This is a genomic window from Comamonas guangdongensis, assembly GCF_041079535.1.
GTDB lineage: Bacteria > Pseudomonadota > Gammaproteobacteria > Burkholderiales > Burkholderiaceae_C > Comamonas > Comamonas guangdongensis.
Map to the genome: position 1 here is coordinate 279,246 of NZ_JBFYGN010000002.1, position 47,945 is coordinate 327,190.

Consider the following 47,945-nt stretch of genomic DNA (forward strand, 5'->3'; position numbering starts at 1 on the left):
TGCGCGAGCATCTGCAAGGCCGGAAGCGGGATCTGTCCCAGGCGGTGGAGCAGGTCCGCGAGCTGGCCACGCGCGACGAGCTGACCGGCCTGCCCAATCGCCGCCATATGCAGGAAATGATGCGTGTCGAGGGTCTGCGCGCCGCACGCAGCGGCCAGCCTCTGCTCATGGCGCAGCTGGATCTGGATGCCTTCAAGGTCATCAACGACACCCACGGCCATGCGGCCGGGGATCTGGTGCTGCAGAGCTTTGCGCGTCTCGTCTCGGGCTGCGTGCGCAGCGCCGACATCCTGGCGCGCTGGGGCGGGGAGGAATTCGTGCTGCTGATGTGCAATACCTCGGCGCAGGACGGCAGCTATCTGCTCGAGCGCGTGCGCTCGGTGGTTGCCGCCACGCCGGTGCAGCTGCCGACCGGAGCGACGATAGAGCTCACGGTTTCGGTGGGCGCGGCCCAGTTCCTGGAAGGCGAAGAGCTAGCATCGCTGCTGGAGCGTGCCGATGAAGCGCTCTACGCGGCCAAGCGGCTGGGGCGCAACCGCGTTGTCTGGGCAACGCGATAGAGCTCACCCCCTGGGCTGTTTGCGGCCAGGGGGAGGCGATGGATCAAGGCCTGCTCAGCCGCGCTCCACGGGGCGGTCGGGCTTGCTGCACCATTCGCTCCAGCTGCCCGCGAACAGCGCGGTGGGGGCAAAGCCCGCGATGCGCATGGCCAGCAGATTGGGCAGGGCACTGACGCCGCTGCCGCATTGATGCACCACGCTGCCGGGATCGCGCCCGGCCAGCAGCTCCTCGAACTCGGCCTTGAGCAGGGCCGCGGGCTTGAAGCGTCCGTCGGCGCCCAGATTGCTGCCGAACGGGCGGTTGAGGGCGCCGGGAATATGGCCGGCAACCGGGTCCAGAGGCTCGACCTCGCCGCGGTAGCGGGCCGGGGCACGGGCGTCTATCAGCGTCTGGCCGCTCTGGCCGAGTTCGGCCTCCACCTGGGCTGCCGTTTTCAGGCTCTCCAGCGGCCGGCCCAGCTCGAAATTGGACTGGAAACGCGCGGGTTCTTCGCCATGGCCCAGCGGCTGCTGTGCGGCCTGCCAGGCCTGGAGTCCGCCGTCGAGCACGGCCACGGCGTCATGCCCGGCCCAGCGCAACATCCACCACAGCCGTCCGCAGTAATTGGCCCCGTTGCGGTCGTAGACCACGGCCTGCATGTCATTGGTAAAGCCGATGGCCGACAGCCAGACCGAGAAGCGCTCGCGCGTGGGCAGGGGGTGGCGGCCGCCCGAGGCCGCCTGGCCGCTGGTGGCCACTTCGCCGTGGGCACCGGGAGCGCCGTGCGGGGCGCTGAGGTTTTTGTCCAGATCGGCAAAGACGGCGTCGGGGATATGGGCCTGCAGATACTGCTCATGGCCGGCGGGCGGGCGGCTCAGGTCGAAGCTGCAGTCGAACACCATCAAAGGCCTGCCGCCGGCCTTGAGCCGGGTCAGCTGTTCGACGGAGATCAGGGTGTTGTAGTGCTCGGGCGTGGATGAAGAGGGTGTGGTGGTCATGGATGTGCGCTCCGAAAATCAGCGTGCATGCAATCCATTATGCGGGCGACTGAGATCGTAAACCCGCTCTGGGAGCCATGGGATGCAATGGGCGCGGCGCAGGGCCAGGGACGCCGAGCAAGAGCCGCCTCGCAGCGAAGGCGTCGTCCCCCTCTGGGGGAAGGCGCCGCAGGCGACTCAGGGGGTCAAGTTCTAGCCCGCAATGCGGTGGCGGCAGCGCCGCTGACGACGATGAGGGCGATGCCCGCCCAGCCGATCAGGGGGATGCTCTCGCCGAACAGCGCCAGGCTGAATAGGGCCGCGAACACGATGCCCGAGTACTGGAGATTGGCCACGACCAGGGTGTTGCGCTTGCTGCCGGCCGAGGCATAGGCCTTGGTCATGCAGACCTGGGCCACGGCGGCCAGCACGCCCACGGGCAGCAGCCACAGGGAACTCCAGCCCGGGAACGCCGAAACGCCGGTGAACAGCATGGCGATGCCGCCCGCGACGGCCGAGCCCAGGGAGAAGTAGAACACCACGCGCGACTCGGGCTCGCCCAGGTGGGACAGGGTGGTCACCTGCATATAGGCCATGGCCGCAAACATGCCGCCGAACAGGCCGCCCATGGCCGCTATCCATTCGCTGGCCGGGGCGCTGCTGGGGCGCAGCACCAGCAGCACGCCGACGAAACCCAGGAATACCGTGCTCACCAGGGCCCAGGGAAAGGGCGGGATGGCGCGGCGTATCTCGGGCTGGGCCGCATAGGATTTGCGCAGCGTATGGCGCATCCACAGGCCCTGGGCGATCAGGAACACGGCCATCCAGATGCTGCTCATGGAGTTGAGCGTGGTGGCCGTGGCCAGCGGCAGATGGCCGATGGCATAGAACCAGGCGCCCATGGAGATGACGCCGACAAAGCTGCGCCACCCATGTTCCCGGGGGTACTTGGTGGCCAGGGTCACGCCGCTGCGTCTGGCCAGCCAGGCCAGCAGGGCCATGCTGACCAGGCCCCGGTAGAAGATGATCTCTGCCGCATTGAAGTCCTGGGAGGCAAACTTCACACACACACTCATGACCGCAAAAATCAGCGCGGCCAATACCATCCACAAAGCTTGCATACCTTCAATCGATTCAGCATAAAAAATAGCTGCTGCGCTTGTCCTGTTTGCGCCAGCAGCTATCAGTCTTGAGGTTTTTCCTCTGGTTAACGTTGGGGGACGGCGTCGCCCAGTACGCTGCGGTACCACTCGTGGAAGTGCTGCATGCCGTCTTCCATGGGGCTCTGGTAGGGGCCGACCTCGTTGTCGCCGCGCTCGAACAGGGCTTTGCGGCCCGCGTCCATGCGTTCGGCGATCTCATCGTCTTCGATGCAGGTCTCCATATAGGCGGCCTTTTGCGCCTGCACGAACTCGGGCTCGAAGGCCGCGATTTCCTCGGGGTAGTAGAACTCCACCACGTTCAGCGTCTTGTCCACGGCCAGCGGGTGCAGGGTCGAGACGGTGAGCACATGCGGATACCACTCCACCATGATGTGGGGGTAGTAGGTCAGCCAGATCGCGCCGCGCTCGGGCAGCTTGCCCTCGCGGTAGTTCAGCAGCACCTCGTGCCACTTCTTGTAGATGTCGGAGCCGGGACGGCCGAAGCTGGGCGCCACGCCCACGGTCTGCACCGAGTATTCCTTGGCGAATTCCCACTGCAGATCGTCGCAGGTCACGAAATTGCCCAGGCCCGGGTGGAAGGGGCCGACGTGGTAGTCCTCGAGGTAGACCTCGATGAAGGTCTTCCAGTTGTAGTTGCACTCGTGCATCTCGACATGGTCGAGCACAAAGCCGTCGAAGCTCAGCTGCTCGCGCAGCTGCATGCCGGCCAGGTCCGCTGCTATGTCGCGGCCGTTGTCCTCGAAGAGCAGGCCGTTCCACTCGCGCAGCTGGTAGTTGTTGAGGTTCAGGCAGGGATCGTGGCTGAAATGGGGTGCGCCCAGCAGCTCGCCGCTGGTGCTGTAGGTCCAGCGGTGCAGAGGGCAGACGATGTTGCCGCCCGCATGACCCTTGCCTTCGGTCAGCAGATTGCCGCGGCCCTTGAGCATCACGGCCTGGCGATGGCGGCAGACGTTGGAGATCAGCTCGATCTGGCCCTTGGCATTGCGCACCAGCGCGCGGCCTTCTTTTTCCTGGGGCAGGGCGTAGTAGTCGCCTATCTCGGGAACGGCCAGCTGGTGGCCCACATAGCGCGGACCTGCTTTGAAAATGGTCTCCAACTCGCGCTGGAACAGCGCTGGGTCGAAGTAGCTTGAAACTGGTAGTTGGCTTGCGGCCTGCTGCAGTTGAAGACTTAAATCAGACATGGGTGACCTGACCTAAAGACTCCCCACAGGGAGGGTGCGCGTGCGCACGCGGTAAAAAACGAAACCGGCCTTGACTGGACATGGGTGGCAGGCAATGGGCGGTGGCTGTATGGCTTGCCGACCCGGTTGCCCGACCAGAATGACCAGGCACGGGGCCGGCTTGACGGGAATGGGATTATAGCCTGTGGGGTTATTTCCGTTTTTCTGGTACGTGTATTGACGCTGTCGCTCGCCGGCTGTCGGCGGGTCGATCGCAAGGCCCGCGGGCAAGGCGCTGTGCCGGCTGGGTGGAGCTGGACAGTCATGCGGAAGACAGTCGATCGGGCCAGGCTTTGCGGACATTGAGCGCCGATGATGCGGGGGAGCCTAAAATCGTCGTTTCCGTCCAACACTGCTCATCACCATCCATGCCCAAGGCCGCTGCCGCCAAGAAATCCGAACAGCCCACCAGTTATGAAGCTGCATTGCAGGAACTGGAGCAGTTGATTGCGCAGATCGAGTCCGGCCAGCTGCCGCTGGAGCAGATGCTCAGCGGCTATCAGCGTGCGGCCGAGCTGCTCGGCTATTGCCGCGGCCAGCTCGACGCGGTGCAGGAGCAGGTCAAGGTGCTGGATGACGGCAAGCTGTCCGCCTGGGTGCAGGACTGACCCGTGCCCGCAGCCCCAGCCCCGGATGAGCAGCCCATGAATGAATCAATGATTGCCGAACAGCAGCCTCAATCGAACCCGGGCGTGCAAGCCCTGGATTTCTCCGCCTGGATGCAGCAGCGGCTGGCCCGCACCGAGGACGCGTTGTCGCGCTGGGTCGGCGTCAATGCGCCGGCCGGTCTGGGCGAAGCCATGCGCTATGCCGTGCTCGACGGCGGCAAGCGGCTGCGCCCGCTGCTGGTCTGGGCGGCTTCCGAAGCCGTGGGCGGGCAGGAGGCGGCCACGCTGCGCGCCGGCTGCGCGGTGGAACTGATCCACGCCTATTCGCTGGTGCACGACGACATGCCCTGCATGGACAACGATGTGCTGCGCCGCGGCAAGCCCACGGTCCATGTGCAGTTCGGCGAGGCCTCGGCCCTGCTGGCCGGCGATGCGCTGCAGGCCCTGGCCTTCGAGCTGCTGTTGCCAGAGAACGAGGGCGTTCCCTGCTCCATGCAGGCCAGGCTGTGCCGGCTGCTGGGCGCGGCGGCCGGCAGCCAGGGCATGGCCGGCGGCCAGGCCATAGATCTGGCCAGCGTGGGCAAGCAGCTCAGCGAGAGCCAGCTGCGTGAAATGCATAGACTGAAAACCGGCGCCCTGCTGCAGGGCAGCGTGCTCATGGGCGCGGCCTGCAACGCGCAGACCGATGCCCGGGCCCTGCAGGCGCTGACCGAATACGGCCAGGCGCTGGGCGTGGCCTTCCAGGTGGTGGACGATATTCTGGATGTGGTGGCCGACTCCGCGACGCTGGGCAAGACGGCCGGCAAGGATGCGGCCAACGACAAGCCCACCTATGTCTCGCTGCTGGGTCTGGAGCGCGCGCGCGGCCATGCCGAGGAGCTGCGCCAGCAGGCCCATGCGGCGCTGGCGGGCAGCGGGCTGCCGGACACCCAGGCCTTGGCAGCGCTGGCCGACATGGTGGTGCAGCGCACGCACTGAGAAGGTCAGAAACGCCCAGCAACCCAATATCGGCCAGCGCGAGCAGCTATTAAAAATATAGATCATGTCCACGAACACTTATTCTCTGCTGCAGACCATCGATGACCCCGAGGCCATGCGCCGCCTGTCGCGTGCCCAGCTCAAGACCCTGGCGGCCGAGCTGCGCGCCTATGTGATCGACAGCGTCTCCAAGACCGGCGGTCACCTGAGCTCCAACCTGGGCACGGTGGAGCTGACCGTGGCGCTGCATTCCGTGTTCAACACGCCTTATGACCGCATCGTCTGGGACGTGGGCCACCAGACCTATCCGCACAAGATCCTCACGGGCCGGCGCGAGCGCATGGCCACGCTGCGCCAGCTCGGCGGCCTGTCGGGCTTCCCGCAGCGTGCCGAAAGCGAGTACGACACCTTCGGCACCGCGCACTCGTCCACCAGCATCTCGGCGGCCCTGGGCATGGCCCTGGCGGCCAAGCAAAAAGGCGAGGACCGCCGCGCGATCGCCGTGATCGGCGACGGCGCGATGACGGCCGGCATGGCTTTCGAGGCGCTGAACAACGGCGGCGTGCATGACGCCAATCTGCTGGTCATCCTCAACGACAACGATATGAGCATCAGCCCGCCCGTGGGCGCGCTCAATCGCTATCTGGCCCAGCTCATGAGCGGCCACTTCTACGCCAAGGCGCGCGACATGGGCAAGAGTGTGCTCAGGCAGGTGCCGCCGCTGCTGGAACTGGCCAAGCGCCTGGAGCAGCAGGCCAAGGGCATGGTGGTGCCGGCCACCATGTTCGAGCAGTTCGGCTTCAACTACATAGGCCCCATAGACGGCCACGACCTGGACTCGCTGATCCCGACGCTGGAGAACATCAAAAGCCTCAAGGGCCCGCAGTTCCTGCATGTGGTCACCAAGAAGGGTCAGGGCTACAAGCTGGCCGAGGCCGACCCCGTGGCCTATCACGGCCCCGGCAAGTTCGATCCCGCCGTGGGTCTGGTCAAGGCCGCCACGCCGCCCAAGCAGACCTTCACCCAGGTGTTTGGGCATTGGCTCTGCGATATGGCGGCCAAGGACCAGCGCCTGGTCGGCATCACGCCCGCCATGCGCGAAGGCTCGGGCATGGTGGAATTCCACAAGCGCTTCCCGGGCCGCTATTACGACGTGGGCATTGCCGAGCAGCACGCGGTGACCTTTGCGGGCGGCATGGCCTGCGAGGGCGTCAAGCCCGTGGTGGCCATCTACTCGACCTTTCTGCAGCGTGCCTACGATCAGCTGATCCATGACGTGGCGCTGCAGAACCTGCCCGTGGTGTTCGCTCTGGACCGCGCGGGCCTGGTCGGCGCCGACGGCGCCACGCATGCGGGCGCTTACGACATCGCCTTCGTGCGCTGCATCCCGAACATGAGCATGGCCTGCCCGGCCGACGAGCGTGAAACCCGCCAGCTGCTGACCACGGCCTACGAGCAGGAGCATCCGGTCTGCGTGCGCTATCCGCGTGGCGCGGGCGTCGGCGTGGCGCCGTTGGAGAGCCTCGAAGGACTGCCTTTCGGTAAGGGCGAGCTGCGCCGCGAATCCGCGAGCAAGAAGGTCGCGATTCTGGCCTTCGGCACGCTGCTGTACCCGGCACTGCAAGCCGCCGAGGCCTTGGACGCGAGCGTGGCCAATATGCGCTGGGCCAAGCCTCTCGACGAAGCCTTGCTGCTCAAGCTGGCGGCCGAGCATGAGCTGATCGTTACCCTGGAAGAGGGCTGCATCATGGGCGGCGCCGGCAGCGCTGTGATGGAGGCCCTGGCCGCCCACGGCGTGGTCAAGCCCGTGCTGCAGCTGGGCCTGCCCGACGAGTTCATCGAGCATGGCGACCCGGCCCGGCTGCTGGCGCTGCAGGGGCTGGATGCCGCGGGCATCGAAGCCTCGATCCGCGTGCGCCTGAGCGCCGCGGTGCAGGCCTGAGCCGCTTGCGACACCCATGCCAGGCCCTTCCCGTGAAGGGCTTTTTTCTTGCGCAAGCGCCCAGAAGACTGACGGCTGGCCGGAATTCCGACACAGAAGCGGCAGGCGTTTCTAGAATGCCCGGGGCATGCTGCGGACAGCGCGCACTGCCGAGGCATGTACAAAATTACTAGCGGAGAAATATTCATGGACCGACGTTCACTCGTCAGACATGTGGGCCTGGCCGGGGTGCTGGCCGCGGGTGTGGCACCTGCCATCCGCGCGCAGGAGGTCACGCGCTGGCGCCTGGTGACGAGTTTTCCCAAATTGCTGGACGCGATTTCCGGCGGCGCAGAGAAATTCGCCCAGTCTCTCAAGACCATGTCGGGCGGCCAGATCGAGGTCAGCATTCATTCGGCCGGCGAGCTGATGCCCGCTTTCGGCGTCATGGAGGGAGTGCAGAACGGGACCGTGGAAATGGCGCTGACTGCGCCTTATTACTTCACGGACAAGGACTACTGCTTCGCCCTGGGCTGCGCCGTGCCGTTCGGCCTGACGGCGCGCCAGATGGATGCCTGGATGGAGTATGGCGGCGGGCGCAAGCTCATGGACGATTTCTACGCCCAGTACAACATCAAGAGCCTGAGCGCCGGCAACACGGGCACGCAGATGGGGGGCTGGTACCGCAAGGAAATCAGGACCGTGGCCGACCTCAAGGGGCTGCGCATGCGCGCTGGCGGTGGTCTGCTGGGCGATGCGCTGCAAAAGCTCGGGGTGCAGGCCGTGAATCTGCCGGTCGGCGATGCCTACCAGGCGCTGGAGAAGGGTCGGCTCGACGCCGTGGAGTTCGTCGGCCCCTACGACGACCAGAAACTGGGCTTCGGCAAGATCGCTCCCTATTACTACTACCCGGGCTGGTGGGAGGGCGGTGCCGAGCTTGCCTACTTCATCAATGCCAAGGCCTATGCGGCGCTGTCGCCCGAGCTCAGGGCCATGGTCGAGGCCGCCGCCGCCCTGGCGGCCAAGGACCTGACGGCCAAGTATCTGGCGTTCAACCCCGCTGCCTTGAAGAAGCTGCTCAGCGAGCGGGTGCAGCTCAGGGCTTTTCCGCGCGAGCTCATGGATGCGGGCTTCAAGGCCGTGATGAGCACCATGGCTGAGCACGAGGCCAGGTCGGCCATGTTCAAGAAGATCCACCGCAGCCTGCGCGGCTTCCAGCACGATCAGCTGCTATGGGACCGCTTCTCGGAATTCCGCTACGTCAGCTATATGAGTGCGGTGCGCCTGTAGCGACAAGCGTTGCCGGCCGAGGGGCTTGACGCAAATCACTAGGTAGAACTTCTTAAATGAATGGCCGTTTTTTCGGCCATGGCCACCCCGGGGCTCGGGTACATTTTGATACTACGTTCACCGCTTGTGTCAGACCGGCATAGATCGGCTGCTTGCGGCTGCCCACATCATTCATCAAGGAGACCGAAGTGGATCGTCGTTCCATTCTCAAAAATGCTGGCATTGCTGGCGTACTGGCTGCCGGTGTAGCCCCTGCAGTGCACGCCCAGGCCGCCGTGCGCTGGCGCCTGGCTTCCAGCTTCCCAAAGTCCCTGGACACCATTTTCGGCAGTGCCGAAAAGCTGTCGCAAGTGGTCAAGGCCATGTCTGGCGGCAAGTTTGAGATCTCGGTCCACCCCGCGGGCGAGCTGATGCCGGCTTTCGGCGTCGTGGACGCGCTGCAGGCCGACACCATCGACATGGCGCAGACCGCCGCCTACTACTTCACTGGCAAGGACCCCATCTTCGCCTTCAGCTGCGCCGTGCCCTTTGGCCTGACCACGCTGCAGATGAACGGCTGGAAGGACCATGGCAACGGCCGCAAGCTGCTGGATGAGTTCTTCTCCAAGTACAACTTCCGCACCGCCAGCGCCGGCAACACCACCACCCAGATGGGCGGCTGGTACCGCAAGGAAATCAAGACCGTGGAAGACCTCAAGGGTCTGAAGATGCGTCTGGGCGGCGGCGTGTTCGGCGAGGCCATGGCCAAGCTGGGCGTGGTGGCGCAGAACATGCCTGCCGGCGATGTCTACCAGGCTCTGGAAAAGGGCACGCTGGATGCCGTGGAATTCGTCGGCCCGTACGACGACGAAAAGCTGGGCTTCAACAAGGTCGCGCCTTACTACTACTACCCCGGCTGGTGGGAAGGCTCGGCCGATCTGGAATTCTTCATCAACCTGAAGAAGTACAACGCCCTGTCGCCCGAGAACAAGGCGATTCTGGATGCAGCCACCCGTGTGGCGGCCATGGACATGACCAGCAAGTACCAGGTGCTGAACCCCCAGGCGATCAAGCGCCTGGTGGCCAACAAGACCCAGCTCAAGATGTTCCCCAAGGCGCTGATGGATGCGGGCTTCAAGGCTTCCATGGAAGTGTTTGCCGAGCACGAAGCCAAGTCGCCAGAATTCAAGAAGATCCACCAGGATATGCGCGCCTTCCAGCGCGACCAGATCCTGTGGAACCGCTTCTCCGAGTTCCCGTTCAACCAGTACATGGCTACCGCCAAGATCTGATGGATATGGAGCAGGGCATGGCCCTGTTCGAAAAAAAAACCGCAGCTTGCTGCGGTTTTTTTGTTTTTGAGCTCGCAGAAATTTAAGCAGCGGACGACGTGGCTGGGGCTACTCTGGGGTAGTTTCGCATCCCTCTCAGATCTGTTTACTGCTCCCATAGGGGGGATGTGCTGACTGCCCATAGGTGCTCTAGTTGAATGTTAGTCAACGACAGCACGCGACCCTGAGCAGACCGTGAGCTAGCCCCTGAATTAAGCCTCGCCGTGAGATGGTGTCAAATTGAATGAATCGTCAGGCGTGGCCAATTTGGAGGCGCGCCTGAGAAATTAGAGAATCTAGACGCGGCAACAGATACAAAGTCCACTCTGCCAAATCCTCTTCCGAGAAGTATCGCAACCAAGTGTCGTGGTTTGGTTGCCACCAGATTTTGCAGGGCTTGAATGCTCGTTCAAACGAGTCTCGGTGCATCTGCCCTTCATGGCCTGGAAGTACCATGAATTCATAGATGTAGTGGCCACTAGGAGGCGGTGGAATTCGAGAAACAATACGCGCTTCTAGGGCCAATCCCTCTACGCGACTGGAATCGTCAAGGTGCCAAAGAATTCTGTCTCCTGACACAAGCTCAGCCGAAGGGCTTCTCGCCAAGTTTAGGCTCAGTGAGCTGCCTGACCAACTGTCCCCTCACTGACTGGGTTGAACCCAAAAGACGAGGTCGTCTCGGGTGAACGCACAACTGTAGCCAGCGCGTTTGAACCAGCCCTGTTGCATAAACCAGGGACTGAGGAGCTTCCTCATGTGGCGGTGCACATCCTTTGCCTTTACGTACGAGCGCATCGCTTCTCCCTTGTAAAACGAGTCGACAACCCAATCGCATTAGTCACTTGGATCAATATGAATCGGGGTATGGCAGTGTTAGGGTATGAGTGTGACTGTTTCTGGCCGAAATATGGCTGCCGCTGGGCGACTGGCGCGGGCCACTGATGCCTGTTGAAAGATCGGCGGGCCTAGGCTAGATCATCGGGCTGATCTGGCGCGTAGATGAGCTCATGCTCTGAACGGGGTGATGGCTGTCGGCAGGTTGGAACAATTCGACCCGATTGCGTCCTGAGGCTTTGCCGCGGTAAAGAGCGGTGTCGGCCTGTTGCATGGCGTCTTCCAGCGCAGATTTGTTCGCGAAGCTCTGTGAAACCCCAATCGTGACTGTGCAATGCAGCGATTGATCGGAGTCGCTGATCCGGAGAGCTTGCTTTTCTACGGCCAGACGCAAGCGTTCCGCCAAATGCAGAACTCCCTGCGTGTCAGTGTCCAGGCAGATGACAACGAACTCTTCCCCGCCAAGACGGCTGACCAGATCGCCGCGGCGAGCGGTGGCCCGGAGAACCTCGGCCACGTGGCATAGAACCGCATCTCCGATCTGATGCCCGTAGGTGTCGTTGATGCGTTTGAAATGGTCAACGTCCAGCATCAGCAGGTACGCAGCCTCTGTCTTGCGCGCGTTGAAACACAGTTGCAGGGTCTCTTTGAGTCCTCGGCGGTTGAGTAGCTGCGTCATGGGGGCGCGCGCAGCAATGCCGCGAAGCTCATCGGTCAAGCGGCGCAATATCAGCCAGACAATCGATGGCGGCAACACCGTGGCCAGGAACGACATATAGATGTAGAACACCAGTTGAAAATTGCGGTCCATCTGCAGCGCATCCAGGCCCCCCTCCAGCAGCTTCATGAACTTCAGTGCGTTGAGTACGCAGATGCCGCTGATCAGAACTGCAAAGAACACCATTTCGCCATGCAGGTCCTTGGCAAAGGTGCGCACGCCATAGATCACGGTGATGGCCATGATCAAGAACAGCAGTGCCGACATGCCTGAAAGCATGGCGTAGCGGGCGACCGGGCCCAGGCTCCACTGCACCAATACCTGGGCGACGCTGTAGGCCACGGCAAGTGCCAGCAGCGGGCGCAACAGAGGAACGGGTTGCCCAAAGAAGCGCATGGCCCCGAGCCAGTAAGCCACCGGTGAGGCCAGTGTCAGGGTATGGTTGACCACGCTCATCAGGCTCCAGGCGGGACCTCCCTCCAGCAGTTGCAGCACATAGGCCAGACCCAGCAGGAGGTTGCCCATGGCAAAAAAATCCATCCCCATTTTTTTGCCTTGCAGGCGCTTGCTGATGAGCAAAAACATGACCGAAAAGCACAGCAGATGTGCGCACAGCATGCCGACGAGAACGGTAGCAACCATGTTGAGATTCAAAGGGGATGGGTAAGCAGTCTGCGCTGGAGCCTGTGGCACATCGCTTTGCAAAGACGGCTAAGGATTTGATTGCCGGCATTTGCAACAATGTGTAATCAAAAAACGAGATGGAGTTTAAGCGCCTGCGTGCAGATTCCAAATCCCAGGGCTGAGGCAGGGGGCAGATGCTTGTTGCGAGCATCAGGCTTGCCGGACGTCGCTGGCTGCGTGGGGGCGTTGACAAGTCTTTGATCGGCCGAGCACGGCCGCGCAGAGCAGGTGGTGCTACCCGCATCTTTGCACACTGTATCGAGGCTTGGCAGTTCGCGGCATCCGCAGCGAAACAGACAGAAAAAAGCCCCGGCTCTTTCGAGACAGGGCTTGATGAAGCAAGGCTTCGCGGACTTTACTTGGTGGCCGGGGCTGCCTTGAGCGAGTCCTGCAAGGCCTTGGCCGGGTCGTCCGAGCCGTAGGCTCCGGCATCGCTGGCCGGGGCTTCGGGTGTGGCCTGGCTGCCATCTTTGGGCGCTTCGGGGGCTGCGGAGCCTTCCTCGCCGCCTTCGGGGGCGCCGAAGGGATTTTCCGTGCCATAGCCGCCGCCGGCATCGTTGAGCTGCTCCAGCATCTGGTCGCCGACCTTGTTCATGTCCACGGCCACGGGCTTGTCCAGCGCACCGGTCACGATGCCGGGGAAGGCGATCAGCACGCCCACCATCACCAGCTGGATCAGCACAAAGGGAATGGCTCCCTTATAGATCTGCATGGTGGTCACGGGCTCGATGACCTTGTGCGTGACCCGGTCCACATACTGCTTTTCGGGCGCCACGGAGCGCAGGAAGAACAGTGCGAAGCCGAACGGCGGGTGCATGAACGAGGTCTGCATGTTCACGGCCAGCAGCACGCCGAACCAGATCAGGTCGATGCCCATCTTGTCGGCGACCGGGCCCAGCAGCGGCACCACGATGAACGAGAGCTCGAAGTAGTCCAGGAAGAAGGCCAGGAAGAAGATCATGATGTTGACCACGATCAGGAAGCCCACCTGGCCGCCGGGCAGGCTGGTCAGCAGATGCTCGACCCACTTGGGGCCGTCGGCGGCCTGGAAGACCAGGCTGAAGGTGGTGGCACCGATCATGATGAACATCACGAAGCTGGCCAGCTTGGTGGTCGAGCCCAGGGCCTGCTTGAGCAGATCCATGCTCAGGCGGCGGCGTGCAAAGCCCATCACCAGGGCGGCCATGGCGCCCATGGCGCCGCCTTCGGTAGGCGTGGCAATGCCCAGGAAGATGGTGCCGAGAACCAGGAAGATCAGCAGCAGCGGCGGGATCAGCACAAAGGTCACGCGTTCGGCCAGCTTGGACAGCAGGCCCAGCTTGAAGACGCGGTTCAGCGAGGCGATGACGAAGGCGATGAAGGTGCCGCCGCACATGGCGGTGACGATTTTTTCATCGGTCGCGACCTCGGTCACCTGCTGGCCCTGCCACCAGCTGTGGATGTCGGCCATGTGCTGGGCCATGAAGATGGCGACTGCGGCCGAGATGGCGGCCACGACGAGCAGCGAGAGATAGCCCGAGTTGCCGTTGTCCTCGCGGTAGATGCGGGCCTCGGGCGGCAGTGCGGGCACGGCATGGGGCTTGAAGATGGCCAGCAGCGCGACCCAGACCACGTACAGGCCCATCAGCATGAAGCCGGGGATGAACGCGCCCTTGTACATATCGCCGACGCTCTTGCCCAGCTGGTCGGCCATCAGGATCAGCACCAGGGACGGCGGGATGATCTGCGCCAGGGTGCCCGAGGCGGCGATCACGCCCGATGCCAGGCGGCGGTCGTAGCCGTAGCGCAGCATGATGGGCAGGGAGATCAGGCCCATGGAGATCACCGAGGCCGCCACCACGCCCGTGGTTGCGGCCAGCAGCGCGCCCACAAAGATCACGGCCAGCGCCAGGCCGCCGCGGATCGGGCCGAACACCTGGCCCACGGTATCGAGCAGGTCTTCGGCCATGCCCGAGCGCTCCAGAATCAGACCCATCAGGGTAAAAAAGGGCACGGCCAGCAAGGTGTCGTTGGCCATGATGCCGATCAGGCGCTGGGGCAGCCAGGCCATCACCGAGGAGGGAAAGACCCCCAGTTCGATGCCCAGAAAGCCGAAGGTCAGGCCCGCGGCCCCCAGGCTGAAGGCGACGGGGAAACCCAGCAGCAAAAAGACGATCAGCCCCGCAAACATGATGGGGGCGTAGTTGGCAGCAATAAATTCCATTTAGTTTGTCTCCCGCTGCCTTCAGGCCTTGTGTGCGCTGGCCTGGGCTTCCAGGGCCTCAAGCTGCTTGCGCTCGGCTTCGGCGCGCAGGGCCTCGGCCAGATCTTCTTCTGCGCTCTTGTCGCTGAGCTTGCCCATGGGGTCCGGACCATCGCCGGTCAGGAAGGCAATGCGCTTGATCAGCTCGGAGATGCCTTGCAGCAGCAGCAGCGTCACGCCGACGGGAATCGCCATCCATACGGGCCAGCGGATCAGGCCGCCGGGATTGCCCGACATTTCACCGGACTGGATCATCTGCATCACCACGGGCGTCGTCAGCCAGAGGATGGTCACGCACAGCGGGGTCAGGAAAAAGGCGAAGCCCAGGATGTCGATCCAGACCTGGGCCTTCTTGGAGAGACGGCTGTTGATCACGTCGATGCGCACATGCTCGCGGTGCAGCAGCGTATAGCCGGCGGCAATCAGGAACGACCAGGCAAACAGGTACCACTGCACTTCCAGAAAGGCGTTGGAGCTGGTGTCGAAGGCCTTGCGTACGATGGCGTTGGCGGCGCTGATGAAGGTGGCGGCAAATATCAGCCATATGGAATATTTGCCGACGAAGGCGTTCAGCCTGTCGATGGCCCTGGAAAGGGCAAGTAAAGCCTGCATGGTGTCTCCAAAAAGTAGGCTGTATGTCGCGCAATTGAGGCTGGTAAACCCAAGGCGATCGGAATTTTTGAACTAAGGGTGAGATTCTACGGATGCCTGTATCGGGTTTCTTACAAATCGTGGCGCAAATGTGGCAGCCTCGCGTCAGTCATTGGTTGCTATCAATACGCTAGCTTTTGGCGCTTTTTGGGAGTGATTTGCGGGTCGTTTTATGTGTTTTTCGGGAGCGGGATGTTCGCGGCCTGGAGTCTGCCGCCGGGTTGGCTGGGCGGCTTGGAGTGGGCAGTAACTAGGGCAAATCCGGAGGCGTTGGCGAGGCGGGCGGCCTGCGCTTGCCGGCCAGGCGCCGGTACAGGGTGGCCCGGCTCAGGCCCAGGCTTTTGGCGGCCAGGCTCACATTGCCCAGGGCTTCATGCAGGGCCTGCTGAATCAGCAACTGCTCGCTGGCCCGCAGCGGCAAGGGACTGGCGATCAGCGGAGCCTGCAGCAGCGGGCCGGCCTGGGCAAAGGCCTGCAGACGCAGGCCGGACCACAGCGGCAGCGTCATCAGGGTCTGGGGACGTTGGCGTGCATGCTCGGCCAGATCGGCCCAGGGCAGGGCCAGCAGTTCCTGGCTGTGCATGGGCCGGCGGTCTCCGGGCGGCTGCGGCGGGCGCGGCACCAGTTGGCGCGCCACGCTGTTGCCGCCCAGCATGCAGCCTTCGGCATCGAAAGCCATCAGCCCTTCGCCCTCCTGGCCCAGCGGGCAGCCGGGCCAGTTCAGATGCAGCAGCACCGCATGGGGCAGGGCGCGCAGCAGCCGGTCTTCGATCGCGCGCGCGCAGCGCAGCGCCAGGTGCTGGAGCTCGGGCCGCTCAGGCACATCGATGCCCGTGATGTCGAGCATGCCCAGGCATCGGCCTTGCGCGTCGAAGATGGGGGCGCCGGCGCCGCTGTAGTCGCGCAGCGCGTCGAAGAAATGCTCCTGCCGGTGCAGCCAGACGGGGCCGAGTTCGGTCAGCGCCGCCCCTATGGCCGAGGTGCCCGCGCTGCGCTCCGACAGATCCACGCCCGCGCGGCCCACGGCAAGGGTGCGCCTATCGTGGCGGTCCACCGGGCCTTCAACCTCGAGCACCAGGCCTGAGGCATCGGTCAGCAGGCTGAAGCAGCGCATGGCGCCTACCGCTGCGGCCAGCTGGGCCATCACCGGTCGGGCGGCCTGCAGCAGGGCGTCGTGCCGTTCCTGCAGCTCGCGCAGCGCATGGGGGGCGAGGGCCGCGAACTCCAGCTTCTCGGCCGGGCTGCGGCCTTGCTCCAGGCAGCGCCGCCAGGAGCGCCACAGCCAGGGGGCGATGCCCTCGGGGGCGCCGACCTGCAGGGTAGCGGGGGCGAGCAGCTGCCGTCTGGCCCGGGTCACCAGTGACTGGTGCTCTCCGGGGCTGGCGGGCATGGAGGGGGCTGAGCTGGCAGTGGGCATGCGTGGCTACCAAGATGTCTCATTTTGAGAATATCTGGCCGCCGTCCTCCCGCCCTGGGGGTCAACCCTAGCGATGCCCGGCATCGCTCAGGGCGAGCATATGTGTTGCGCCGAACCACTACCCACATTCCCCAACGCACATCACGCCGGCGATCGGCAGGAGGCAGCACGATGAATGTCCAGTTCACGGTCAATGGCCGCGCAGCCAGCCTTGACATCCCTCCCAATACCCTGCTGGTGCAGGCTCTGCGCGAGCACCTGCACCTGACCGGCACCCATGTGGGCTGCGACACCAGCCAGTGCGGCGCCTGCACCGTGATCGTCGATGGCCGGGCCATCAAATCCTGCACCATGCTGGCCGTGCAGGCCCAGGGCTGCGAGGTTCAGACCATAGAGGGCCTGGCCGCGGCCGACGGCAGCCTGCACCCCATGCAGGCCGCGTTCAAGCAGTGCCACGGGCTGCAATGCGGCTTCTGCACGCCGGGCATGGTCATGAGCGCCGTCGATCTGTGCCGGCAGCAGCCCCAGGCCTCGGATGCGGAGATCCGCGAGCTGCTCGAAGGCAATTTCTGCCGCTGCACGGGCTATCAGAACATCGTCGCTGCCGTCAAAAAAGGCCGCGAAGGCATGAGCGCCGTATAAGCGCGCAACGATCAAAAGAGGAGACACGTCATGGGTGCATCCGATTTTTCCAAGCTCCCGCACATCGGCGAAGCCGTGCTGCGCAAGGAGGACGAGCGCTTTCTGACCGGGGCCGGCCAATACACCGACGATATCGCGCTGGGGGCCCAGGCCTATGCGGTCTTTGTGCGCTCGCCGCATGCGCATGCGGGGCTGCGCGGCGTCAACACCGCCGCGGCCAGGGCGGCGCCGGGCGTGATCGGCGTGCTCACGGGCGCCGATGTAGCGGCCGACAAGATCAACGGCCTGCCCTGCGGCTGGCTGATCACCTCCGCCAACGGCGAGCCCATGAAGGAGCCGCCGCACCCGATTCTGGCGCTGGACACCGTGCGCTATGTGGGCGACCAGGTGGCCATGGTGGTGGCCGAGACGCTGCAGCAGGCGCGCGATGCGGCCGAGCTGGTGGAGGTCGATTACCAGGTGCGGCCCGCAGTGGTGAACGTGGCCGACGCGGCGGGAGGCAAAAAGCCGGGTGCCGTGGTGCACGAGATCGCCCCCGACAACCGCTGCTACAGCTGGGCGATAGGCGACAAGTCGGCCGTCGACGCCGTGTTTGCCGACGCGGCCCATGTCACCCGCCTGGACCTGGTCAACAACCGCCTGATCCCCAACGCCATGGAGCCGCGCGTGGCGATCGGCAGCTACAACCGCGCCATGGACGAGTACACCTTGTACGTGGCCAACCAGAACCCGCATGTGGAGCGGCTGCTGATGACGGCCTTCGTCATGGGTCTGCCCGAGAGCAAGGTGCGCGTGATCGCGCCCGATGTGGGCGGCGGCTTCGGCTCCAAGATCTTCCTCTATGCCGAGGATGTCTGCCTGACCTGGGCGGCCAAGAAGCTCAACCGCAACATCAAGTGGACGGCCGATCGCAGCGAATCCTTTCTGACCGATGCCCATGGCCGCGACCATGTGAGCCATGCCGAGATGGCCATGGACGCCAACGGCAAGTTCCTCGCGCTGCGCGTGCACACCGATGCCAATCTGGGCGCCTATCTGTCCACGTTCGCGAGCGCCGTGCCCACCATTCTGTATGCGACCCTGCTCGCGGGCCAGTACACCACGCCGCAGATCTACATTGAGGTCGATGCCTGGTTCACCCACACCTCGCCCGTCGACGCCTACCGCGGCGCGGGCCGGCCCGAGGCCACCTACCTGCTCGAACGCCTGGTCAGCCGCTGCGCCTGGGACATGAATCTGTCGCAGGCCGAAATCCGGCGGCGCAACTTCGTCACCAGCTTTCCCTATCAGACGCCGGTGGCCCTGCAGTACGACGTGGGGGACTACCGGGCCTGCATGGACCAGGCCGAGCAGCTGGCCGATGTGGCGGGCTTTGCCGCGCGCCGCGCGGCCAGCGAAGCCAGGGGGCTCAGGCGCGGCCTGGGCTACAGCAGCTATATCGAGGCCTGCGGCCTGGCGCCCAGCAATATCGCGGGGGCGCTGGGCGCGCGCGCCGGCCTGTTCGAATGCGGCGAGGTGCGCGTGCACCCCACGGGCAGCGTGACGGTGTTCACGGGCTCGCACAGCCACGGCCAGGGCCATGAGACGACTTTTGCGCAGGTGGTCGCGGCGCGCCTGGGGATTCCCATAGAGAACGTGGAGATCGTGCACGGCGACACGGGCCGCGTGCCCTTCGGCATGGGCACTTACGGCTCGCGCTCCATCAGCGTGGGCGGCGCGGCCATCATGAAGGCGCTGGACAAGATCGAGGCCAAGGCCAAGAAGATCGCGGCCCACCTGCTGGAGGCCAGCGACAGCGATATCGACTTTACGGAGGGAGAGTTCAGGGTCAGGGGCACGGACAAGGCGCTGCCGTTTGCGCAGATCGCGCTCACGGCCTATGTGCCGCACAACTATCCGCTGGACAAGCTCGAACCCGGGCTCGACGAAACCGCGTTCTACGATCCGACCAATTTCACCTTCCCTGCGGGCACTTATATCTGCGAGGTGGAGCTGGATCCGGCCACGGGGGCCGTGCGCGTGGACCGCTTCAGCGCCGTCGACGACTTCGGCACCATCATCAACCCCATGATCGTCGAAGGCCAGGTCCATGGCGGCCTGGCCCAGGGCATAGGCCAGGCGCTGCTGGAGAACTGCGTCTACGACCGCGATTCGGGTCAGCTGCTGACCGGCAGCTTCATGGACTATGCGCTGCCGCGCGCCGACGACCTGCCCGACTTCAAGCTGGGCACGGTGTGCACGCCCTGCACCCACAACCCGCTGGGCACCAAGGGCTGCGGCGAGGCCGGGGCGATAGGCTCGCCGCCCGCGGTGATCAACGCCGTGCTCGATGCCCTGCATCCGCTGGGCGTCAAGGACCTGGACATGCCGGCCAGCCCGCATCGCGTGTGGCAGGCCATAGACGCTGCGCGCGGCTGAACAAGGGAGACAGAAGATGTACGCCTTTAGCTATTCCAAGCCCGGTACCCGCAGCGAAGCCACGGCCGCCCACGGTCAGTTTCTGGCCGGCGGCCAGAGCCTGATTCCCTCCATGAGGCTGAGGCTGGCTCAGCCCGGCGCCATCGTGGACCTCAACGGCATCGCCGACCTCGCGGGCATCCGCGTCGGCGGCAATCAGGTTGAAATCGGCACCATGACCCGCCATGCCGATGTGGCCGCCAGCCCGGAGGTACAGGCCGCGATTCCGGCGCTGGCGCAGCTGGCCGCCGGCATAGGCGACCGCCAGGTGCGGGCGCGCGGCACGCTGGGCGGCTCGCTCGCCAACAACGATCCAGCGGCCTGCTATCCCAGCGCCGTGCTGGGCCTGGGCGCCACGGTGGTGACCGATAGGCGGGAAATCGCCGGCGACGATTTCTTTCAAGGCATGTACACCACGGCGCTGCAAGAGGGCGAACTCATCACGGCCGTGCGCTTTCCCGTGCCCAAGGCCGCGGCCTATCTCAAGTTCAAGCAGCCCGCATCGCGCTTTGCACTGGTGGGCGTGTTTGTGGCCCAGACCGCGCAGGGCGTGCGCGTGGCGGTGACGGGGGCCGGGCTGTCGGTGTTTCGCCATGCGCAGCTGGAGGCTGCGCTCAACCAGAGTTTCACGCCCGGGGCGGCCGCTGCCGTGAAGATAGACGACAGCGAGCTCAACAGCGATCTGCATGCCAGCGCACGGTACCGGGCCCAGCTCATCAGCGTTCAGGCCCAGCGCGCGGTGGCGCAAATGCATGGCACTCCCTGAGCGGCCGCGTCGCTTCCTATTGCGCCTCGCCCTCTCTCTTTTTAAGGAGGGGCGACGGCGCTCCCGGCTGGTGCACCCCAGCGTTGGGCGGCTGTTGCTCGGCGTTTCTGGTTAGGCGTGTTTCGTGTACCGCAGGTCTTGTTCTGAGCCGATTTTTAAGGGAAAGCGCCTAAAACCTATGCAGGATAAGCGCAAGCAGCTATGAAAAATAGAGAAAGCCCCGTGGCATCCATCGATGCGCTGATAGCCGCCCTGCGCGAGCAGGGCTATTTTGCGGATCGGCGCCTGGCCACGGCGGTTTTTCTCGCGCTGCGTCTGCAGCGGCCGCTGCTGCTGGAGGGCGAGCCCGGCGTGGGCAAGACGGCGCTGGCCCAGGCGCTGTCGGCCGTGCTAGCGCGCGAGCTGATACGGTTGCAATGCTACGACGGCATGGAGCAGCGCGAGGCGCTGTACGAGTGGAACTACGCGGCCCAGCTGCTGCATCTGCGCGCGTCGGAAATGAGGGCCTCCACGCTCGGCACTGACCTGTCCTCGCTGCCCCCCGAGGGGGCGCTCGCTACCTTGGGGCGGCCCGGCGGCAGCTCGACGCGCGCCGGCACCGAGGTCGAGGCCCTGGAGCAGGAGCTTTATCAAGCCCGCTATCTGGTGCGCCGCCCGCTGCTGCAGGCCCTGCAGGCGCCCGCGCCCGGCGCCGTGCTGCTGATCGACGAGGTGGACAGAGCCGATGAGCCCTTCGAGGCCTTTCTGCTCGAGTACCTGGGCGAGTACCAGGTCAGCATTCCCGAACTCGGCGTGATCCGCGCCCAGCTGCCGCCGGTCACCCTGCTGACCAGCAACCGCACGCGCGATCTGCACGATGCCGTGAGGCGCCGCTGCCTGTACCACTGGTTGGACTACCCCGAGCGCGAGCGCGAGCTAGCCATAGTCCAGGCCAAGGTGCCCGAGGCCGGCAAGGCCTTGACCGAGCAGATCGCCAACTTTGTCGCGCGTCTGCGCAGCCGCCCCTTTGCCGATGCCTTCGAGCGCACGCCCGGGATTGCCGAAAGCGTGGAATGGGCCAAGGCCCTGGTGGCGCTCGATGCCCTGGTCATAGACCCGGAACTGGTGCACGAGACCGCCGGCATTCTGTTCAAGCAGCGCGAAGACGTGGCGGCGCTGACGCCCGAGCGTCTGCAGCAACTGCTGGCGCCCCAGGAATGAAAATCCCGCCTAGCCGCCGTACAGCCGCCCCGCGCAGAAAGGGCCGGGGTTTTGCCGCGAGGTGGCCGGGCCTTGGCCCGCGTGCAGGGAGGGCACTGCATGTCCGCGGCGACTGAGGCGCAGCGCGCAAACTGGTGGGGCGATGCGCGCAGCGGCAAGCTGCCCGCCAATCTGCTGGGCTTCGGCCGGGCGCTGCGGCGCGCAGGCATTCCCGTCGATGCCGAGCGCCTGGCACTGGCACAGCAAAGCCTGGTGCTCACGGGCATGGCCAAGCAGGATGTGGCCGCGGCGCTGGAGGCGGTGCTGGTGTCGCGCGAGCAGGATCTGGTGGTCTTTCGAGAGCTGTTTGCGGCCTATTTCCGCAATCCCGAGGTAGCGCAGCAGCTGCTGGGCCAGTTGCTGCCCAGGTCGCCGGAGGCAGCCAGGCCGCGCCATAGGCCGCGTGTGCAGGAGGCCTTGGCGGCCATCCGCGCCGCAGGACGGCCGGGCGAGTCCAGGGATGAGCCCAGGCTGGATGCCGCCATGTCGGCCAGCGAGCGGCGCCGGTTGCAGCATGCGGACTTCGAGCAGCTCAGCGCCAGCGAGTACCGGCTGGTGCAGCAACTGGTGCGCGACATAAGGCTGCCGCTGCCCAGCTACCGCAGCCGCCGCAGCGAGCTGCATGTTTCCGGCAGCCGCGTGCATTGGCCCGCCAGCCTGAAGGCCGCGGCGCGCAGCGGCGGCGAACTCGCGCAGCTGCGCTGGCTCAGGCACAAGCACCGGCCCATGCCCTGGCTGGCGCTGGTCGATGTGTCGGGCTCCATGGAGCGCTATGTGCGCCTGCTGCTGGCTTTTCTGCATCAGGCCAGCAGTCCTCGGCGCCATCCCGGGCTGAGCCGCCATGTCTACAGCATGGGCACGAGCCTGCGCGATCTGAACAGCGCTTTCGCGCTTGCCGACCCCGATGCCATGCTGGCCAGGGTCAATGCCGAAATCGACGACTTCGGCGGCGGCACGCGCCTGGGCGAGTGCCTGGCGCAGCTGCACAGGCAGGCGGCGCGCCATCTGGTCGGGCGGCGCACGCTGGTGCTGCTGGTCAGCGACGGCCTGGACACCGGCGAGCCGCAGCTGCTGGAGCGGGAGCTGCAATGGCTGGGCCGGCATAGCGCGCGCATAGTCTGGCTCAACCCCTTGTTGCGTTTTGACGGGTATGCCCCCTTGGCCCGGGGTGCGGCCGTCCTGCATCGTCACACCCATGCCATGCTGGCCGTGCACAACCTGGAGTCGCTGCAGCAGCTGGCCCGGCATCTGGCGCGGCTGCTGCAGGCCGGCGACCATCACCGTTGAGAAAAGGAGAACCCTATGGAAATGCAAGCCAGCCGTTCTTTGGCCGTGAGCCAGCAGCAGGCCTGGGAGGCGCTCAACGATCCGCAGACGCTCCAGCAATGCCTGGCGGGCTGCGAGAAGTTCGAGCCCGGCGAGGATGGCGCCTATGCGGTCGTCATGGCCGTCAAGGTCGGCCCTGTTGCGGCCAGGTTCACCGGCAAGGTCACCTTGTCCGAGGTGCGGCCGCCCGAGAGCTACACGATGGCCTTCGACGGCCAGGGCGGCGTGGCCGGTTTTGGCCAGGGGCAGGCCAAGGTCGCGCTGGAGCCCATCGATGCCGGCCACTGCGAACTGCGCTACGAGGTCCAGGCCCAGGTGGGCGGCAAGATCGCCCAGCTCGGGCAGCGCCTGATCGACGGCGCGGCTAAGAGCATGGCGGACGATTTCTTTGCGCGCTTCGGAGCGTTGATGCAGGAGCGCCATCCGGCCGAGGCCGAGCCGGCCGCGGAGCTGGACATGCGCTCCTGGGAGCATGATGCGGCCTCCGTAACCCAGGTCCCGCTCGATGCCACGCCCGTGGCCGCGCCCCCGGAACGACAGGGCCTGCCGACCTGGGCCTGGATTCTGGCCGCGCTGGTGGTGCTGGGCCTGCTGTGGCTGCTGAGCCGCTAGCCGGCCCGCGACAGCCCGGGGCGCGATGGCCCGAGACGCTTATTGCGGCTGGGCGTGGAAGGCCTTGTTGGCGATCTTCCAGCCCTGCTCGGTCTTGAGCAGCACAAAGTAGTCGGTGAAGGTCACGGCGCCGTGGTGCAGCGTGACCTTGGCCATGGCGGCCGTACCCACGATGTCCAGATAGTCGATGGTGCGGCGGCGCGTGGCCTCGTCGGCCGCGGGCGTGTTCTTGAAACGCTGGCAGTAGAAGTCCAGATCCCAGGAGGTCAGCGGGCCTTCGCGCACGGATTCCAGGCGCGCCGTGGGCATGAAGGCAGCGCGCATGTGCTCGGCGTTGTCTTCTGCATGGCCGCGCATATACAGCTCCAGGGGCGCGCGCACGGCGGCTTCTTCGGGGTGGTTGGTCAGGCGTTCGGTGGTCATATGGGTTCTCCGTGGGGCCGGCGCTGCGGCCGCAGCACGGCCAGGGTCGACAGGCGACAAGCATGAGGCCGGTCAAACACCGCATTGCCACTGTGCAGGTCAGCACTGTTTCAGCCTCGGCGCGCGGAACGGGGACAGGTAAACCGGCGGTAAAGCGAGGGTAAATGCAGGCAAAGCCGGCGCCGCTTGGGCGCGGGTGCAAATACAAATAGCTACCATTGGGCTCAAATTCGGGTCCGTACATCCTGCCTCAACACAATGCCAAGCACACCACCACCGACCAAAGCGTTCTTCCATCCTCAGCAGGGCAAGGCCAGGCCCGCGGTTCTGATCGGCGTGATCCTGGCACTGGCGGCCGCCGGCGGCGGCGTCTGGTGGTATCAGCAGGAACACGGCGCCGGCCAGGATGCATCGGCGGTATCTGCTTCCAGCAAGGGAGCGGGCAACGCGCGCGGGGGGCGTGGCAGCCGCATGGGGCCGGGCGGCCCCGGCGGCATGGGCCAGGCCCAGCCCGTGTCCGTGGGCGTGGTCGAGCAGCGCGATATGCGCGTGTTGGTCAGCGCCATAGGCACCATGAATGCGCGCGCCACGGCCGTGGTGCGGGCCAAGGTCTCGGGAGAGCTGCAAAAGCTCTATTTCAAGGAAGGCGACGAGGTCAAGGCCGGACAGCTGTTGGCCGAAATCGATCCGCGCAGCTTTCAGGCCGCGCTGAGTCAGGCCCAGGGGGCGCTGGTCCGCGACCAGGCTCAGCTCAAGAATGCCCAGCTCGACCTGCAGCGCTACAAGGAACTGCTGGCGCAGGACTCCATCGCCAGCCAGCAGGTGGACACCCAGCTGGCGCTGGTGCGCCAGCTGCAGGGCACGGTGGCCGCGGACCAGGGGCAGGTGGATGCGGCCAAGCTGCAGCTGAGCTACACGCGCATCACGGCGCCGATCTCGGGGCGCCTGGGCCTGCGCCAAGCCGACCTGGGGAATGTGGTCAACCCCTCGGATACGAACGGGCTGGTGACTATCACCCAGGTGCGGCCCATCGACGCCCTGTTCTCCGTGCCCGAGGCCCATATCAGCGCGCTGGCCGAGCAGCTGCGTGCGGGCAAGAGCATGGCCGTGGAGCTCTGGGACCGGGAGCAGAAACAGCTGCTGGCCAAAGGTCAGCTCAACGCGCTGGACAACACCATCGACATCACCACCGGCACCGTCAAGGCCAAGGCCGCGTTCGACAATGCCGACGGCAGGCTGTTCGCCAATCAGTTCGTCAACGTCAAGCTGCAACTGCGCCAGCTCGATCAGGTGCTGGCCGTGCCGGCAACCGCGGTGCAGAACAACTATGTGTATCTGGTCCAGCCCGACAAGACGGTGACGCAGCGCAAGATCACCGTGGGCGTCACCGACGGCGACTATGTGAGCGTGCGCGGCGATCTCAAGCCCGGCGACCAGGTGGTGACCGACGGCATCGACCGCCTGCGTGAAGGCGCACAGGTCACGGTGATTGATACCGAAAAGGTCAAAAAGGTGGACCAGGCCGTGCAGGACGCGGCCAGCCAGCCGCGCGGCGGCATGCGCAACCTCACGCCCGAGCAGCGTGAAAAGCTGGCCAAGATGACGCCCGAGGAGCGCAAGGCCTTCTTCCAGAAGCTGCGTGCCGAGCGCGCCGCCAACGGCGGCCAGGCGACCCTGGCCGCGCCGGAAGGCAAGGGCGCGCAGCCCGCGGCCGGCGGCGAGGCGCGAGCCTCCGAGGCCTCGAGCAAGCCCGGGGTGCCGGCTGCGGGTGGCGCGGATGCCAGGCCCGCAGAAGCGGGAGCCGGTGGGGGCGAGCATCGCCGCCAGCTGACGCCCGAGCAGCGCGAGAAGCTGGAGGCGATGATGCCCGAGGAACGCAAGGCCTTTTTCCAGAAGCTGCGCGCCGAGCGCGCCGCCAACGGCCAGGGGGGCGAGGCCGCACCCGCCGCGGGCCGCTGAGCATAGTCCGGACCTGCGGCCACCATGAATATCTCCCGTCTTTTCATTCTCCGGCCCATCGCCACCTCGCTGCTGATGGTGGCGGTGCTGATCGCCGGCATTCTTGCCTACCGGCTGCTGCCGATCTCGGCCCTGCCCGAGGTGGACTACCCCACGATCGAGGTCACCACCCTGTATCCGGGCGCCAGCCCCGACGTGATGACCTCCAATGTCACGGCGCCGCTGGAGCGCCAGTTCGGCCAGATGCCGGGGCTGGACCAGATGTCGTCCACGAGCTCGGGCGGCGCCTCGGTCATCACGCTGCGCTTTTCGCTGAACATGTCCATGGACGTGGCCGAGCAGCAGGTGCAGGCCGCCATCAATGCCGGCAGCAATCTGCTGCCCAGCGACCTGCCCATGCCCCCGCTGTACAGCAAGGTCAATCCGGCCGATGCGCCGGTGCTGACGCTGGCCATCACTTCGCCTTCGCTGCCCGTCATCAGGATCAACGACCTGGTGGAAAACCGGCTCGCGCCCAAGCTGTCCCAGGTCAAAGGCGTGGGTCTGGTCGCGATCGCCGGCGCGCGCCGCCCCGCGGTGCGCATCCAGGCCAACCCGGCGGCGCTGGCCGGTCTGGGCATGACGCTGGACGATGTGCGCACGGCCATCGCGGCCGCCAACGTCAAGACCGCCAAGGGGGGCTTTGACGGGCCGGACCGCGCCTCGACCATAGATGCCAACGACCAACTGCAGTCGGCCGCCGATTACCGCAACCTCATCATCGCCTTCAAGAACGGCAACCCCGTGCGTCTGGCCGATGTGGCCCAGACCGTGGACGATGCCGAGAACACGCGGCTGGCCGCCTGGTCCGGCACGCCCGACAAGGGCTCCAAGGCCGCGGTGATCCTCAATATCCGTCGCCAGCCCGGCGCCAACGTCATCCAGACCGTGGATGCCATCAAGGCCTTGCTGCCCCAGCTCAAGGAGACCCTGCCCGCGTCCGTGGACGTGCAGGTGCTGACCGACCGCACGATCACCATCCGCGAGTCCGTGAAGGACATGCAGTTCGAGCTGGCCCTGTCCATCGCCCTGGTGGTGATGGTGATCTTCCTGTTCCTGCGCAGCGCCTCGGCCACGCTGATCCCCAGCGTGGCCGTGCCGCTGTCGCTGATCGGCACCTTCGGCGTCATGTATCTGGCGGGCTTTTCCATCAACAACCTCACGCTGATGGCCCTGACCATTTCCACGGGTTTTGTGGTCGACGATGCCATCGTGATGATCGAGAACATCGCGCGCTTCGTGGAAAAAGGCGAGCCGCCGCTGCAGGCCGCGCTCAAGGGCGCCAAGCAGATCGGCTTCACCATCATCTCGCTGACCATCTCGCTGGTGGCGGTGCTGATCCCGCTGCTGTTCATGGGCGATGTGGTGGGGCGCCTGTTCCACGAGTTCGCCATCACCATGGCCGTGGCGATCCTGATCTCGGCCGTGGTCTCGCTCACGCTCACGCCCATGCTCTGCGCGCGGCTGCTGCACCAGCGGCCCGAGGGCGAGGAGGCCGAGCGCGAGTCCCATCGCTTCTCCGGCGTGATGGGCCGCTTCTTTGACCGGGTGATCGCGGGCTACGGCCGCGTGCTGACCTGGGTGCTGGACCACAGCAAGCTGACCTGGCTGGTGTTCCTGGCCACGCTGGCCGTCACCGTGCTGCTGTATTTCGTCGTGCCCAAGGGCTTCTTCCCCGAGCAGGACACGGGCACGATCGCGGCCACCACCGAGGCCGACCAGGCGATTTCCTTCGCCGCCATGGCCGAGCGCCAGCAGGCGCTGGCCGAGCAGCTGCTCAAGGACCCGGCCGTGCAGAGCATCTCCTCCTTCATCGGCGTCGACGGCACCAACACCACGCTCAACACCGGGCGGATCCAGATCGACCTCAAGCCCCATGGCCAGCGCGATGCGCTGGGCGTGGTGCTCCACCGGCTGGCCGATGACGCGCAGAAGGTGGCGGGCATACGCCTGTATGCCCAGCCCGTGCAGGATCTGACCATCGAAGACCGCCAGGCGCGCACGCAATACCAATTGCTGATGTCCTCGCCCGATATGACGCAGCTGAACGCCAGCACCAAGGCGCTGGTGGCGCGGCTGCAGCAGCTGCCGCAGCTGCTGGACGTGAGCAGCGACCTGCAGAACCAGGGCCGCCAGGCCTATGTGCAGATCGACCGCGCGCAGGCCAGCCGTCTGGGCGTGACCGTGGCGGCCGTGGACTCGGCGCTGTACAACGCCTTCGGCCAGCGTCTGATCTCCACCATCTTCACGCAGTCCAACCAGTACCGCGTGGTGCTCGAGGTGGCGCCGCAGTTCAAGATCGGCCCCGAGGCGCTGCAAAGCATTTACGCGGCCTCGACCAGCGGCGCACCCGTGCCGCTGACCTCGATCGCCACGGTCAGCGAGCGCCCCATGGCCCTGGCCGTGAACCATGTGGACCAGCTGCCCGCGGCCACGATATCGTTCAATACCGCGCCCGGCGTCTCGCTGGGGCATGCGGTGCAGGCCGCCCAGCAGGTGATCCAGAGCATGCGCGACGAGGGCCAGATCCCGCTGTCGGTGGATGCGCAGTTCCAGGGCGCGGCCCTGGCCTTCCAGGCCTCGCTGTCCAATACCTTGCTGCTGGTGCTGGCGGCCGTGATCACCATGTACATCGTGCTGGGCGTGCTCTACGAGAGCACGATTCACCCGATCACGATTCTCTCGACCCTGCCGTCCGCGGGCGTGGGGGCGCTGCTGGCGCTGCTGATGGCGGGGCTGGATCTGGACATCATCGCCATCATCGGCATCGTGCTGCTGATAGGCATCGTCAAGAAGAACGCCATCATGATGATCGACTTCGCGCTGGAGGCCCAGCGCGATGAGGGCATGAATGCGCACGAGGCCATACACCAGGCCTGTCTGCTGCGCTTTCGCCCGATTCTCATGACCACGCTGGCGGCCCTGCTGGGCGCGCTGCCGCTGATGATAGGCACGGGCGTGGGCAGCGAGCTGCGCCATCCCCTGGGCGTGACCCTGGTCGGTGGCCTGCTGGTGAGCCAGCTGCTGACGCTGTTCACCACGCCGGTGATCTATCTGACCTTCGAGGGCTGGGCCGAGCGCTGGCGCCTCAAACATGGTCTGTCGGCGGTCAAGCGCATGCCCAGGACCGAGGCCGAGGCACAGGCCGCGGAAGAGGGCGGGGCCCGGCCATGAGCATTGCCACGCCCTTCATCTTCCGCCCCGTCGCCACCATGCTGCTGACCATTGGCATGGCCCTGGCGGGCGGCGTGGCCTATTTTCTGCTGCCGGTAGCGCCGCTGCCGCAGGTGGACTACCCGACGATCTCCGTGTCGGCCAGCCTGCCCGGGGCCGAGCCGGACACCATGGCGGCCACGGTGGCCACGCCGCTGGAGCGGGCGCTGGGCTCCATCGCGGGCGTCAACGAGATGACCTCCAGCTCCAGCCTGGGCAGCACGCGCATCACGCTGCAGTTCGATCTGTCGCGCACCGTCGACAGCGCGGCCCACGACGTGCAGGCGGCCATCAATGCCGCACGCACGCTGCTGCCTTCGGGCATGCCCAGCAACCCGACCTACCGCAAGGTCAACCCCGCGGACGCGCCCATCATGATCGTGGCGCTGACCTCGGACAGCCTCACGCGCGGCCAGATGTATGACGCGGCCTCCACGGTGCTGGCGCAAAAGCTGTCCCAGGTCGACGGCGTGGGCCAGGCCACCATCAACGGCGGCGCCTTGCCCGCGGTGCGCGTGGAGCTGGACCCGGTGCGCCTGGCCTCCAACGGCATTTCGCTGGAGCAGGTGCGCACCGCCATCAGCGCCACCAATGCCAACCGCCCGCTGGGCGCCGTGGAGCGCGAGGACCATTACTGGCAGGTGGCGACCAACGACCAGGCACGCACCGCGGCCGAGTACGCGCCGCTGGTGCTGAGCTGGGCCAACGGCAGCGCCGTGCGCCTGCGCGACGTGGCCGACGTGACGGATTCCGTGCAGGACGTGCGCAACTACGGCGTGATGAACGGCAAGCCCGCGGTGCTGCTGCAGGTCTTCAAGCAGCCCGACGCCAACATCCTGCAGGCGGTGGACAAGGTGCGCGCGCTGCTGCCGCAGCTCAAGGCCTCGATTCCCTCGGCCATAGACATGACGGTGATCTCGGACCGCACGCCGACGCTGCGCGCCTCGGTCAAGGAGGTGCAGCGCTCGCTGCTGATCTCCGTGGCGCTGGTCATCATGGTGGTGTTCCTCTTCCTGCGCCGCGCGCGCGCCACGCTGATTCCGGCCGTGGCCGTGCCGGCCTCGCTGCTGGGCACTTTCGGCATCATGTATCTGTGCGGCTATACGCTGGACAATCTGTCGCTGATGGCCCTGACCGTGGCCACGGGCTTCGTGGTGGACGATGCCATCGTGGTGCTCGAGAACGTGATGCGCCACATGGAGCGCGGCAAGTCCGCCATGCAGGCCGCGCTGCTGGGGGCGCGCGAGATCGGCTTCACCGTGGTCTCGATGAGCCTGTCGCTGATCGCGGTGTTCGTGCCCATTCTTTTCATGGCGGGCATCGTGGGCCGGTTCTTCCGCGAATTCGCGGTGGTCATGTCGGCGGCGATCCTGGTGTCCATGCTGGTCTCGCTGACCACCACGCCCATGATGTGCGCGGCACTGCTGCGCACGCCCGAGCAGGAAGCGCGGCGGCGCCAGGCGCGCGCCGGCAGCCCCTCCAAGCGCCGCTGGGATGCTTTCTGGCAGGGCGTGTCCGACGCCATAGGCCGTTTCGAGCGGAAGGTGAGGGCTTTTTATCGCCGCACCCTGGCCTGGGGGTTGCGCCACCAGCCCGTGGTCATGGCCACCCTGGTCGCGGTGATAGGGCTGAACGTCTATCTCTATGCGACCATAGAAAAAGGCTTTATGCCCAGCGAGGACACGGGTCGCGTCATGGGCTTCATCCGTGCCGACCAGTCCACGTCGTTCCAGGCCATGGAACGGCGCATCAAGCGCTTTCTGGCCGTGGTGCAGGAAGACCCGGCCGTGGAATACGTGACCGGCTTCACGGGCGGCGGCCAGGCCAATGCGGCCAATATGTTCATGTCGCTCAAGCCCCTGGCCGAGCGCAAGGTCTCCAGCGACGAGGTCATCAACCGCCTGCGCGAAAAGCTCAAGAACGAGCCCGGCGCGCGCCTGTTCATGATGACGCAGACCGATGTGCGCATCGGCGGCCGCCAGAGCATGGCCTCCTACCAGTACACGCTGCAGGCCGACGACACGGCGGAGCTGCGGCTGTGGGAGCCGCGCATACGCCAGGTGCTGTCCACGCTGCCCGAGCTGACCGATGTGAACAGCGACGTGCAGGACAACGGCATACAGACCAAGCTGGTCATAGACCGCGACCAGGCCACGCGCCTGGGCCTCACGGTCGCGCAGATCGACAACACCTTGAACGACGCCTTCGGCCAGCGTCAGGTGGGCGTGATCTACAACCCGCTCAACCAGTACCGGGTGGTGATGGAGGCCGCGCCCCAGTATCTGCAGAGCCCGGAGGCGCTGCGCGGCTTCTTCCTGGTCAACAGCTCGGGCCAGCGGGTGCCGCTGACGGCGTTTGCCAGGATCACGGTCTCCAGCACCCCGCTGTCGGTCAACCACCAAAGCGGCACGCCGGCCAGCACGGTGAGCTACAACCTCGCGCCCGGCGTGTCGCTGTCCCAGGCCAACGATGCGATCCGCAATGCCATGGCGGAGCTGGGCGTGCCCGTGTCCATACGCGGCAGCTTCAGCGGCTCGGCCGGCGCCTTCCAGCAGGCGCTGGCAGGCCAGCCGCTGCTGATTCTGGCGGCCATCATCACCATCTATCTGGTGCTGGGCATACTCTACGAGAACCTGGTGCACCCGCTGACCATCCTTTCCACGCTGCCGTCGGCCGGCGTGGGCGCGCTGCTGGCACTGATGCTGTTCAAGACCGAGTTTTCGCTGATCGCCTTCATCGGCGTGATCCTGCTGATCGGCCTGGTCAAGAAGAACGCCATCATGATGATCGACTTCGCGCTGGAGCACGAGAAAGGCGGCCATGCCACGGCGGCCCAGTCCATTTACCGCGCCTGCGATCTGCGCCTGCGCCCGATTCTGATGACCACCATGGCGGCCCTGTTCGGTGCGCTGCCGCTGGCCCTGGGCCGCGGCGACGGAGCCGAGCTGCGCCAGCCCCTGGGCATTGCCATCGTGGGCGGCCTGCTGCTGAGCCAGGTGCTCACGCTCTACACCACGCCCGTGGTCTATGTGCTGCTCGACCGTGCGCGCAAGCGCGTGCTGCGCGTCTGGGCCGCGCGCCCCGCCTGGCTGCGCAGAAGCCAGGGCGGCGCTGCAGCCGCCCTGAGCGCGGGAAAGTGAGATATCTATGCAAGAACCTGATCTGAATCCCAAGCTCGCACGCGAGGCCGAGAGGCTCAAACGGAGCTCCGCCTGGCGCGGCATGCCGCGCCTGCTGCCCCTGGCCGCCGCAGCGCTGCTGGCCGCCTGCTCCACCCAACCCGCCTACCAGCCGCCCCGGCTCGACGTGCCCGCGCAGTTCAAGGAAGCCACGCCGCAGGCGCAGCAGGCCGGCATCTGGCAGCCGGCGGCCAACGGTGCCGGCCCGTCCGTGCCCGCGGTCTCCGAGCGCTGGTGGACCCTGTACGGCGACGAGACCCTGAACCGCCTGCAGGACGAAGCCATGGCCGGCAACCCCGGCGTGGAGCAGGCCGTGGCTCGGCTGCGCGCCGCGCAGGCCGCGCTGGCCAGCAGCCGGGCCGCGCAGCTGCCCACGCTGGGCACCACGGGCAGCGGCACGCGCGCGCTCACGGGCGGCGGCACCTACAGCAACACCAATGGCGAGAACGTGGCGCGCAGCGGTTCCATCAACAACAACTTCTCGCTGGGGCTGAGCGCGAGCTGGGAGATGGACCTCTGGGGCAAGCTCTCGGGCGCCGTCGATGCGAATCGCGCCACGGCCCAGGCCAGCAGCGACGATCTGGCGGCCGCACGCCTGTCGGCCCAGGCCTCGGTGGCGCAGACCTATTTCTCGCTGCGTGCGGCCGAGGCGCAGATGCAGTTTCTGCAGGACAGCCTCCAGGCCTACGAGCAAAGCCTGCAGCTCACGCAGAACCGCTACAGGGCCGGCGTGGCCTCGTCGGCCGATGTGGCCCAGGCCCAGTCCCAGTACAAGAGTACCCAGGCCAGCCTGATAGACGCGCAGACCACGCGCGCCCAGTACGAGCATGCGCTGGCGGCCTTGCTGGGCAAGGCTCCCGCGGCTTTCAGCCTGCCGGTGACCGGACTGCTGCCGGCGCCGCCCGTCGTGCCGGAAATGCTGGCCTCGACCCTGCTGGAGCAGCGCCCCGATATCGCGGCGGCCGAGCGCCGCATGGCCGCCGCCAACGCCCAGGTCGGCGTGGCGCGCGCCGCGTATTTCCCCTCGCTGACCCTGTCGGCCAGCGCGGGCTACCGCAACTCCATGCTCTCCAACCTGCTGAGCGCACCCAATCTGTTCTGGTCCCTGGGGCCGTCCCTGGCCATGACCCTGTTCGACGGCGGCGCGCGCAGCGCGGCCGTGGAGTCGGCCCGGGCCTCGCTGGACCTGGCCGGCGCCACCTACAAGCAGACCGTGATCACGGCGCTGCAGGAGGTCGAGGACAACCTGGTTGCGGCCGGCAATCTGGCCCAGGAGCAGCAGGTCCAGGCCGAGGCCCTGGCCGCGGCGCGGCAGTCGCTGACGGTGGCCAACAACCAGTACAAGGCGGGCACGGTGGCCTATCTCAATGTGCTATCGGCCCAGACCACGGTGCTGAGCGCGCAGAACACGCTGATCAGCGTGCAGAACCGGCGCCTGACGGCGGTCAACACCTTGCTCAAGAATGTGGCCGGGCGCTGGCAGCCGCTGGAGGCCAGGCCGGGCCGGGAGCTGGCGGCCCAATGAGCCGCCGGCGCCAGTAGTCCGTCTGAATTAAGTGAAGCCACGGTTGCCGCTGCAGAGCCAGGGCTCAGATGATGGCTCCATCGAACGCCCGCCGCACGGCGGGCGTTTCCTGGCTCACCCATCGGAAGAGGCGGATTCATGACCTTGCAGTCGCTGGCGGACAAACTGGAAATCAACGAGCTGCTGGCACGCTATTGCCATGCTCTGGACCTCGGGGACTGGCAGGCATTCGCGGCCTTGTTCACGCCGGATGCGGCCCTGGACTTCACGGCCTTTGGCGGCCCCAAGGGCACGCCCGCGCAGCTGCAGGCGTTTTTTGCGCCCATCCTGGGCGGGCTCAAGGCCTATCAGCACACGGTCTCCACGGTGGTGATAGAGCTGCAGGGCGACTGCGCCAAAGCGCGCTCGGCGGCCATGGTGCCCATGACCCGCCTCGATGCCGAGGGCCGGGAGCAGACCTTCATGAGCGGGCTCTGGTATGAGGACGAGCTGGTCCGCACCGGCCTGGGCTGGCAGATCAAGGCCCGCACCCAGGTGCGCAGCTGGGCCGCGGCTCTGGCGTAGCGGGCCGGGAGCGCAAGCGACCACGCCAAAAAGCCGGTGCTGCACCTACCTATAGGCTCTGGGGTACAACTGTATGGTTTTCTTGCGAGCCGCCATCCATGAGCATTGTTGTTTTCTACCTGCGCAATTCCAGTCCCGAAGGCCAGACCCCGGCCTGGCAGCCCCAGTGCCAGCCGTTTGACGATGCGCAGATGGGCGAGGCGCTGGCCCTGTGCCAGCAGTTGCGCAAGGACCCGTGCCATATGCATGTCACCATCTCCTCGGAGCTGCGCGAGATGGTGGGGCCGGTGGGCGTGTCGGCCGTGGAAGACGGCAAGACCCCCGACGGCCTGGACTATGAGTGGAGCAAGGCCGGCCGCGCGGGTGCGAGCCGCAGGAATGCGAAGCAAGCGCCCAGGCGGCGTGAGGACATGGACAGCTGAGCCTGTGCCGTGCGGCAGCTCCGGCCTTCGGGCTTACTCCAGCTCGAAGGCTTCGCGCAGCGCCGCGCCAAACCGGGCCGAGCCCGACAGCGACAGGCTGACCGTGGTGCGGCCCGTGGCCGAGGCCTCGAGCTTCAGCGTGCCGGAGTCCGGGTCGAAGCCGGCGTTCAGCGGCTGGCCCGCATCGTCCTGGGCCTGCAGGTCGTAATCCCAGTCCTGGCCGTCTTCCACCGCGCCCCGGCGGCCCGCAAAGCTCTGGCTGGCCCAGCGCAGCAGCCGCTCGATCTCGGCCGCGAGAGCCGGCACGCGCTCGGCCTTGACGCAGGCCATGGCGTCCCAGGTGCCCGTGCCTTCTTCGTCTTCGCTGTAATCAAATTCCAGATAGTCCAGAGCCATGGCATATTGCACGCTATTGAGGAGGCGCCATTGTGCCTGCGCCGCAGCCGCGCCAGCGGCCTGGGTGTATTGCAGGGAATTGGCCGGATATCCATACCAACCAAGCGTGTGTAGCTATGAATTCTGAGCTTGATGAGTGCTGCGATACGCACTGCATGGTGCAGGCCATTCAGGTCAGCTTCGGCTATCCGGGCCGTCTGGTGGCCAACGAGGCCTCGCACGACTGGCATGCGGGCCTGTGCCTGCTGCAAGGGGACGAGGGCTCGGGCAAGAGCAGCTGGCTCAAGGCGCTGGCCGGACTGCTGCCGCTGCAGACGGGCCTGCTCCACTATGCTTTTGCGACCGGCGGCACGCTGCCGCTGTCGTCCTGCTTCTGGCAGGACCCGCGCCAGCCTCTGGGCGATGTCCATGGGCGGATGCTGGTCGCCGACTGGGTGGTGCTGCAGGGAACGCTCTACCCGCACTGGTCGGGGCCGCAGTTCGAGCAGCATGTGCAGGGCTTCGGGCTAGAGCCCCATCTGCACAAGCCTTTGCTGGCGCTGTCCTCGGGCACCCAGCGCAAGCTGTGGATGGCCGCGGGCTGGGCCAGCGGGGCGGAGCTGGTGCTGATCGACGAACCGCTGGCCGCGCTGGACAAGCCTTCGGAGCGCTATGTGCAGCAGGCGCTGGCCGACATGGCGGCCGGCCTCAAGCAGGCGCCGCGGCCGCGCTGCGTCATCGTGGCCCATTGGGACGCCATGCAGGGCGTGGACTGGGACGATGTGCTGCAGCTGCCTACATTGCCTTGAAGCGCGTGGCGTAGAGGCGGCTGACGGCGAGTTTCTCGGGGCGGCTGCGCAGCGCCAGCCATAGGCGCGCGGCCTCGTCGCGCTGGACGCTGGCAATCGCGTCGACGCGCACCACGGTGCCGCGGTGGATCTGCCAGAACTGCTGGGCGTCCAGCTGGGGCAGCAGCTCCCTGAGCGGGGTGCGCAGCAGATATTCCTGCTGGGCCGTGAGCACGCGCAGGTATTTGTCGGCGGCTTCGAGATAGACGATGTCCTGCACGCGCACCATATGGATCTGGCTGCCCACGCTGGCCTGGACGATCTGCAGCGGCGCGCTGCCGGTGGCTTGCAACTGCTGCTGCAGCCTGAGCAACTGCTCGAGCTGGGCCTGAGGCGGGCCGCCCGCGGCCTGCGTCTGCTGGCGCTGCTGCCACTGCTGCTGCAGGCGCTGCACGGTCTGCGCGAGGCGCGCGGCCTGCACGGGCTTGAGCACATAGTCCATGGCGCAGGCCTCGAAGGCGGCCAGCGCATACTGGTCGTAGGCGGTGACGAAGACTATGGCGGGCAGCGGCCTGTCATCGGGCCAGGCGTCGGCAATCTCGGCCGCGGCCTCCAGCCCGCTTTGGCCCGGCATGCGGATGTCGAGGAACAGCATGTCGGGCAGCAGCTCCAGTGCCTGCTGCGCCGCGCTGATGCCGTCGGCCACCGAGGCCTGCAGCTGCAGCTGCGGCCACAGCCGGCCCAGCGACTGCTGCAGGGCCTGGGCCAGCAGGGGTTCGTCCTCGGCGATCAGGGCGCGTGGGTTGGCTGGGTTCATGGCGCGGATTTCCATGGAAACTGAATGCAAGCCCTGGTACCGCCTGCGCTGTCTGCTATCAATTCTAGGGTGGCGCCAGCGCCGTAGCGGTTGGCCAGCCGTTCGCGGATCTGCTGCAGGCCGAAGCCGTTGCCGCCGGGCGTGCCGGGCTGGGACAGGCCGCGGCCATTGTCGCTCACGCTCAGCGACAGCCGCTCGCCGGCCAGCAAGGCCGCGCGCACGCTGATGCGCCCGCCCGCCAACTGGGGTTCCAGCCCGTGGCGGATGCTGTTTTCCACCAGCGGCTGCAGCAGCAGCGGCGGCACCGGCACCTCGGCCAGTTCGGCGGGCAGCTCCAGCTCATAGCTCAGGCGCTCGCCCATGCGGATCTGCATCAGCGCCAGATAGTCGGCCAGCAGCGCAAACTCGGCGGCCAGGCTGTGCGTGCCGCTGCGCGAGCCCGCCAGCGTGGCGCGCAGATAGGCGATCAGATGGTCGAGCATCTGTTCGGCGCGCGGTGCATCCACGGCGATCAGCACGCGCAGATTGGCCAGGGTGTTGAACAGCATATGCGGCTCCAGCTGGGCCTGCAGCAGCCGGAGATGCGCTTCCGCGGCCTGGCGCTGGGACTGCTCGGCCTGCATCTGCAGATGGCGGGCCTTGCCCACCAGATAGAACATGGCCGACATGAGCGCGCTGGCCACTATCGTGATCAGCATGGGAAACAGCAGTGCCGGAGCCTTGGGATCGAGCTGCCCGGGGTACATATATGCCTGATACCAGCGGCCGACGGCGCTGCCCAGGCCAAAGCCCACGAGCACCCCCGCGACGACCAGCAGCACGCCGCGCCAGCCCAGCGGCCAGTGAATCTGCTCGCTCTGGCGGAACAGCTTGCGGCCCGTCTCTATGGTGAGCCAGACCAGCAGGCCTATGGCCAGCGAATACACCAGATTCACATCCCAGCTGCCCTGGCCCATGAGGGTCAGCATCAGGGTGATCAGCAGGCAGACGGCGGCGGTGACCCCGCCGTGCCGCAGCAGGGTGAGGGCCAGCGAGGGCGAGGCGGGAAGGGCGGCAGGCATGGGCGTCATCGTAGGTCAGGGCAGAGCCAGTGGCTAGCGCCGCTGTTCGGGTCCGGATTCTTGCAGAGCCCGCAGCTCGCGCGCCACCAGGCGCTGCCACAGCGGGCTGGCCGGCGACGCCAGCCACACCACCAGGCCGTGCATGAGCAGGCCCAGGCCCCAGCCCAGCGCCGGATAGATGGCCCAGTGCCGGCCCTGGCTCAAGGCCAGAGCCATCAGCCCCAGGTTGACGCAGAGATAGGCGCTGGCATGCAGATACCAGCCCAGCTTCATGCCGGCGCGGCGGCGGGCCTGCTGGAGCTGGGTGTCGGGGGATGTTTCGCTGTACATGGTGGGCTCCAGGAAGTTGAGTCTTTCAGGCCAACTGCTTCCAGAGCAGACCGCCGAGCAGGCGTCCCGGCAGCAGGGTGAACAGGCCCGCCGTCAGGCAGGCGCCGAAATACAGCCTGCGCATGATGTGGCGGTGCAGGTCTATGCGCTTGTGGGCCAGATGCCAGAACGAAAGCACCAGCAAACCCAGCGTGAACGGCACCAGCAGGTGGATGGGCGTGAAGCCCGCCCAGTTGGGCAGACTGAAGTCGCGTATCAGCAGGGCCGACAGCGCCGAGCCCAGCATCAGCAGCACAAACCCATAGCCGGCCGCGCGGTGCAGGGCCGGGCGTGCGGCGCCGCGACGGCGCGCCCACAGCGCCACGGGGCCGATGGCGGTGGCGCCTAGGGCGCAGCCCATATGGAAGGCGATCAGCGGTGTCAGTTGCATGGTGCGGCTTTCAGGCAGGTGTTGGACTGCACTGTGCTGCCGCCCCGGCCGCTGGGCGAGCGCCTTGCGACGAATGGCGCAAAGCCGGGTGCGAAATGCAGCCGGCCGCCGCGAACGGCCATGAAAAACGCCGTGCTCCCTGGCGGAGGCACGGCGTTCGGGGAAAAAAGCCTGGGCGGAGGGCGGCTCAGTCCTTTTTCAGGCACTCGCTCATGAAGGCCTTGCGCTCGTCGCCCTTCTTGCCGGCGGCGTCCACATTGCAGGACTTCATGCGTTCCTGCTGGCGCTTCTTGCCATCGGACAGGCAGGACTTCATGAATTCCTTGCGTTCATCGCCTTTCTTGCCGGCGGCTTCGGTGTTGCAAGTGCCCATGAGCTGCTGCTGGGCGGTCTTAGGCTTGTCAGCGGCGGCCATGCTCAGGCTGCAAGCCATGGAAACAACGGCCAAGACAACGAGTTTTTTCATGATGTGTGATTTTGAAAACGCCGACAGCCGGCGCGCTGCAATTGCAGCACAGCTTGACTGTTTTGCCTATGGAATCGGGCCGTGGCGTGTAAAAAAATGCGATTGCGCGAATGCTCCATGAACTCGTCAAACAGCAGGTGGATAATCTGCGGCTTTGACTGACAAACCTGTACTCAAAGGACAATTCGCGTGGACACTTTAATGCTGGTCAAGGCGGCCATCATGGGCATCGTCGAGGGCCTGACCGAGTTCTTGCCCATTTCTTCCACGGGTCACCTGATTCTGGCGGGCTCCTTGCTGGGCTTTGACGACGCCAAGGCCAAGGTGTTCGATATCGCCATCCAGACCGGCGCCATTTTTGCGGTGATTCTGGTTTACTGGCAAAAGATTCAATCCACCGTGGTGGCCCTGCCCAGCAGCCGCCAGGCGCAGAAGTTTGCGCTGAACGTGCTGATCGGCTTTCTGCCGGCCGTGGTGCTGGGCCTGCTGCTGGGCAAATTCATCAAGGCCCATCTGTTCATCCCCGTGGTCGTGGCCACGACCTTCATCGTCGGTGGCTTCATCATTCTCTGGGCGGAAAAGCGCCAGGCCGCCGTGGTGCGCGTGCAGTCCGTGGACGAGATGACGCCGCTGGACGCGCTCAAGGTCGGCCTGGTGCAATGCCTGGCCATGGTGCCCGGCACCAGCCGCAGCGGTGCCACCATCATCGGCGGCATGCTGCTGGGGCTGTCGCGCAAGGCGGCCACCGACTTCTCCTTCTTCCTGGCCATTCCCACGCTGATAGGCGCCGGGGTCTACAGCCTCTACAAGGAGCGCGCCCTGCTGAGCATGGCCGATGTGCCGCTGTTCGCCGTGGGCCTGATCTTCTCCTTCATCAGCGCCTGGCTCTGCGTGCGCTGGCTGTTGCGCTTTATCTCCAGTCACAGCTTTGTGCCTTTCGCCTGGTACCGCATCGCCTTCGGCATCATCGTGCTGGTCACGGCCTTTACGGGCGTGGTGAGCTGGCATGAGGCTTGAGTGAGAAGCCCCGTATAAATACAAAGCCACCTTAGGGTGGCTTTTCTATTTGGGATATTTGAAATGGGACGAGGGCCGCATAGCTCAGAAGCAGTCGGCTAGCTCTTTTGCTTAAACGGCTGTTTTAGGCTGAGAGCTGCCGGTCGCACATTCCGCATCGAACGACTGCAGTGATCAGAAGCAGACCGCTGAACCCGTTACCGCGTGACTCCTGCAGGTGGCAGGAGCAAGCTTCATTGCTGGGTTGCAGTGTCCAAGTGCTCTATTGTCGATAACACGCACTTGTCGCTAGCTTGATATTTTGCTGCTGGTAGTAAAGCCGGACTGAGTGTGGCTTTTGTAAGCACCAGTCTGCTTGAGATCAAGCGGATTTACCAACGTGCGCAGTACGAAGGCCCGATGCGCGACTCCTGGAACTGCTGGGCACCCGCTTGGCGCTACTGCAAGGTATGGCTGATGGCAGCGTGACCAATGTCGTTGCCATGCAGCGGGCGTGCTAGATCAATGTGAAAACACATCACGACCGCCCCCACATAACCTTGGGCGGCACTACCCAAAATCAGTGATTGGACCTGCACGCGTAACCGCTCTACTTCTCGTAACGGTGGAAATTGGGGGGATTACCCTGCACCAGCAGATCAAACACAACCCGCGCAAAATTTGCGGCCTTGCTCGGGTCGGCCAGCAACTGCATCATCTGGTTCTGATGGGCTTCACTGCTGTCCATGATGGCATCGTCTATCGCCTTGGAGAAGTCGCCCAGCATGGCCTGTTCGGGCGAGTTGTTCTCGATCTGCTTCATCACCTTGATGTTCTCGCCCACCTTGTCGCGTATCGTGTAGGCGTAGTTCACCATGTCCTTGTCGGTGAGCTGGTCGGTCACAAACACCTCGTTCAGGCGGTGGATGATCTGCGATAGAAACTCTTCCTTCTTGTCCTGCGGCTTGGCCGTGCCCAGGCCTTCGCCGGGCACCAGCTTGTAGTCCGCGCTGTTTTCTTTCAGCACCAGATCCTGCTGGCGGATCTTGGCCACGCGGTAGTGGCTCAGCACCACGTTGCCCAGGTCAATGTCGTCTTCGTCCAGCAAAGTTTCGCGCAGCATGGGCCGCAGGTTGCGGGCGTACAGGCTCAGCTTTTCCAGGTCGGTATCGTCGTAATCCACGATCTGCGACATGAACTCGTAAAACCGCACAAAGGTGCCCAGGTCTTTCTTGAAGATTTCCAGCGCGTCCTTTTCCTTCTGGCATTCCTTCAGGCTTTTCTCGGCGTTTGCAATCAGCACGGCATCGCCCGTCTTCTGAGTGCGCTCAAACATCTCCTTGGCGATCTTGAAAGCCTCCACCGCTGATTTGTAGCGCAGCTGCCAGCGTTGCACCGCCGGCTTGCAAATGTTGGCAATGGCCGCGTTGCTCTTGTTCTTCACATAAAACGCCGCGCAGAACTGCTCCACCTCCTGCCACGTAAAAATGCCCCCTGCCCGCAGCTTGTCCTGCAGCGCAAAGATCAGGTTCGGGTCAGACACATCCAGCAGCTCCGCCGTCTGGTAGTAGGGCTGAAACGCCTCCAGAATCTCATCCGACTCATTGAAGAAGTCCAACACATAGGTGCCCGTCTCGGCCTTGTTCGGGTAGGTGCGGTTCAGGCGCGACAGCGTCTGCACGCACTCCACCCCGACCAGCTTCTTGTCCACATACATAGCGCACAGCTTGGGCTGGTCAAACCCGGTCTGGAACTTGTTGGCGACGATCATCACCTGGTAGTCGTCCGAATCGAAAGCCTTGCGCATGTCGCGGCCCTTGAGGTTCGGGTTCATATTCGTCTCGGTGAACTTCTCGCCGATCTGGCCCGCCGCAGCCGGGTCTTTGTCGGTGAACTCCACCTCACCCGAAAACGCCACCATGGCGTGAATCTTCTGGTAGCCCTTCTCCGATATGTACTTATCGAAACACTGCTTGTAGCGCACCGCCTCCTTGCGCGAGCTGGTCACCACCATGGCCTTGGCCTGCCCGCCCAGCAAGCCCATCACGTTATCTTTGAAGTGCTCCACGATCACCATCACCTTTTGGGCAATGTTGTGATCATGCAGGCGCACCCATTGGTTTAGCTTGACCTTGGCGCGCTTGCTTTCCACCTCTGCATCGGCATCCTGCACCTTCAGGGCCAGCTTGTAAGCCACCTTGTAGTTGGTGTAGTTCTTCAGCACGTCGAGGATGAAGCCCTCCTCAATCGCTTGGCGCATGCTGTACACGTGGAACGCCGCTGGCTTGTTGGTGGCGGAAGGCACCTCGTCCGGGCGCGGCACGCGGCCAAACAGCTCCAGCGTCTTGGGCTTGGGCGTGGCGGTAAAAGCAAAGTAGCTCAGGTTGCCCGATGCGCGGCGCGCCGCCACCGTGGCGGCAATGATGTCGTCGCTATCCAGTTCCGCAGTCTCATCCCCCGCTTCACCGGCCTCCTTCATCAGTACTTCTTTAAGCTGCCGCGCCGTGGAGCCGCTTTGCGACGAATGCGCCTCGTCGGCAATGATGGCGTAGCAGCGCTCCTTCAGACTCACGCTGTTTTCAATCGCCTTCAACACAAATGGAAAAGTCTGGATGGTGACGATGATGATGGGCTGGGCCGCTTCCAAAGCCGCCGCCAGCTTCTCGGACTTGGAGCCATCGCCCTCCTTGTTGTTGATGCGCCCCACCACGCCATCGGTGTGTTCAAACTGGTAGATCGTGTCTTGCAACTGCGCGTCAAGCACCGTGCGGTCCGTCACCACAATCACCGAGTCAAACTGCTTTTTGCCGTCATGCTTGTACAGCGCCGAGAGCTGGTGCGCCACCCAGGCAATGGAGTTGGACTTGCCCGATCCCGCGCTGTGCTGAATCAGGTATTTCTGCCCCGGCCCCTCGCTGTGCGCCGCCGCCAGCAGCTTGCCCACCACGTCCCACTGGTGGTAGCGCGGGAAGATCAGGCTTTCCTTTTTGTACTTGCGGCCTTCCCAGTCGTCCTTGTCCTCAATCTGCAAGTGCACAAAGCGGGCCAGGATGTTGAGCAGGTTGTCCGGCAGCAGCACCTCGTTCCACAGGTAATCGGTGGCGTAGCGGTGGATATCGTCCGGCACATCATTGCCCGCACCGCCATCACGCGTGCCCTTGTTGAATGGCAGGAAGTAAGTGTTTTCGCCCTCCAGCCGCGTGGCCATATGCACCTCGTACTGGCTCACCGCAAAGTGCACCAGCGCGCCGCGCTTGAAGGTCAGCAGCGGCTCCGGCTTACGCGCTACGGGGTCAACCGGAAGGCGCGTGGTCTTGTACTGCCGAACAGCGCGATCCACCGCCTGCTTGAACTCGCTCTTTAGCTCCAGCGTAGCCACCGGCACGCCGTTGACAAACAGCACCAGGTCAATGCGCCACGCCTTGGCCTTGGCACCTGTCTCCGCGAAACAGGCATCGGTACACCACGGGCTGTACACCAACTCCGGCACCACGCGCAGGCGGTTTTTGGCGTAGCGGGCCAGCGTGTCCGGGTTCAGGACGTGCTCGGGCTTGAACTGGCACAGCGACAGGCGCGCATTGCGGTCGCGCAGCTCGTGGCGCAGCACGCCCAGCGTGCCAAAGGTGCGGCTGTCTTTGTGCGTGGCATTCGGGTCGGCTTTGCCCAGTTGCGCAGCCACAAGCTGCAAAAACTTCTGCTCCGCATCCTTGGGGTGGTTGGCGCAAAACCTTTGCCACTGCGCGTCTTGCGTCTCCTGCACAAAGCCCAGCGCATCCTCGGGGTACAAGGCCAATTCGCGGTTGTACTTGTCCGGCGAGCCCAGCAACCAGCCATTGGCCAGCAACTGGCGAATGATGTCGTCTTGAAAGATGCGTTCAGTGGCTTGGTCGCTCATGGTCGGGTGGAGATGGGGCGGTGTGGGTGAAGGCCGTCAGGCGGCGGCTGGCCAATCGCGTACGTCGATCTTGCCGGTGACGGCGGCGGAGATTAGAGCGGTGCGGCGTTCTTGCATGAGCTCAATTTGCTGATCTGCAATAGAAATTAGTTTGTCGAGACGAGCTGTTTTCTCTTTGACGGCTTTTGCAATTTTATTTTGCTCAGTAAGTGCGGGCAATGTGATGTGCATCTGTTGCAGATGGTATGGCCCGAAATGCTGAATCGTTGATCCCGACTGGAGTAGCTTTATTTGCTCAAAGAAAAGATCTGATTGAACAAGACAGCGAATGAATTCTTTGGTGATGGAAGCCTTAACTTGTGGACGCAGTCTTATCAAGCCGGTGTAAGGGACAGCCCCAACAGTGTCTTCCCCAACCTCAGATACGAGACCTGTGGTTGCACTACAGCTAATAATTAAATCGCCTTGCGCGACTCGAAAGTGGTCCCACTTTGCTCGAACTTTAGATGGTGATAGATAGGTTTTGTAATCTCTACTTACAAACTCGTCTTTTACATTTTGTATGCGCAAGAGAGGCACGCCCTCATCGTGAAAGTCATTCGCCAGAATCCCCGGCCCTTCGAGTAAGTCAATCTCATAGTGAAATTTTGTCATTCCCCAATGCGCGGGCACTTCGCCTAGCCACTCCACGCCGGAGTCTTTCATCGGGGCGTTGGGGTTGAGGCCTTTGGTGACGGCGTGGCTGATGACGGCTTGGCGCTTTTCCTTGAGCAACTCGATCAGCCGCTGCTGCTTCTCGATCAAGGCATCAATCTTCGCCGTTTCGTGGTCGAGGAAGGTTGTAATTAGTTGCTGCTCTCGATAAGTCGGAACTGGCGTTACGAATTCATTAAACGCTTCCGTTGGTAATCGCCAGCGACCAATCTGTGCGGCCCCCTGCCCCAACGGATAGAAAATTTTCGCTATGTAACAAAGCTGTAGCAGGTACAAAAAATATCGAGGGTGGTGTTTCTGCTCATTAATCGTGAAAACCCGATAATCAGGACTTGTTACACCATCGAATTTGGAGATATCGACATATCCTGTCAATAAATCCATGTGATTCATCGCAAAATCGTCTTTCTTTACTATCTGATATTTTGAGTAATCCATCGAAAGCTGCCCATCGCCGCTTTCAGTATCTTTGATCTTTACGCCTTTTTGGGTGATCGAAAGCACGTCATGACCAAGCGTGCCGGCGATTCTCTTTTGAATCTTGAAAATGTTTTTAAAGCGGTCGAGCTCCCAATGTGTGGGGAGTTTGTTTAGCCAAGCAATGCCTGATTCGTGGCATTCGGGGTAGATGTTGTACCGACTCACGAATACACCTCGCGCAGCAGCGCCATGATCTCGGCGCTCACGGCGTCAAGATCGGCATCGATCTCTTCCAGCGGCCGTGGCGGCTGGTACTGGTAGAAGTGGCGGTTGAAGGGGATTTCGTAGCCGACGATGCCAATCTCGCCATCCTTGGCGTCGCGCTTGCTGGCGTCTATCCACGCATCGGGCACATGGGGCTGCACTTCGGCGATGAAGTAGGCTTCGTTGACTTCATCCACCGTGCGGCTGGGGTCCAGGGCGATGTTTTCAAAGTCGCGCAGCTCGCCATCGGCCTGGTATTCGATGACCTCATGGTTCACGGCGAACAGGCCATAAAGAGGGTTGCTATTGCCTTTGTGCACCTTCTTGACCACTTTTTCGGCGGCGGGGTTCTTCCAGCTCACGGCATCGGCAATCTGCTTTTTCTCTTTGGCATCGAGCGTAATGCCTGCCCGCTTGCAGGCGGCTTTGATGGCTTCGTCATAGGCATTGAAGTCGTCGTGCTGGGCGCTGCCGATTGCGCTTTGCAGTGCGCGGGCCTTGAGCAACACGGCCTTTTGTGCCAGCCAGGTGCGGGCGTCGAGCAGGTCTTTGATCTGCTTTTCCTTGAGGCTGGCAAAGTCGCGCTTGAGGTGGGCGCGTATTTCTTCGGCGTAGTCGTCCAGCTGGCCGTAGAGGTCACAGTCGGCAGCGTCTTGCCAGTAGGGCTGGCCGTACTCGGCGTAGACCCACTGCATGGCTGCATTCAGCGCGCCAGACTCAAAGCGCAGGCTGGCAATGCGTTCATCGCTGAACTGCCACGACAGGCGCAGGGGCCGCTCGATGGTGATGCGGCGGTAGCCAAACTCGTGCGTGGCAAAAATTTTGCTGGCAAAGGTTTTGACGGCTTCGGGCTTGGGGTTGGCGGCTGGGCGACCCCGGTTGCTTTTGGCTTCCGCCGGTTTGTTGAGCGCCTGCGCATCGACCACCTCAAATTGGCCAAAGCAGCGGGTGATGGTAGCAATGTCGGCCTCGTCCATCACATTGCGCTTGCTGCCCAGCGATTTGCGCATCTTGCCGCAGAGGTTGGCGCCGTTGATGAGCTGCACCTTGCCTTTGCGCTCGGCCGGCTTTTTGTTCGACAGCACCCACACATAGGTGGCAATGCCGGTGTTGTAGAACATGTCGGTGGGCAGGGCGACGATTGCTTCGAGCAGATCGCTTTCCAGAATATGGCGGCGGATTTCGGATTCGCCCGAGCCTGCGCCACCAGTGAACAGCGGCGAGCCATTGAGGATGATGCCGATGCGTGAGCCGCCGTCTTTCACATCGCGGAGCTTGCTGATGAGATGCAGCAAAAACAGCAGCGAGCCATCCGACACACGCGGCAGGCCGGGGCCAAAGCGGCCGTCAAAACCCTTAAGCGTGTGCTCGTCGGTAATGTCGCCTTCGATCTTTTTCCAGTCCACGCCAAAGGGCGGGTTGGAGAGCATGTAATCGAACTTGCTGGCGTAGAGGTGGTCGTTGGACAGCGTGTTGCCGAGCTTGATGTTGCCGACCTCTTGCCCCTTGATGAGCATGTCGGCCTTGCAGATGGCGTAGCTCTCGGGGTTGAGCTCCTGGCCAAAGGCGCGCATCACGGCCTGTGGGTTCAGCTCGTGCACATATTCCATGCCCGCCGAAAGAAAGCCTCCCGTGCCCGCTGTGGGGTCGTAAATGGTGCGAATGATGCCGGGCTTGGTGAGGGCTTCATCGTCTTCCATGAACACCAGCGAGGTGGTGAGGCGCACGATGTCACGCGGGGTGAAGTGCTCGCCCGCCGTCTCGTTGGAGCTTTCGGCAAATTTACGGATCAGCTCTTCAAACACCAGACCCATTTCGTAGTTGGAGACGGCTTTGGGGTGTAGGTCCATGGTGCGGACTTTTTGCACGACCTTGTAGAGCAGGTTGGCATCGTTGAGCAAACCAATGAATTCAGCGAACTTGAAGTGGTCAAAAATCTCGCGGGCGTCTTTGGAGAAGCACTGGATGTAGCGTTCCAGATTGGCTTTGATGCCCGACTCGCCCAGGGTGCTGAGGTCCATGGGCGAGGTGTTGAAGAAGCGCAGGCCACCGGCGGCGCGCAGAATCAGCTTTTCTCTGGCCTCTTCGGCAATGGCCATTTTTTCGACCTTGGCGGCTTCGGCCAGCACGGCGGGCTTGCTGCTTTCCAGCACACACTCCAAGCGGCGCAGCAGCGCAAAGGGCAGGATGACGCGGCCATATTGGCTTTGCTTGAAGTCGCCGCGCAGCAGATCGGCCAGCGCCCACAGGTCGGCGGCGAGGTTATTGGTTTCTTGGGTCATGTATTACGAACGAGGGCTTGGGGTTTCAACCCTACGAGGGCGTAGTATTGCACGGGCTTAGGAGTGGATTTCCGACCCGATGGACAGGCGCTGGCCTACAAAAAACAAGGCTCTGTCTGCGTTCAGTGTTGAACTCTCCATATTTCCCGCCAGTCCAACGTACATGTAGGACTGTCGGGAGACTT

Annotated in this window: 37 protein-coding genes (1 of these 37 only partly in view); 20 read left to right on the forward strand and 17 right to left on the reverse strand. The window is 64.5% G+C overall.

Translation table 11 applies throughout. From position 1 onward, the window contains the following. A protein-coding gene (locus AB6724_RS02820; protein ID WP_369336976.1) for a GGDEF domain-containing protein crosses the window boundary here: on the forward strand, positions 1-560 show its 3' end. The gene continues 580 nt to the left of window position 1, outside the view; the window shows 560 of its 1,140 coding nt (coding positions 581-1,140); its start codon lies off the left edge, out of view; the stop codon is at positions 558-560. Positions 561-614: 54 nt separating this feature from the next. Here the strand turns inward: AB6724_RS02820 and AB6724_RS02825 are convergent, their stop codons facing one another. From AB6724_RS02825 to AB6724_RS02835, 3 genes are all read right to left on the reverse strand, one after another. Next, a complete protein-coding gene (locus tag AB6724_RS02825; RefSeq protein WP_369336977.1) occupies positions 615-1,538 on the reverse strand; it encodes a sulfurtransferase in 924 nt (307 codons plus the stop codon). A gap of 185 nt (positions 1,539-1,723) precedes the next feature. After that, positions 1,724-2,638 (reverse strand): DMT family transporter, encoded by a 915-nt coding sequence (locus tag AB6724_RS02830; RefSeq protein WP_369336978.1) that lies wholly within the window; start codon positions 2,636-2,638, stop codon positions 1,724-1,726. Between the two features lie 86 nt (positions 2,639-2,724). After that, positions 2,725-3,864, reverse strand: coding sequence for an aromatic ring-hydroxylating oxygenase subunit alpha (locus tag AB6724_RS02835; RefSeq protein WP_369336979.1), 1,140 nt, complete (start codon positions 3,862-3,864; stop codon positions 2,725-2,727). A gap of 407 nt (positions 3,865-4,271) precedes the next feature. Between AB6724_RS02835 and xseB the strand changes: the two genes are divergently transcribed. The 5 genes from xseB to AB6724_RS02860 all read left to right on the forward strand — a co-directional run bounded on the left by xseB (position 4,272) and on the right by AB6724_RS02860 (position 9,971). Further along, a complete protein-coding gene (gene xseB / locus AB6724_RS02840; protein WP_369336980.1) occupies positions 4,272-4,511 on the forward strand; it encodes an exodeoxyribonuclease VII small subunit in 240 nt (79 codons plus the stop codon). A 36-nt stretch (positions 4,512-4,547) separates the two neighbouring features. Further along, positions 4,548-5,489, forward strand: a complete 942-nt coding sequence (locus AB6724_RS02845) for a polyprenyl synthetase family protein (protein ID WP_369336981.1) — start codon at positions 4,548-4,550, stop codon at positions 5,487-5,489. Positions 5,490-5,553: 64 nt separating this feature from the next. Continuing rightward, entirely contained in the window at positions 5,554-7,431 is a 1,878-nt protein-coding gene (dxs, locus tag AB6724_RS02850; protein ID WP_369336982.1) for a 1-deoxy-D-xylulose-5-phosphate synthase, read from the forward strand. Positions 7,432-7,617: 186 nt separating this feature from the next. Next, a complete protein-coding gene (gene dctP, locus AB6724_RS02855) occupies positions 7,618-8,700 on the forward strand; it encodes a TRAP transporter substrate-binding protein DctP (protein ID WP_369336983.1) in 1,083 nt (360 codons plus the stop codon). Between the two features lie 188 nt (positions 8,701-8,888). Next, a complete protein-coding gene (locus AB6724_RS02860) occupies positions 8,889-9,971 on the forward strand; it encodes a TRAP transporter substrate-binding protein (RefSeq protein WP_369336984.1) in 1,083 nt (360 codons plus the stop codon). Between the two features lie 1,009 nt (positions 9,972-10,980). On the opposite strand, the gene AB6724_RS02865 is transcribed toward AB6724_RS02860, so the two are convergent. The 4 genes from AB6724_RS02865 to AB6724_RS02880 all read right to left on the reverse strand — a co-directional run bounded on the left by AB6724_RS02865 (position 10,981) and on the right by AB6724_RS02880 (position 16,556). After that, entirely contained in the window at positions 10,981-12,204 is a 1,224-nt protein-coding gene (locus AB6724_RS02865; RefSeq protein WP_369337026.1) for a GGDEF domain-containing protein, read from the reverse strand. A 397-nt stretch (positions 12,205-12,601) separates the two neighbouring features. Next, the gene (locus tag AB6724_RS02870) at positions 12,602-14,449 is read right to left on the reverse strand and encodes a TRAP transporter large permease (protein ID WP_369336985.1); all 1,848 of its coding nucleotides are present in this window, start codon (positions 14,447-14,449) and stop codon (positions 12,602-12,604) included. Between the two features lie 21 nt (positions 14,450-14,470). Then, positions 14,471-15,100 carry a TRAP transporter small permease subunit gene (locus AB6724_RS02875; RefSeq protein ID WP_369336986.1) on the reverse strand — a complete coding sequence of 210 codons (630 nt, stop codon included), beginning with the start codon at positions 15,098-15,100 and terminating at the stop codon, positions 14,471-14,473. 289 nt (positions 15,101-15,389) lie between these two features. Beyond that, positions 15,390-16,556, reverse strand: a complete 1,167-nt coding sequence (locus AB6724_RS02880) for a helix-turn-helix domain-containing protein (protein WP_369336987.1) — start codon at positions 16,554-16,556, stop codon at positions 15,390-15,392. Positions 16,557-16,727: 171 nt separating this feature from the next. Between AB6724_RS02880 and AB6724_RS02885 the strand changes: the two genes are divergently transcribed. The 6 genes from AB6724_RS02885 to AB6724_RS02910 all read left to right on the forward strand — a co-directional run bounded on the left by AB6724_RS02885 (position 16,728) and on the right by AB6724_RS02910 (position 23,598). Further along, a complete protein-coding gene (locus tag AB6724_RS02885; protein WP_369336988.1) occupies positions 16,728-17,198 on the forward strand; it encodes a (2Fe-2S)-binding protein in 471 nt (156 codons plus the stop codon). A gap of 30 nt (positions 17,199-17,228) precedes the next feature. Further along, a complete protein-coding gene (locus AB6724_RS02890; protein ID WP_369336989.1) occupies positions 17,229-19,616 on the forward strand; it encodes a xanthine dehydrogenase family protein molybdopterin-binding subunit in 2,388 nt (795 codons plus the stop codon). A 16-nt stretch (positions 19,617-19,632) separates the two neighbouring features. After that, positions 19,633-20,421, forward strand: a complete 789-nt coding sequence (locus AB6724_RS02895; protein WP_369336990.1) for an FAD binding domain-containing protein — start codon at positions 19,633-19,635, stop codon at positions 20,419-20,421. A 201-nt stretch (positions 20,422-20,622) separates the two neighbouring features. Further along, positions 20,623-21,621 (forward strand): AAA family ATPase, encoded by a 999-nt coding sequence (locus AB6724_RS02900; protein WP_369336991.1) that lies wholly within the window; start codon positions 20,623-20,625, stop codon positions 21,619-21,621. Between the two features lie 99 nt (positions 21,622-21,720). Further along, positions 21,721-22,947, forward strand: a complete 1,227-nt coding sequence (locus tag AB6724_RS02905) for a vWA domain-containing protein (RefSeq protein WP_369336992.1) — start codon at positions 21,721-21,723, stop codon at positions 22,945-22,947. A 15-nt stretch (positions 22,948-22,962) separates the two neighbouring features. Next, complete coding sequence (locus AB6724_RS02910; RefSeq protein WP_369336993.1) at positions 22,963-23,598, forward strand: SRPBCC family protein; 636 nt, start codon at positions 22,963-22,965, stop codon at positions 23,596-23,598. 39 nt (positions 23,599-23,637) lie between these two features. On the opposite strand, the gene AB6724_RS02915 is transcribed toward AB6724_RS02910, so the two are convergent. After that, entirely contained in the window at positions 23,638-24,021 is a 384-nt protein-coding gene (locus AB6724_RS02915; protein WP_369336994.1) for a nuclear transport factor 2 family protein, read from the reverse strand. A gap of 258 nt (positions 24,022-24,279) precedes the next feature. On the opposite strand from AB6724_RS02915, the gene AB6724_RS02920 reads away from it, so the two are divergent. The 6 genes from AB6724_RS02920 to AB6724_RS02945 all read left to right on the forward strand — a co-directional run bounded on the left by AB6724_RS02920 (position 24,280) and on the right by AB6724_RS02945 (position 34,922). Further along, positions 24,280-25,980 (forward strand): efflux RND transporter periplasmic adaptor subunit, encoded by a 1,701-nt coding sequence (locus AB6724_RS02920; RefSeq protein WP_369336995.1) that lies wholly within the window; start codon positions 24,280-24,282, stop codon positions 25,978-25,980. A gap of 24 nt (positions 25,981-26,004) precedes the next feature. Further along, the gene (locus tag AB6724_RS02925) at positions 26,005-29,193 is read left to right on the forward strand and encodes an MdtB/MuxB family multidrug efflux RND transporter permease subunit (protein WP_369336996.1); all 3,189 of its coding nucleotides are present in this window, start codon (positions 26,005-26,007) and stop codon (positions 29,191-29,193) included. Beyond that, positions 29,190-32,372: a multidrug efflux RND transporter permease subunit gene (locus AB6724_RS02930; protein WP_369336997.1), complete on the forward strand. Its 3,183-nt coding sequence runs from the start codon at positions 29,190-29,192 to the stop codon at positions 32,370-32,372. Before AB6724_RS02925 ends, AB6724_RS02930 begins: the two co-directional genes overlap by 4 nt. Positions 32,373-32,454: 82 nt before the next feature. Then, the gene (locus AB6724_RS02935) at positions 32,455-33,936 is read left to right on the forward strand and encodes an efflux transporter outer membrane subunit (protein WP_369337027.1); all 1,482 of its coding nucleotides are present in this window, start codon (positions 32,455-32,457) and stop codon (positions 33,934-33,936) included. Between the two features lie 138 nt (positions 33,937-34,074). Next, positions 34,075-34,500: a nuclear transport factor 2 family protein gene (locus AB6724_RS02940; protein ID WP_369336998.1), complete on the forward strand. Its 426-nt coding sequence runs from the start codon at positions 34,075-34,077 to the stop codon at positions 34,498-34,500. Between the two features lie 98 nt (positions 34,501-34,598). Then, a complete protein-coding gene (locus tag AB6724_RS02945; protein ID WP_369336999.1) occupies positions 34,599-34,922 on the forward strand; it encodes a hypothetical protein in 324 nt (107 codons plus the stop codon). A 33-nt stretch (positions 34,923-34,955) separates the two neighbouring features. On the opposite strand, the gene AB6724_RS02950 is transcribed toward AB6724_RS02945, so the two are convergent. Then, positions 34,956-35,318: a hypothetical protein gene (locus AB6724_RS02950; RefSeq protein WP_369337000.1), complete on the reverse strand. Its 363-nt coding sequence runs from the start codon at positions 35,316-35,318 to the stop codon at positions 34,956-34,958. A gap of 116 nt (positions 35,319-35,434) precedes the next feature. Here AB6724_RS02950 and AB6724_RS02955 point away from each other — a divergent pair, with 116 nt between their 5' ends. Continuing rightward, positions 35,435-36,106: an ABC transporter ATP-binding protein gene (locus tag AB6724_RS02955; RefSeq protein ID WP_369337001.1), complete on the forward strand. Its 672-nt coding sequence runs from the start codon at positions 35,435-35,437 to the stop codon at positions 36,104-36,106. On the opposite strand, the gene AB6724_RS02960 is transcribed toward AB6724_RS02955, so the two are convergent. From AB6724_RS02960 to AB6724_RS02980, 5 genes are all read right to left on the reverse strand, one after another. Further along, positions 36,093-36,902 carry a LytR/AlgR family response regulator transcription factor gene (locus AB6724_RS02960; protein ID WP_369337002.1) on the reverse strand — a complete coding sequence of 270 codons (810 nt, stop codon included), beginning with the start codon at positions 36,900-36,902 and terminating at the stop codon, positions 36,093-36,095. The two genes, AB6724_RS02955 and AB6724_RS02960, sit on opposite strands and share 14 nt — an antisense overlap. Next, on the reverse strand, positions 36,899-37,972 hold the full coding sequence (locus AB6724_RS02965) for a sensor histidine kinase (protein ID WP_439329820.1): 1,074 nt from the start codon (positions 37,970-37,972) through the stop codon (positions 36,899-36,901). Before AB6724_RS02965 ends, AB6724_RS02960 begins: the two co-directional genes overlap by 4 nt. Before the next feature lie 24 nt (positions 37,973-37,996). After that, a complete protein-coding gene (locus tag AB6724_RS02970) occupies positions 37,997-38,293 on the reverse strand; it encodes a 2TM domain-containing protein (RefSeq protein ID WP_369337004.1) in 297 nt (98 codons plus the stop codon). Between the two features lie 25 nt (positions 38,294-38,318). Then, a complete protein-coding gene (locus tag AB6724_RS02975) occupies positions 38,319-38,723 on the reverse strand; it encodes a DUF2306 domain-containing protein (RefSeq protein WP_369337005.1) in 405 nt (134 codons plus the stop codon). A 187-nt stretch (positions 38,724-38,910) separates the two neighbouring features. Then, complete coding sequence (locus AB6724_RS02980; RefSeq protein WP_369337006.1) at positions 38,911-39,189, reverse strand: PsiF family protein; 279 nt, start codon at positions 39,187-39,189, stop codon at positions 38,911-38,913. 189 nt (positions 39,190-39,378) lie between these two features. Here AB6724_RS02980 and AB6724_RS02985 point away from each other — a divergent pair, with 189 nt between their 5' ends. After that, the gene (locus AB6724_RS02985; RefSeq protein WP_256494391.1) at positions 39,379-40,206 is read left to right on the forward strand and encodes an undecaprenyl-diphosphate phosphatase; all 828 of its coding nucleotides are present in this window, start codon (positions 39,379-39,381) and stop codon (positions 40,204-40,206) included. 589 nt (positions 40,207-40,795) lie between these two features. On the opposite strand, the gene AB6724_RS02990 is transcribed toward AB6724_RS02985, so the two are convergent. Genes AB6724_RS02990 through AB6724_RS03000 form a run of 3 tightly spaced genes read right to left on the reverse strand, consistent with a single transcriptional unit; the run spans position 40,796 to position 47,760 of the window. After that, the gene (locus AB6724_RS02990) at positions 40,796-44,080 is read right to left on the reverse strand and encodes a type I restriction endonuclease subunit R (RefSeq protein WP_369337007.1); all 3,285 of its coding nucleotides are present in this window, start codon (positions 44,078-44,080) and stop codon (positions 40,796-40,798) included. Positions 44,081-44,116: 36 nt separating this feature from the next. Next, positions 44,117-45,439 carry a restriction endonuclease subunit S gene (locus AB6724_RS02995; protein ID WP_369337008.1) on the reverse strand — a complete coding sequence of 441 codons (1,323 nt, stop codon included), beginning with the start codon at positions 45,437-45,439 and terminating at the stop codon, positions 44,117-44,119. Beyond that, positions 45,436-47,760, reverse strand: a complete 2,325-nt coding sequence (locus AB6724_RS03000; RefSeq protein WP_369337009.1) for an N-6 DNA methylase — start codon at positions 47,758-47,760, stop codon at positions 45,436-45,438. Before AB6724_RS03000 ends, AB6724_RS02995 begins: the two co-directional genes overlap by 4 nt. Positions 47,761-47,945 lie beyond the last annotated feature (185 nt).

Bases quoted from the DNA above. Each gene is read 5' to 3' on its own strand.
- AB6724_RS02960 (WP_369337002.1), bottom strand. From the start codon at position 36,902: ATGAACCCAGCCAACCCACGCGCCCTGATCGCCGAGGACGAACCCCTG.
- AB6724_RS02910 (WP_369336993.1), top strand. From the start codon at position 22,963: ATGGAAATGCAAGCCAGCCGTTCTTTGGCCGTGAGCCAGCAGCAGGCC.
- xseB (WP_369336980.1), top strand. From the start codon at position 4,272: ATGCCCAAGGCCGCTGCCGCCAAGAAATCCGAACAGCCCACCAGTTAT.
- AB6724_RS02925 (WP_369336996.1), top strand. From the start codon at position 26,005: ATGAATATCTCCCGTCTTTTCATTCTCCGGCCCATCGCCACCTCGCTG.
- AB6724_RS02880 (WP_369336987.1), bottom strand. From the start codon at position 16,556: ATGCCCACTGCCAGCTCAGCCCCCTCCATGCCCGCCAGCCCCGGAGAG.
- AB6724_RS02935 (WP_369337027.1), top strand. From the start codon at position 32,455: ATGCCGCGCCTGCTGCCCCTGGCCGCCGCAGCGCTGCTGGCCGCCTGC.
- AB6724_RS02885 (WP_369336988.1), top strand. From the start codon at position 16,728: ATGAATGTCCAGTTCACGGTCAATGGCCGCGCAGCCAGCCTTGACATC.
- AB6724_RS02890 (WP_369336989.1), top strand. From the start codon at position 17,229: ATGGGTGCATCCGATTTTTCCAAGCTCCCGCACATCGGCGAAGCCGTG.
- AB6724_RS02975 (WP_369337005.1), bottom strand. From the start codon at position 38,723: ATGCAACTGACACCGCTGATCGCCTTCCATATGGGCTGCGCCCTAGGC.
- AB6724_RS02990 (WP_369337007.1), bottom strand. From the start codon at position 44,080: ATGAGCGACCAAGCCACTGAACGCATCTTTCAAGACGACATCATTCGC.
- AB6724_RS02950 (WP_369337000.1), bottom strand. From the start codon at position 35,318: ATGGCTCTGGACTATCTGGAATTTGATTACAGCGAAGACGAAGAAGGC.
- AB6724_RS02980 (WP_369337006.1), bottom strand. From the start codon at position 39,189: ATGAAAAAACTCGTTGTCTTGGCCGTTGTTTCCATGGCTTGCAGCCTG.
- AB6724_RS03000 (WP_369337009.1), bottom strand. From the start codon at position 47,760: ATGACCCAAGAAACCAATAACCTCGCCGCCGACCTGTGGGCGCTGGCC.
- AB6724_RS02920 (WP_369336995.1), top strand. From the start codon at position 24,280: ATGCCAAGCACACCACCACCGACCAAAGCGTTCTTCCATCCTCAGCAG.
- AB6724_RS02970 (WP_369337004.1), bottom strand. From the start codon at position 38,293: ATGTACAGCGAAACATCCCCCGACACCCAGCTCCAGCAGGCCCGCCGC.
- AB6724_RS02930 (WP_369336997.1), top strand. From the start codon at position 29,190: ATGAGCATTGCCACGCCCTTCATCTTCCGCCCCGTCGCCACCATGCTG.
- AB6724_RS02895 (WP_369336990.1), top strand. From the start codon at position 19,633: ATGTACGCCTTTAGCTATTCCAAGCCCGGTACCCGCAGCGAAGCCACG.
- AB6724_RS02830 (WP_369336978.1), bottom strand. From the start codon at position 2,638: ATGCAAGCTTTGTGGATGGTATTGGCCGCGCTGATTTTTGCGGTCATG.
- AB6724_RS02945 (WP_369336999.1), top strand. From the start codon at position 34,599: ATGAGCATTGTTGTTTTCTACCTGCGCAATTCCAGTCCCGAAGGCCAG.
- AB6724_RS02870 (WP_369336985.1), bottom strand. From the start codon at position 14,449: ATGGAATTTATTGCTGCCAACTACGCCCCCATCATGTTTGCGGGGCTG.
- dxs (WP_369336982.1), top strand. From the start codon at position 5,554: ATGTCCACGAACACTTATTCTCTGCTGCAGACCATCGATGACCCCGAG.
- AB6724_RS02835 (WP_369336979.1), bottom strand. From the start codon at position 3,864: ATGTCTGATTTAAGTCTTCAACTGCAGCAGGCCGCAAGCCAACTACCA.
- AB6724_RS02965 (WP_439329820.1), bottom strand. From the start codon at position 37,972: ATGACGCCCATGCCTGCCGCCCTTCCCGCCTCGCCCTCGCTGGCCCTC.
- AB6724_RS02825 (WP_369336977.1), bottom strand. From the start codon at position 1,538: ATGACCACCACACCCTCTTCATCCACGCCCGAGCACTACAACACCCTG.
- AB6724_RS02900 (WP_369336991.1), top strand. From the start codon at position 20,623: ATGAAAAATAGAGAAAGCCCCGTGGCATCCATCGATGCGCTGATAGCC.
- AB6724_RS02940 (WP_369336998.1), top strand. From the start codon at position 34,075: ATGACCTTGCAGTCGCTGGCGGACAAACTGGAAATCAACGAGCTGCTG.
- AB6724_RS02905 (WP_369336992.1), top strand. From the start codon at position 21,721: ATGTCCGCGGCGACTGAGGCGCAGCGCGCAAACTGGTGGGGCGATGCG.
- AB6724_RS02845 (WP_369336981.1), top strand. From the start codon at position 4,548: ATGAATGAATCAATGATTGCCGAACAGCAGCCTCAATCGAACCCGGGC.
- AB6724_RS02865 (WP_369337026.1), bottom strand. From the start codon at position 12,204: ATGGTTGCTACCGTTCTCGTCGGCATGCTGTGCGCACATCTGCTGTGC.
- AB6724_RS02955 (WP_369337001.1), top strand. From the start codon at position 35,435: ATGAATTCTGAGCTTGATGAGTGCTGCGATACGCACTGCATGGTGCAG.
- dctP (WP_369336983.1), top strand. From the start codon at position 7,618: ATGGACCGACGTTCACTCGTCAGACATGTGGGCCTGGCCGGGGTGCTG.
- AB6724_RS02875 (WP_369336986.1), bottom strand. From the start codon at position 15,100: ATGCAGGCTTTACTTGCCCTTTCCAGGGCCATCGACAGGCTGAACGCC.
- AB6724_RS02915 (WP_369336994.1), bottom strand. From the start codon at position 24,021: ATGACCACCGAACGCCTGACCAACCACCCCGAAGAAGCCGCCGTGCGC.